Consider the following 57,671-nt stretch of genomic DNA (forward strand, 5'->3'; position numbering starts at 1 on the left):
AATAAATGTTTCACGTGAAACATTTATTATCTCTTCTTTTAAGTTCTAGTCTGCATCTAAAACCTTAGGAATATATTTATTGTTAACCTTGGAGGAAGATTTACGTCCACCTATAGTTTTTATTATAGAATGGTATATTCCTGAGGAGATTACTTCAGCTAATTTCATTACAATATATAATCGAGTATTTTGGAGCACCATAAATTCTAACGAGCCAGATATATTAACAATTCCAACAATACTTAAATCACCAACAGAAGGTAAATTTTTATTTAGAGCAGCTCCAGGATAAAGAGGTTTAGATTCAATTATAACTTTACCTACATTTTGAAGGCCTCCAAGAGAAGCATCTATAGCTATTATATATGGATTACTATGATTCTTAAGTATTAAATCATTGGTTTCAGAAATATTTTTCGCATGCACAGGGTTTTCTAGATTTCCATAGATAAAAACCTTATCTCTAACTAAAAATTTGAGTTTATAACCTACAAGTGGACCTAAACTATCACCTGTAGATCTGTCTGTACCTATGCATAAAATAACAATATCTCTATTATCTTTAATTACTTTGGTTAGTTCTTCTGAAAGAATTTCTCTTATGTCATATATAGAATTATCAGATAAAGCATCGAAAATAACTTTTTCCACCATGAGTAACACCCTCCTATATTAGAAAGTATTACCATGTAGATAAATTTAATACATCTATTATTAATTCATTACAATTTTTTAATAGAAGAATTTATACTACACAAGATATAATCTATATCTTTATCATCATTAAAATATCCAAAACTAAAACGCAAAGTTCCATTAGGATATGTTCCAATAGTTTTATGAGCTAATGGAGCACAATGGAGACCAGTTCTAGTTATAATATTATATTGAGAGTCAAGAATAAATCCAAGTTCACTGTTATCAATTTTAGAAGAGTTTACAGATATAGTTGAAGTTCTATTTTCAGTATTTAGATGTCCATAAACTTTCATTGTAGATATATTTAATATACCATCAATGAACTTTTGTGTTAGATAATCTTCATGATCTTTAATTGTAGATAATCCTTCATTTTGGATAAAGGTTATTCCAGATAGAAGACCTGCAATACCAGGTGCATTAATAGTACCACTTTCAAATTTATCAGGTAAGAAGTTGGGTTGAATTATGTCTGATGAAACACTTCCTGTACCACCAACAATTAATGGAGAACAAATATCATTCATTTCATCATCTATGATAAAGCCACCTATACCTTGAGGACCTAATAAACTTTTATGTCCAGTAAAGGCTAAAGCATTGCAGTTTAATTTTTGAAAATTTAAATCAAGAACGCCAGCTGTTTGAGCAGTATCTATAATGAAAAATATATTACTTCCCTTGCAAATTTGTCCGATTTTTTCTAGAGGTTGAATAGTACCAATTATATTAGAGCCATGAGAAAGGGTTACAAGTTTAGTATTATGCTTGATTTTACTTTGAAAATCATCAATATCAATTTCACCTAATTTATTACATTGAATTATATCTAATTCAATTATTCCTTTAGATTTTAATTCATTTAATGTTCTAAGGGTACTGTTATGATCCATGGAAGATGTTATAACATGCCATCCAGGTTTAACTATACCTTTAATTAAAATGTTTAAGGACATAGTAATATTAGATGTAAATATTACATTTTTAGTATCAGGAAAATTAAAAAAATCACATAAGGCATTTCTACATTGGAATATAACTTTATTTCCTTTTAGAGATGAAGTAGATGCACCCCTTCCAGGATTACTGCCTATATTTCTCATATAATTTAGTATATCATTATAAACACAATCTGGTTTAGGAAAAGATGTAGCTGCATTATCTGCATAAATTTGCATAGTATTACCTCCTAGGTTGAATTTATCATATTTAGATATATAATAAGTAAAATTTATATATTATAAATTTAGATATGATATATTCTATAGATTTGATATAATTAGTATATTAATAAAGATTGTATTATAGTAAGTTGGTATAACACAATAATACAACATTATAATAAATATATACAATATCATATTATTATATTAAGTAGAACATATTAATTAATAGATATTAACTAAATATTATTATCAAATAATATTTAATAGGGGGAAAATGTTATGGAAAATATTAGAAATGAAATTGACTGTAGAGGATTAAATTGCCCAATTCCAGTAGTAAATACAAAAAAATATTTTGATGCTTTAGAAAGTGGTATAGGAGTAACTGTTGTAGATAATGAGGTTGCCAAAAATAATGTGGTTAAATTTGCTCAAGGAAATGGATTTGAATATGAAATAGAAGAAAGAGAAGGCAATATATACTATATAACAATTATAAAGGGAGAAGTTACAGTAGAAGAATTAAATCTAAAAAATTCTAAAGAAAAAGAAGAGACTTTTACTATTGTTGTAGGTTCAGATAAATTGGGAAATGGAGATGATGAACTTGGAACAGCTCTTATAAAGAGTTATTTATTTGCACTTTCGGAGGCTGAAGTTATACCAACCAATTTAGTATTCTTAAATGCAGGGGTAAAGTTAGTAGTTGAAGGAGCACTTACCCTTGATAGTTTAAAAAGATTAGTAGAGAGAGGTGTAAATGTACAAAGCTGTGGTCTTTGTTTAGATTTTTATGGATTAAAGGAAAATCTTGCAGTTGGAGAAATTAGTAATATGTATGCAATAATTGAAATGATGAATAAAGGAAAAACTATAAAGTTATAAGAAATAGTGCTAGGAGATATATGAAATGAAAGAATTTTTAATTGTAACTTTCAATAATACTCATGAAGCCATGAAAGCTGAATCAGTATGTATTAACGAAAAGCTTAAGGTTACTATGATGCCAACACCAACATATATAACAAAAAGTTGTGGAATAAGCTTAAAGGCGGATATTGGTATTGTAGATAGCTTAAAAGAGATAATAAAAGATAAAAAGATGGAGTTCAAAACTATTTATCAATTTACTGATAGTAAGTTAATAGAGTTAAATATTGACTAACATAATATGAGATGGTAAAAAATAAGTATAAAACAATATAGTTTATTGATATAAATATTTGGAAACAATGATATAGGAGAAGAATATGAAAGAATTTGAATTAAATGATATTGTAGAAACTAAAAAAACACATCCATGTGGTAGTAATAAGTGGGAAATAATTAGAATGGGTGCAGATATAAAAATTAGATGCACCGGATGTGATAGAATTGTTATGATTCCTAGAAGTAAATTTGAAAAGAGTGTAAAGAAAATTCTTAAGAATGAGGGAAAATAAGATAACAATATTGACTTAATAGTTTTACTATGATATAATTTGATGATGTAATCCCTGCTGTGAAAATCACAGCCGTTAGTCCGGGGGGAGGAGGTGAAACTAATGAGAGCATATGAAACTATATTCATATTACACCCATCATTAGACGAGGAGGCTGTTAAAGCTAACGTTGAAAAATTTAAAGGTGTAATAGAGAACAATGGTGGAGAAGTTGAAAGCGTTGACGTTTGGGGTAGAAGAAAGCTAGCTTATGAAATCGCTAAAGTTAACGAGGGTGTATACACATTAATCAACTTCAAAGCTGACGCTGAATTACCTAAAGAATTAGACAGAGTATTCAGAATTACAGATGGTGTTATAAGACATATTATAATCAATCCAGAAAGCAAGTAGGTGGTATTAATGAATAAGGTTGTTTTAATCGGAAGATTAACCAAAGACCCAGAGTTAAAATTTACTCCAGGTACAGGTACAGCTGTAGCCACATTTACAATTGCAGTTAATAGAAGATTTAAGAAGGAAGGTCAACCGGATGCTGATTTTATACCTGTAGTAGTATGGGGTAAACAGGCTGAAAGTACTGCTAATTACATGAGTAAAGGTAAACTTTTAAGTGTAGCTGGTAGAATTGAAACTCGTTCTTATGAAGCTAAAGACGGTGGAAGAAGATATGTTACTGAAGTAGTAGCTGATGAAGTAAGTTTCCTTGAATGGGGTGGCAATAAAACATCAGGAATGAATACTGGAGCTGTTTCTCACAATGATTCATCAATACCAACAGATTACTTTGGTGGAGGAGATATGACTCCGATTGATGATGGTGAGGATATGCCATTTTAATAATTAGGTAAGGAGGTAAGAGCAATGGCTTATGATAGAAACGATAAGAATGATAGAAGAAAAGGCGGAAATAGAAAAAGAGCTAAGAGAAAAGTATGTGCTTTTTGTATGGATAAAGCAACTTCTATAGATTATAAAGATATCAATAAATTAAGAAAGTATGTTACAGAAAAGGGTAAAATATTACCAAGAAGAATTTCTGGAAACTGTGCTAAACACCAAAGAATGCTAACTGTAGCTATTAAGAGAGCTAGAAACATAGCATTATTACCATTCACAACTGAATAGTAATAATTTATTTGGTAAAACAAACATATAATTAATAAAAACTAGTGAATCGCTGTTATTCACTAGTTTTTTATTTTAATCTCAGAATAACTGTGAAATAAAGGTAAATATACCTATAATCATGTTGCATAAATATTAAAAAAAATTTACAATAGACTTATAGCCTAAAGAAAGGATGATTCTTATGAGACGAGAAGAGTTTAATATTATGTCCAATATAAAGATAATAGAAGGACTAAAGGCAGAATTAGTTTGTATTGTAGGTGATTTTTTTAAATTATTAAGTAAAGGGAGTAATATAGCACAAGATGCAATTTTAGATTGTATATCAGGAGCAATAATAATATTATATATTTTAGCAGAAAAATTAGGATATTCTCATTTAGCAATTGATGAAACTATGAAGAAAAAATTAAAGGTTGGTATAGTAGAAGGTGATCCTCTTGAGAAAAATGGAAAAGAGCTTAGTAAGCTTTATGACCATATAAGAGAAAGGAATTAGAAGGAGGATGTTATGGAACAAAAGATTAATACAAAAAATTTAATAGAAACTGCGTTGATGACAGGTATTATAACTATAATAAGCATTAGTGCATCATACATTTTATTGTTTTATATAATAGGTTTAATATTGTTGCCAATTTTAGTAGCTCTTATTTATTATAGGAATGGAATGAAGTATTCAATAGGAACTGCATTAATAAGCACAATATTAGTAGCTATATTTCTCAATCCTATTTTGGCTATAACTTCAGGTATGTCTTATGGGATAATAGGTGCGGTCTTAGGTCACTGCTTAAAAAATCAAAAGAAAACATATAATATGTTAATAACCTTGATTATAGCATGTATAATATCAATGCTGGTTGAAGTATGGTTAACTAGTAGGCTTGTTAGTAATATAAGTGTAATTCAATTTATTAATGATAAATTGAACACATATATACATGAATTTAAGACATATATAACTCAAACTAAAGAAATTTATAGTAACATGGGTATGAATGCTACTCAACTACAAATGTTTGAACAGATAGAATCTATCTTTACAGTTGATCTCTTAGCTATGTTGATACCAACTGTATTATTTATAGCTTCCTTTATACAAGCATATTCAACCATATTATTTACACATTTGATATTTAGAAAACTTAAATATAAAGAAGTAAAATACTTAAGGTTTTCAGAGTTTTATGTATCTAATCTAGTTGGAGCTGCATTAATTGCTGTTATTAGCATATGTGCAATAGTAGGAAGTCGGGGAATTACAGGGGGGTTATTTTTATATAATGCTATTTTGATGTTAACAATTATGATATTAGCTGTGAACGGAGCAGCTGTAACTGATTATTATTTTAGAAAGAAACTAGGAATGCCTAAGGCAATGAGAATACTTTTAGTAATTCTATTGTTTATAATAGGATCATCTAAGATTTTAGGAATAGTAGGTTTTGTAGAAATGATGTTAGATTTTAGAAAGCTGGATCCATATAGAATCAGAAAGGCGTAATATATGAGTAAAGAGAATTTTAAAGAAATGCTATTTAATTTTATAAAAAGTAAAATAGTTATAACTATTTTAGTTATATTATTAGTAGTGTTTTTTATAAAGGATATGTTAATTATTTCAAATATACTACTTCTAATATATGCAGCCGCTCTTTTGTATATTATATTTGATAATAGCAAGAAAGATAATTTTTCTAACAAAATTGAAAATATAATACACAAAGTTGATACTGTTAAGTCTACGGCATTTTCTAAGGTGCATTTTCCAACTATGTTTTTATTAGAAAATGGAGAGGTAATATGGTATAACGAAAGTTTAGCTTTAAGATTAGAAAATAATGATATAGTAGGTAAAAATATAAAAGAAATAATTAAAGATTTCAATATAAAATTAGCATTAGAAGGAAAAAGATCAGAGTATAAAAATGTTGTTTTTAAGGATAGAATTTATGATATTTATATAAGTATTATTCAAGATTATGAAATTAATGAAGATAATAATCTTATAGTAATTTCTTTTGATGATATTACATATAATGTTAATTTGATAAATCAAATTAATAATGCTAAAGAAAGTGTAATGCTCATAGAGGTAGATAATCTTGATGAGGTTATTAAGACTACAGAAGAAGATTTAAGACCACAGCTTATAGCAGACATAGATAGAACTATAAATAACTATGCTAATAGCCTAAAAGCGTTAATAAGAAAATATTCATCAAATAAATATGTATTAACAACTAAAGATGCTAATATAGAAACTGAGATGAATAAAAAATTTGATATACTAGATACAATTAGAGAAGTAAGCAGTGGAAATAAACTTACAGTTACTCTAAGCATTGGAGTGGGTAGAGGTGGAGAAAATCCAGCTCAAAATCATGAATTTGCCACTATAGCAAAGGATTTGGCTCTTGGAAGAGGTGGAGATCAATGTGTAGTCAAGAGCTTTGAAAAAGTATCTTTTTATGGTGGAAAAACTAAAGAAGTCGAAAAAAGGACTAAGGTTAGAGCTAGGGTAATTGGTCATGCACTTTTAGAACTGATAAATGAAAGTAGCAATGTAATTATAATGGGACATCACAATCCAGATATGGATTGCTTGGGAGCAGCAATAGGAATGTATAGTACCATACGTTCTTTAAATAAGGAATGTTATATAGTTATGGATGATCCTCATGATGCTGTGCAGTATATGTTGGACAGATTAGATGATGATGATAACTATAAAGATACATTTATAAATATAAATGCAGTTAAAAATATTAAAAATGATAAAAGTTTATTAATATTAGTTGATGTTCATAATGAAAGTTACGTACTTTCTATGGAGGTAGTAGATTACTTCAGTAGAATAGTGATTATAGATCATCACAGGAAAACAAAAGACTTTATACAAGGTACAATGTTAAGTTATGTGGAAACCTATGCATCATCAACATCAGAATTAATAACAGAATTAATTCAGTATATGGTTGAAAAACCAAAATTGAGAGAAGTAGAAGCGGTAGCTCTATTAGCAGGTATTTGTCTAGATACTAAAAATTTCTGTTTTAAAACTGGAGTTAGAACCTTTGAAGCAGCAGCATTTTTACGAAGGCTAGGTGCTGATACTGTAGATGTAAAAAGAATTTTTAGTGAAGCTTTAGATATTTACATAACAAGAGCAGATATAATAAAAACTGCAAAGGTTAAAAGTGGAATAGCTGTAGCGAAATGTCCACCAGAAATATCAAATTCTGTATTACCAGCACAAGCAGCGGATGAATTGCTAAATATTACAGGTATTCAAGCATCCTTTGTTATTGCTAAAATAGAGGAGGGCACTTATATAAGTGGAAGATCCTTAGGTGAAATAAATGTTCAGGTAATATTGGAATATTTAGGTGGTGGAGGACATTTAACAATGGCAGCTGCTAGAATTAAAGATTCTAATCAAGATGAGGCAGAAGAATTATTAAATGATGCTATAGAAAAATACTTAAGGAAGGGTGAATAATAATGAAAGTTATTTTATTACAAGATGTAAAATCAGTTGGAAAAAAAGGAGAGGTTGTTAATGCCTCCGATGGGTATGCAAGAAATTTCTTGTTTCCTAAGAAATTAGCACAAGAGGCAAATGATGTTAACATGCATATTTTAAATAAGAAAAATGAAGCTGATAGAAAGAAGAAATTAGCTGAAATAGAGGAAGCTCAAAAAGTTGCAAATGAACTTAAGGATAAAGAAGTAATTATCTATGCTAAGTCAGGAGACAATGGTAGATTATTTGGAGCTATAACCACAAAAGATATTTCTCAGGAAATGGAAAAACAATTAAATATAACAATAGATAAGAAAAAAATAATAGTTAATACTATTAAAACTATGGGATTATATGATGTAGAAGTAAAGTTATATCCTGAGATATCAACTAAAATAAAGGTTATTATAAAAGAACAACAATAGATTTTAAAAACCGAGGGGAGGAAAGCATAGAAGGTATAAAAGTCCTTCTATGCTAATAATTTTGAATATAAATTCAGTTGATAAAATAAATAATTTTAGCTTAGAAGAAGAATTAACTATGGAAGTAGAAATAGAAGTTTTAGAAGAAGTTATGTACAAGCTTTTAGATGAAGGCACTATTAGAGGTAGAGCAGTAAAGTTTAAGGTTCAAAAGCATTTAAATAGTAAAGATATGTATAGAAAACTTTATGCTATAAATAAAATAGTTACTAATGGAAAAGGAATTAGTGTTCCACCAAGTGATAATAATATAGAAGAAATTTTAAAAGAAACTAGCCTAGAAATAAGTGAACTTCTAGCTAAAAGATATGTACAAAATAAATTAGATGCAGAAGTGGAAAAGCAAATTATAGAAAAACAGGACAAGTATATAGATGAGGTAAGACTAGGAATCATAAAGAAACAAAGAGGACCAGAGAATAGTAAGACATTAAAGAAATATGCAGAGTTTGAATGTTTAGATTCAAAGCATTTAACTCAAAACATTATGAGTATGCTTAGACCTGATAGTTTTTCAGAAATAATTGGGCAAGAGAGAGCTATTAAATCTTTAATATCTAAGATGGCATCTCCATATCCACAACATATAATTTTATACGGACCACCAGGAGTGGGTAAGACTACAGCAGCTAGGATTGCGCTTGAAGAAGTTAAGAAATTAAAGCATACGCCATATGATAAGGATGCAAAGTTTGTAGAAGTAGATGGAACCACATTAAGATGGGATCCAAGAGAGATATCAAATCCTTTATTAGGTTCAGTACATGATCCTATATATCAAGGTTCAAAGAGAGATTTAGCTGAAAGTGGTACTCCAGAACCAAAGACTGGACTAGTTACAGAAGCACATGGAGGAGTTTTATTTATAGACGAAATAGGTGAATTAGATTATACTCTTCAAAATAAATTATTAAAAGTTTTAGAAGATAAAAGAGTTGAGTTTTCATCATCATATTATGATCCAGATGATGAAAGTACACCTAAATATATTAAGTATTTATTTGACAATGGTGCTCCAGCTGATTTCGTTCTAATAGGCGCTACTACTAGAGAGCCAAGTGAGATTAATCCAGCATTAAGATCAAGGTGTACTGAAGTTTATTTTGAACCACTATCTTCTGTAGATATAGAAAAAGTTGTATTAAATGCAGCTAAAAAGTTAAATATTAAATTAGAGGATGGTTTAGCAAAAGAGATAAGCAGATATACTATAGAAGGTAGAAAAGCTGTAAATATACTTGCAGATGTATATGGATATGTATTATTAAATAATGAAGAGAGAAATGATGTGGTTATAACTATTTCTGATTTTAATGAAGTAGCATCTAATAATAGATTAAGACCATATGAAGATATTAGTGATTTAGATTCTAAGGAAGTTGGGCAGATTTTTGGTCTTGGGGTATCTGGATTCTTGGGATCAACTATAGAAATAGAATGTTCAAGTTTTGAGGCTAGGGAAAAAGGTAAGGGAACTATTAGATTTAATGATACTGCTGGATCTATGGCAAAAGATTCTGTTTTTAATGCAGCCTCTGTTATAAGAAAGATTACTGATAAGGAAATCAGAGATTATGATGTTCATGTAAATGTTATTGGTGGTGGAAAAATTGATGGACCATCAGCAGGTGCAGCTATAACAACATGTATTATAAGTGCCATTTTAGAAAAACCAATAAGACAGGATATTGCAATTACTGGTGAAATATCAATAAGAGGTAAGATAAAACCAGTAGGAGGAGTGTTTGAAAAAATATATGGAGCAAAAAGAAAAGGTATAAGGCAGGTAATAATACCAAAAGATAACTTGAAGGATGTTCCAGCTAATATTAAAAATATAGAAGTTACAGCTGTATCAACAATAGAAGAACTAATAGAATTAGTATTTTAGATATTTTGATTATTAAAACCCTGTAATATGATTATACAGGGTTTTAATTTAATTTTATAAATAAATGTTTGGATTTTTTTATAACTACATTATAATTAAAGAGAAGGATTTTATAATAAATAATGTTTTCTGCATTATTTATTCCTTGAGAGTACATATAGGAGTTTTCTTTTAATATATCGCAGGAGGTAATAATATGAGTGACTCACTTAGAACTATGCCACAAAATATAGAAGCTGAGCAGTCAGTAGTAGGGTCTATGTTAATAGATAAGAATGCTATTGCACAAGCTGCAGAGGTTCTTTCAGCTGAAGATTTCTATAAAGATGCTCATAAGACTATTTTTAAGGCTATTAGAGATTTATATAATAAAGATATACCTGTAGATATGATAACCTTGGTAGACTATCTAAAATCTAATGATATGCTTGAGCAAGCTGGAGGGGTAACATATATTATGGAGATAAGCACCTCAGTACCTTCTACAGCTAATTTATCTTCTTATATAAAAATTGTTGAAGATAAATCGACCCTTAGAAGGCTAATTAGAAGCTCAACGGAAATAATTGAAAATAGCTATAATAAACAAGATGATGTAGAATCAGTAATAGACTTGGCAGAAAAAAATATATTTAATATATCTGAAAAACGAAGTACTAGTGATTTTGAACCTATGAGTACTGTATTGGAAAGAGGATTTTTAGAGATAGAAAAGATTTTTAATAATAAAGGTCAAGTAAATGGAGTAGCTAGTGGATTTAAAGATTTAGATGCAAAAACTTCAGGGTTTCAGAGCGGAGATATGGTTCTAATAGCAGCTAGACCATCTATGGGAAAAACTACATTTTGTCTTAATATAGCCCAAAATGCAGCTATTAGAGATGGTAGGAAAGTTGCAATATTCTCATTAGAAATGAGTAAGGAGCAATTAGCATATAAGCTCCTTTGTGCAGAGGCTAATGTAGATATGGTTAAGCTTAGAAATGGAGATTTAGACGATAGAGATTGGGAGAATATAGCAAGGGCTTCAGGACCACTTGCATCTGCGGGAATATATATAGATGATACTGCAGGTATTTCTGTCATGGAGATGAGGTCTAAATGTAGAAGACTTAAAATAGAGCATGGAATAGATTTAATTATCATAGACTATCTTCAATTAATGTCAGGAAGCAATTCTGATAATAGACAACAGGAAGTATCAGAAATATCAAGAAGTATAAAAGCTTTAGCTAAAGAAATGAAATGTCCAGTAATTGCATTATCTCAATTATCCCGTGCACCAGAACAAAGGGCAGACCATCGTCCGATGTTATCAGATTTAAGAGAATCAGGTTCTATTGAGCAGGATGCAGATATAGTTATGTTCTTATATAGAGAATTTTATTATAGCAAAGAAAAAGAAGATGAGAACATAGCGGAATGTATATTAGCTAAACATAGAAATGGTGAAGTTGGAACCGTAAATTTAGCATGGATAGGTAAATATAGTAAATTTGGAAACTTAGACTTAGTTCATACAGAGTAATTTAAATAGATTTCGTAGAAGTTAGTAATAAAGTATAATTATATATGATTTATATTTATTGCATATACTAAAGCCTTATTACATAAAGATATATTAGCTATACTTTATGTGAGGTGAGATTACTCATGGTAAATGAGATGAAGAACAATAAATTAATAGATGATAAGTTTAACAATGGAAAAGAGACATATTTTCACAAGCATTCGGAATTAGATGATATTACTATAACAGAGGAACATGAAGATGACATTGTGAGTCTGTATAATAATGGAATTGTGAAAGATATAAGAGATACTAGTAACACCAATGAAGAAGTAAAAATAATTAAGACTAAAGAGTTTTATGGTGACAAAGATAAAGGGTCTATATTAGAATCTAAGGAGAAAGATTGTAGTGAAAAAAGTTGGGGAGCAACATTAGTGTTTTGTATACTTTTAGGTTTTATAGGCTTCCATAGATTTTATGTTGGAAAAGCAGGAACTGCAATATTAATGTTACTTACACTAGGTGGTTTTGGCATATGGATTATAGTAGATTTAGTATCTATAATAATAAATAGTTTTACAGATGAATATGGTAGAATTGTTAAAAGAAAAAAGTCCATAGATCAAAATTAAAAAGATGTGGTAAAACATATCTTTTTTAAGTATTATTGAATAATTTTAATAGATTTGATAATATTCATCTTATATAGTACACGAAGTAAAGATTAAGGAGAACAGTTATGGAAAATAAGAAAATTGGTGAGTTTAATAAAGGGGATAGAATTGAAAGTTTTTTCTTAGTAAAAAATGCAGAATGTAAAATAACTAACAATAGTACTACGAATAAATATTTAGATCTTATGTTAATAGATTCAACTGGAGAAATAAATGCAAAGCTATGGGAATGTAATGAAAATATTGAAGCTTCAATAAAGGATAATATACTTGTAAAAGTAAGAGCTGTAGTTAATGAATATAGAGGGAAATTACAGTTAAAGATAGAGAAAATTAGACCAGCTACAGAAGAAGATAATGTTAATATAGATGAATTTATACTAGTTGCTCCTTATAAGTCTGAAGATATGTTTGAAACTCTATTAGATTATATAGAGAAAATAGAAAATAAAGATATAAAACATATTACAGAAAATATTATCGGTAAATTAAGTTACAAGTTAATGCATTATCCAGCTGCTAAATCCAATCATCACGCAATTAAAGGTGGTCTTTTATATCATATAACCACTATGTTAAATGCGGCAGAAAAATTATTAGGTATATATGATTATCTAAATAAAGATTTATTGTATTCAGGTATAATTCTTCATGATATAGCTAAAATAATGGAGATGGAATCTAGTGAGCTAGGAATAGTATCTAAATATAGTACGGAAGGCCAGTTACTTGGACACATAATACAAGGAATTGGTTTAATTGAAGATGCTGCAATGGAAGTCAAAGCAGATAAAGAAATAGTTATGTTATTACAACATATGATATTAACACATCACTATGAGCCGGAGTATGGAAGTCCTAAGAAACCTATGATACCAGAAGCAGAAATGTTACATCATTTAGATGTATTAGATGCTAGAATGTATGATATGCGTAAAGCTACTAAGGATTTAAATCCAGGTGAATTCTCTGAAAAAATATATAGTTTAGATGGAATAAGTATATACAAATCATTCATATAAATACGAATAATATAAATATAAAAAGTGTAATATATTCTTATAGGATATGTTACACTTTTTATGGTTTAAGATAATATTATAATAAATTTAATTATAATAAAAAGCTAATTATATATATTATATTAACAAAATATATTGTATAAAGCCATTTGTATAATATATTTTAGGAGATTTAAAGTTTATTATCAAGAAATAATAAAAGCACTCTATGTTAGAATAGAGTAAATAAATATTGGGAAAAATAAATTTCTAAAGAAATATATTTACGAAGAATTTTAAATGTACTATATAAAATATTCGTATTTTTTATTGAAAATACTACATCTCTTTGTTAATATATTTATGGGGTGATTAACATGTATAAAAATTATGATATTATAATTGTTGGTGCAGGAGCTAGTGGTGTTTTCGCAGCCTATGAATTAACAGCTTTAGGCTCAAAGGCTAAAGTACTAATGATAGAAAAGGGAAATAGCCTAGAAAAAAGAAAATGTCCCATAGATGGGAAAAAAATAAAAGCTTGCATTCATTGTAAGTCTTGTGACATTATGAATGGTTATGGTGGTGCTGGAAGTCTTTCAGATGGTAAGTATAATATAACTAATAACTTTGGTGGAGATTTATATAAATATGTGGGTAGGCAAGAAGCTTTAGATCTAATGTATTATGTAGATAAGGTTTTATGTGATCATGGTGGAAGTGATGCGAAGTTATATTCAACTGCGGATAGTACACTAAAGACTGAGGCACTAAAACATGATTTACATCTTTTAGATGCTAAAGTTAGACATCTTGGTACAGATAGAAATGTAAAAATACTAGGTAATTTATATAATAAGATAAAAGATAATATAGAGATGAAGTTTAATACTGAAGTTGTAGATATAGAAAAGCACGGTAAAGAATTTATAGTAAAAACTGAGGATGAGGAATTTAGATGCAAAGATATAATAGTTGCCACAGGAAGATCGGGATCTAAATGGATATCTAAGGTTTGTACTAAGCTAGGTATAGAAAGTAAAAGTAATAGAGTAGATATAGGTGTTAGAGTTGAACTACCTGCAGCTATTTTTGAACACATAACAGATAAAGTATATGAAAGTAAAGTTGTATATAGAACTAAGAAGTATGGAGATTTAGTCAGAACATTTTGTATGAACCCACATGGTGAGGTAGTTAGTGAAAATACAAATGGAATAGTAACAGTAAATGGACATAGCTATTCAAATCCAGAACTTCATACAGAAAACACAAACTTTGCATTATTAGTTACTAATAATTTTACAGAGCCATTTAAAAATAGTAATGAATATGGAGAATCTATAGCAAGACTTAGCAATATGCTAGGTGGCGGAGTATTAGTTCAAAGATTTGGAGATTTAGTACAGGGGAGAAGAACTAATGATCATAGAATGAGTAAAAGTTTTACTATTTCAACTTTAAAAGCTACACCGGGAGATTTAAGCTTAGTTATACCAAAGCGTCAATTAGATGCTATAATAGAAATGATATATGCTCTAGATAATATAGCACCAGGAACAGCTAATGAAGATACATTGTTATATGGTGTAGAAGTTAAGTTTTATAATTCTAATATAGAAGTGGATAATAACTTAGAGACAAAAGTAAAAAGCCTTTATGTATTAGGAGATGGATCTGGAGTTACACATTCACTATCACAAGCATCTGCTAGTGGAGTTTATGTTGCTAGAATATTAGAGGAGAAATATAGTAAGCTAGTTTAATTTATAATAAGTTTTACTAATGAGTAAAAAGGAGATGTAGAATATGTCATCATTTGTGGTATTAGGAGCTCAATGGGGAGACGAAGGAAAGGGTAAAATGACTGATTATCTTGCAGAAAGTGCAGATGTAGTTGTTAGATTCCAAGGAGGAAATAATGCAGGTCATACTGTAGTAGTGGGAGAAAAAGAGTATAAGTTACATTTGATTCCATCAGGAATACTTTATAAAGACAAACTTAATGTAATAGGCAATGGAGTGGTTGTAGACCCCGAGGCTCTATTTACAGAAATGGATTATTTAAAGGGATTAGGAGAAAATATAACACCAGAGAGATTAATAATAAGTGACAGAGCTCAAGTTATAATGCCTTATCATAAAGTATTAGATGCTCTTAAGGAAGAAGCTAGAGGAAAAAACGATATAGGTACTACTAAAAAAGGAATAGGACCTTGTTATACTGACAAAGTTGAGAGATGTGGAATAAGGGTTTGTGATCTTATTAAACCAGAAGTATTAAAAGAAAAATTACAAGAATATCTTCCAGCTAAAAATGATTTAATAGTTAAAATTTATGGTGGAGAAGCCCTAAGCTTTGATGAGGTTTTCGAGGCCTATTTAGAATATGGTAAGAGAATGAAGCCGTTTGTAGATGATGCATCAGTTAGAGTTTTTGATAGCATAAAAGCAAATAAAAATGTGTTATTTGAAGGAGCTCAAGGAACACTTCTGGATATAGATTTTGGTTCATATCCATATGTAACATCTTCTAATACCGTAGCAGGTGGTATATGTACAGGTGCTGGTATAGGACCAACTATGATAGATAGTGCTGTAGGAATTGTAAAAGGATATACAACTAGAGTTGGAAAAGGACCTTTTCCAACAGAACAAGAAAATGAAGTTGGAGATTGGATAAGGGAAAAAGGATTTGAGTACGGAGTTACTACAGGAAGAAGTAGAAGATGTGGTTGGCTTGATCTTGTTATATTAAAAAGTGCTGCTAGAGTTTCTGGATTAACTAGTTTTGGAGTAACTAAGATTGACACACTAGCAGGGCTTGATAAAATACAAGTTTGTGTAGGATATAAGTTAGATGGAAAAGGAATAGACTACTTCCCAGCTAGCCTTGAAGATTTAGCAAAATGTGAACCTGTGTATGAAGAGTTTGATGGATGGGATGAAAGTATAAAAGATGCTAGAAAATATGAAGACCTTCCAGAGAATGCAAAGATATACTTAAGAAAAATAGAAGAATTCACTGGTGTTAGGATATCTATAATATCAGTAGGTCCAAAGAGAGATCAAACCATGAGAATCGCAGATCTTTAAAAGTACGTCATTGCATTAAAGATTACAAAAAATTAGTTCAAAGTTTAAAACTGATAAGAAATAAATTTATTTCCTATCAGTTTTATTTTTTTATATTAATTCAAGTAATATTTAAAATCACACAAATTACCTTGAATATAGCTCTTATGTTAATAGGTAAACCTAATCCTTTAGTGCATTATAAATGGCATTCACAGCAGCGCTAGAGGAGCTCCAGCACCATTGCAAATTAAAACCACCACAATCACCATCAACATCTAAAATTTCACCACCAAAGTATAGACCTGGAGTTAGTGTAGATTCTAAAGTTATAGGGTTTACCTCTGTAGTATCTATTCCACCGATGGTAACTTGAGCATTTTCAAAAGAGTTGGTATCAATAACTTGAAACTTCCAATCATATAAAAGCTTATAAAGTTTAAATCTATATTCATACTCTAGGGAATATGTAGGCATGTGAATGTCAGTAATTCCACACTCTTTTAATATAATAGGAATAAGTTTTTTATTTATAATTCCTACTAGATTGTCTGAAATACTTCTATATGAAAACACTGCAAAGTGTGTTTCAAAAAAATCTACTATATGGTCATAATCTGAATTAAGTAAATTTACATGTATAATAACTGATGACTTATTCATAATTCCTTTAGAAGCAATTCTACTAAGCTGTAGAATTGGAGGACCTGATATACCATAGTCTGTGAATAAGATTTCACCAAATTCTTGTTTTTTAGTTTCACCATTTACTTCTATATTACAAGAGCTTTCAAATTTCACTCCAGAAATGGCCTTAAGTCTATCATAGTTTAGTTTTAATTGAACTATACCAGGTGTTAAGTTTATTAATCTATGGCCAAAGTTTTTAGATAGTTTATGACCAGAGCCATCAGATCCTGTTTTAGTATAACTTTTTCCTCCAGTACATAAGAGAACTTTTTTACATGTATATGTAGTTGAAGAAGTAATAATTTCAAAGTAACCCTTCTTTGTGTTAATGATATTTAAAACTTTTTCATTCATGTAAGTTGGTATATTTCTTTCAGATAAATTCATTCTAAGAATATCTAACACAGAGGATGCTTGAAGAGATAATGGGTATATCTTTCCAGAATCTAAGGTACATGTATATATTCCTATGGATTTAAAAAAGTTAAGGGTATATTCTAAATCATAGGTATTAATAATATCTTTAAAAAAGTTATTATTATCACTATGAAATCTTGATAAGGATAATTTTTCGTTTGTTAAATTACAGCGTCCATTACCAGTAATTAACAATTTTTTACCTACTCTATCGCTACTATCTATTATAGCTACGTCTATACTTAAATCTTTTGCTTTAATTGCAGATACTATGCCACAAGATCCACCACCAACAATAATTAAGTCATGATACAAAATAAAATCACCTCAAGCCTTTAAATGTATTTTATAACATATTAACTAATATATTAACTATAGTATATAGAATTATACTACATATTAAAACTATAATATAAGTTTATTATTAAATTATAATATATCTAATAAATAATATATTTTCTGTATATAATTTTGGAGAAAAAAATAAAAAAAATTATTTTTAAAATTTTGTTGACAAAAGTTTAAAATTTTTGTATTATAATAAATGTCGGATGAACCGGCAAACACAAAACAAAAGCAAAATGACATATGGCTCCTTGGTCAAGCGGTCAAGACACCACCCTTTCACGGTGGTAACAGGGGTTCGATTCCCCTAGGAGTCACCATATTAGGTCGCATAGCTCAGCTGGGAGAGCACCTGCCTTACAAGCAGGGGGTCACAGGTTCGATCCCTGTTGCGACCACCACATAATCTAATGTGGCCCAGTGGCTCAGTTGGTTAGAGTGCCGGCCTGTCACGCCGGAGGTCGAGGGTTCGAGTCCCTTCTGGGTCGCCACTTATGCTGGCATGGCTCAACGGTAGAGCAGCTGATTTGTAATCAGCAGGTTGTAGGTTCGATTCCTATTGCCAGCTCCAAAGATTCTGAATTAATTCAGAGTCTTTTTTTATTTTTTGAATTAATACATAAGTAAAAAATAATTAAATACATAAAAATTAAATATATAAATATTAAGGATATATTTTAATTTAAAATAAATTATTGTCATAAAGGTATATAATTATATCTTTACAAACGAATATTTGTTCGTTAAAATAAGAATATAAGTTAATTTTGAGGATGTGATATTTGTGGAGAATAAGTCCGAGAGAATAATATTTCACATAGATGTTAACTCTGCATTTCTATCATGGACAGCTATAAATTTATTAAAATGTGGAGAAAGTGAAATAGATATAAGAAAAATTCCTTCTATAATAGGTGGAAGTATAGAAGATAGAAGAGGAGTAGTTTTAGCAAAATCAATTCCAGCTAAGAAATTTAATATAATAACCGGAGAACCTATAGTAGCTGCGTTGAAAAAGTACCCTCAATTAAAAGTTTATCCACCAGAACATAAACTATATACAAGGTTTAGTAATGATATGTATAAATTGTTAGAGCCATATTCTGATTTTATTGAAAGGTATTCTATAGATGAAGTTTTTATGGAAGCAAGTCATTTTAAATATGACTACATGGAAAAGGCTAAGGAGATTAAAAGAAAAATAGAAGAAGACTTGGGTTTTACAGTAAATATAGGAATAGGAAATAATAAGTTATTAGCTAAGATGGCTAGTGATTTTTCTAAGAAGAATTCTATCCATACATTATTTAAAGAAGAAATAAAAATAAAGATGTGGCCACTTAAAGTAGGCGATTTATTTATGGTTGGAAAAGCAGCAGAAAAAAAGCTTATAGATTTAAATATATTTACAATTGGAGATTTAGCAAATTATAATTTGAGCATTTTAAGAAATATATTTAAGAGCTATGCAAATATAATTTATGAATATGCCAATGGAATAGATAATTCACCCATAAACTGTGATAATTATGTGGATGTAAAAGGCATAGGAAATTCAACTACTACAAGCAAGGATATATTAAGTACAGATGAAGCTTTAAAAGTATTATTGTCACTTACTGAAAGCGTAGCTAAGAGACTTAGAGCTAATAAGTCTTTATGTGGTATTGTAGTTGTATCAATAAAGTCGAATATATTTACAACTTATTCTCATCAGAAAAAGTTTTTAACCCCAACAGATTCGACTGAAGAAATTTTTAAATTAGTGAAAGTAATATTTAAGGAGATGTGGCGTAGAGAACCCATAAGATTATTAGGAGTCAGAGTAACTAAGTTGAGTGATAATAGTATATATCAAAAATCTTTATTTGATGATGAAAAAATAGATAAACAAAGAAACTTAGATAGTACTATAGATAAGATAAGAGAAAAGTATGGAGATTCATCCATAATAAGATCTACCTTTATAAGCTCAAATAATAAAAGGGGCTTAGAAGATGAAAAAGCAGAAGATTTTTTAATGATGGGAGGCCTTTATGATTCTTCTAAATAAAAAAACATCCTAACTTAATATAAGTATAAGTTAGGATGCCTTTGATCAAATGAAATTATTTAGAGGATGCTTTACTATTTAAATTTTTTTGAAGCCTTATATCATCACCATAAAACTTAAACAAAGAAAAATTACCAAAAAGTCTAGAGGTAATACGTTCTGAATAGATAGATAATAATTCATCTAAAGAAAAGTTACTAGATATTAACATTTTTTTATTTCTTAGAAGCTTTGTATTTAGTAGGTTAAATAACTCAGATATAGCAAATTCTGAGGATACTTCTGTACCTAAGTCATCTATTATAAGTAAATCACAATTAATTAGGTGATCTTCTAGAGTTGAATTGTTATTAAATCTTATATCTTTTAAGTTTTTAATCAATTCTTCAGAAGTCTTATACACTATAAAATATCCATTATCTATTAATTCTTTTGCGATACAGTGAGATAAAAAGGTTTTTCCAGTGCCTGGATTACCATAAAAAAGAAGATTTTCTAATGTTGACTCAAAGTTTGCTATATATCTAAAACATTGATTTACAATGCTTTTCATATTTTCCTTTGGACTATATTTTTCACGGCCAATTCTTTTATCACTATAGAAGTCCATATTAAAATTAGCAAAATTATGATCATCAGAAACTATGAATAAATCACTATTTCTATAATAAAAACTATTAAGTTTTTGTTTATAGCAACTACATTTTTGTAATCCTATAAATCCAGTATCATTACATTTATTACAATTATAATGAATATCTAGATAATCTAAAGGATAACCGTTTGATACCAGTAACTCAGTCTTTTTAACTCTTAAATTAGTTATATTTTCCTTTAGTTCTTTTAAATGTTGTTCTCTATTAGGCGCATCCTGAAAGGCGGCTAGGGAAACCTTAATACATAGCTTCCCTATATGATTTTCAATATCATCTATTTCAGGAACACGTTTTTTTACTTCTGATTTTCTTAATTCTAAAGCATTTTTTTGATTTTCCTTTATTTTATCATAAAGTTTCATAATTTCTAAATGATATTTATTAGTCATTATTATCCCATCCTAAAAGTTTTCTTTCTAAATCTTCAAAATCATAGGTCCTTTGATCGTAACTATGAAATTTACCTTTGCCTTTTTTTGTATTGGTATTTGAAACTTCATTAACAATAGGTTTAAAATTAATTTTTTTCTTGTCTTTTAACTCAATATCTTGAAGAGTTTTAATTTTGTCTTTAAACCAACTATTAAGTATACCATCAATATATTTAAAGTCGGCTCTATTTAGTCTTTCAAAGCAAATGTCACAAGCTTTATATATAATTTCTAAAGAAAAATTATATACATTTAACCATTTTTCCAAAAGCTCTTCTTGAGGTTTCATAACATCACCATTTTTCAGACCTAAATAAGTTAAGATTTTTCTTATATTAATCCATTTATCCTCATGCTTTTTTATAAAGTCTTGTGCTTCGTCTATACTAGTTATATTGTTATCACTCCAAGATACAGCTATTTTCTCAATATATCTATAGTCAGATTTTCCTTTAGAAACACAATATTCTATAAGTAAAAGTATAATTTCAGGAGAAAAATTAAAGTCGTTTTGCCATCCGAGATAAGTAGTCATTTCTTTGGGCGAAAGTGGACGTGCTAATAATCTTTCTATATCTTGCAACATATCTTTAACCATAGAATTATCTAGTTCTTTTAATAAATTCACAGATTTTCCGTTATCGGGAGCCTTAGTTAGTTCTAAGAATTCTATATTATAATTTCCCATATTATCTATGGGAACTAATCTTATAACACCTTCGTCATTCCAATAATTCCAAGCATTTATTACGTCAGTTTCTAATAAGGATAGAGCTGAAGCTATAAGAGTTGAGTTTACACCGATTTCTCCACTAACACAATATTTAAGACCAAGTAAATAAACTTTTATATACTCGCCTCTAGCCTTTGCCATGAAGTTATCTATAAACACATTGCTTACGGGAGTATAATCTAAATTTTTGGTTTTAAACATAAAAGTACTCATAAAATCTCAACCTTTCCATGTTATCGTAATGTAATAGCATTACATTAAACTCTTGTTGAAAACTAAGGTTATAATTATATATAAGTAAATAAATTATTTATTTGTTATATAAGTTATATCTTATTGCTCTATTTTTATAACCTTTTAGAATAAGTTTCAATTAAGAATTATATTATAACCTTAGTATATCATATAGTAAACCTATTAAAAGTAAAATTTAATAATTAATAAATGTATAGATATTAGTATATAAAATTAATATTTTATTAATAATAAAATTGACTATTGTTTTGTACATTATGTTTAAAATAATTTCAATGGGGTATATTATCATTGTAGTAGGGAGGTAATACAATGATGAAAAATATACTACGAGAATTAGTTATAGTATGTGTATCACTCTTATGTATTTTAACTATGATTACCATGAATCCGGTAGAAGCAAAAGAAAATGTAAAAGCGAATGAAAAAATAAAGGCAGTAGTTATGAAATCAGATGGTGTAGAAATTGGCATAGTTGCTGATGAAGCCACAGGTAACAATGCTCTTAATAAAGTAAGAGATATCTATATAGATACATGTAATATAGATAATGTTAAAGATATTGCTGTAAATAATAAGATAGTATATGAAAAAATAATTTGTAATAAAGAAGATGTTTTAAGTGAAAGTGAAATTTCTAATAAAATAATAGGATACAATAATACAAATGATAACAGTTTAATTAACTTTACAGTTACAAAAGAAAATCAGGTTAAATATATACAAAAGACTAATAATTCGCAAGTTGCTTTTACGCCTCTTAGTAGGGGGAATACCCAAATAAATAGAGAGGTTTTTTTACACAATTCAATAACAACACCTATAAAAGGTATACTAACTTCCACTTTTGGTGAGAAGAGAGAAGGATATTATCATAAGGGAATTGATTTGGCTGCTAATACAGGTACTGAAATTCAAGCTGCATTAGATGGAACAGTGAGCTTTTCAGGGATGGCAGATGGGTATGGTAAAGTAGTAATAATCGACCATAGTGATAACTTGCAGACTGTATATGCACATTGTAGCAAATTAAATGTGTCTGAAGGTGAACAGGTTCTAAGAGGGCAAGTTATAGCAGAAGTTGGTAATACTGGAGATAGCACAGGTCCACATCTACATTTTGAGATAAGAGTAGATGGAGTTCCAATAGATCCTTTGGGATATACAGGGATAATTGGATATTAAATTTTTAATAAAGTCTAGATTTATCTAGACTTTATTTTTGGTAAAAATGAATAAATTGTGACAAGTTAAATTTTTGGTAAAAATAAAAGTAAAAAAAATATATTGACTTTGTTTTTCTTTAGTAATATACTTTGATTATCAAACTATTTGAAAGTCAAACAAAAGGAGAATAAAGTAGAATGAAATCCTTAAATTCAAATAAATACGTATTAAATGAATTATTAGTAACTATATTTAATGATATTCTAGAGATTGAACAAACTGCTCTACAAGAAGGAGTACTTAAAGATTTATCGGTTACAGAGATACATACTATTGAAGCTATAGGAATGTATCATCCAAGAACAATGACGGAAGTAGCAAATGATTTAAATATTACAGTAGGTACTTTAACTACAGCCATAACGAAACTTGTAAAAAAAGGATATGTAGAACGTACAAGAGGAGAAGAAGATAGAAGATCTGTAATGATAGCTCTTACTAGAAAAGGAAAGTTAGCATATAGAGTTCATGAAAAATTTCATCAGGACATGATTAGTGAAACTATAAAAGGTTTAACAGATGAAGAGGAAGAAGTGCTAATAAGATCTCTAGAGAAAGTAAATAGCTTCTTTAAGTCAAAATACAATCTTAAAAAATAAGTAAAGGAGAATAAATGTGATTGGTTCAAGAATACTAGGAACAGGTTCTTATACACCATCTAATATAGTTTACAATAAAGATATAGAGAATATTGTAGATACTTCAGATAGCTGGATTAGAGAGAGAACTGGAATTGCGGAAAGAAGAATTTCTACTGGAGAAGATACTTCAGAATTAGCAATAAAGTCAGCTCTAAAGGCTTTAGAGGATAGTAATGTAGATGGTAAAGAAATTGATTTAATTTTAGTGGCTACAGTTTCACCAGATAGTTTAATTCCATCAGTTGCATGTAATGTACAAAAGGAAATAGGTGCTGTAAATGCTATGGCTTTTGATATAAATGCTGCATGTAGTGGGTTTATATTTGCGTTAGATATAGCTAAGGGATATATAGAAACAGGTAGGGCTACAAAAGCTTTAATAATTGGAGCAGAGGTATTATCTAAAATCGTAAATTGGGAAGATAGAAATACTTGTGTATTATTTGGAGATGGAGCAGGAGCTGTAGTTATAGGAAAAGATTCTGAAGAGCATATAAGTTATATCAACTGTAAAAGTGTAGGATCTAAAGGTGAATCCCTTACTTGTGACATACTTCCTATGGAGAATATATGTACCAAGGAAGTTATAAATAATAATAAGATTCAGATGAATGGAAAAGATATTTATAAGTTTGCTGTTAAGGTTATGGAAGAGGAATTTAATAGAATTATTCAAAAAAGCAATATAAAAAAGGATGATATAGATTTTATACTTCCACATCAAGCTAATATAAGAATGATAGAAAGTGTTAGTAAGAAAATTGATATACCTTTATCTAGATTCATTATAAATTTAGACAAAAAGGGTAATACATCTAGTGCAAGTATTCCAATAGCTTTAGATGAAGCAAATAAAAATGGTCAAATCAAACAAGGAAGTAACATAGTAATTATAGGATTTGGTGGTGGACTAACCTATGGTAGTGCACTGTTAAAATGGAATAAATAATTTAAAATATATAGGAGGAATAAAAAATGGTATTAGAAAGAGTAAAAAAAGTTATAGCAAAAGAACTAGGTGTAGAGGTAGAGGAACTAAATATACAAGCAAGTTTTACAGATGATTTAGGAATAGATTCTCTAGAAATATTTGAAATTGTTATGAGTTTAGAAGAAGAGTTTGATATTGAAATTCCAAATGAGGATATAGAAAACATAAAAAATGTTCAAGATATTTCAAGCTATATAGAAAGCAAAGTTAATTAAAACAAAAGGTCAGATAGCTATCTATCTGACCTTAACCATAGGAGGTATATATGTTCAAATCAGATATATGTGAAGCTTTAGGAATACAATACCCAATAATTCAAGGGGCTATGGCTTGGATTGCAGATAGTGTATTAGCAAGTAGCGTATCAAATGCGGGAGGGCTTGGAATTATAGCGGCAGGAAATAACTCTCCAGAAAATGTTAGATTAGAAATAAGAAAAGCTAAAGAGCTTACAGATAAACCTTTTGGAGTAAACATAATGCTTCTTAGTGATAATGCTGATGAGGTTGCTAAGATTGTTTGTGAAGAAGGAGTAAAGGTTGTTACAACAGGTGCAGGAAACCCAGGTAAATACATGAATATGTGGAAAGATCATAATATTAAGGTTATTCCAGTAGTAGCTTCAACAGGGCTTGCAAAACGAATGGAGCGAAGTGGAGCAGATATGGTAATTGCTGAAGGTTGTGAAGCTGGTGGACACATAGGAGAACTTACAACTATGGCACTTCTTCCTCAGGTTGTAGATGCTGTAAATATACCTGTTATAGCAGCTGGTGGTATAGGAGATTCTAGAGGAATGTTGGCTGCATTAGCATTAGGTGCTAATGGATTTCAAGTAGGAACTAGATTTCTAGCAGCGAATGAGTGCACTATTCATGAAAATTATAAAAAAAAGGTAATAGAATCAAAGGATATAGATTCAGTAGTTACAGGTAGAAGTACTGGGCATCCTGTAAGAGTTCTTAGAAATAGATTATCTAGAGAATATTTAAGACTTGAAAAGTTAGGTACATCAGCTGAAGAGCTAGAACAATTAGGGGTTGGTGGACTTAAAAAGGCTGTTATAGACGGTGATGTAGATAATGGTTCTATTATGGCAGGTCAAATTGCAGCTTTAATAAAAAAGGAAGAAAGTTGTGAAGAAATAATTAAAGATTTTGTAGAAGGTACTGAAACATTACTAAAATCCATGATAAATAAATTTTAAAGTTGAGAGGTAACTATGAAAAATATCGCATTTATTTTCCCAGGCCAAGGAAGTCAGTACGTAGGTATGGGAAAGGAAATACATGAAGAATTCTTAGAAGCTAAGAAAGTATTTGAAAAAGCTAACAAAATTTTAAATAAAGATATAAGTGAGTTATGCTTCAATGGTCCCATAGAAGAACTAACCTCTACTGAAAATAATCAAGTAGCTATAGTAACTCTTTCAATAGCATTATTTGAAATTTTAAAATTTCATGGAATAAATCCTAAGGTTGTTGCAGGATTGAGCCTTGGAGAATATTCTGCTTTAATCTCAAGTGGAATTATGAATTTTGAAGAAGGATTAAGAGTAGTAAGAGAAAGAGGAATATTCATGAAGGAAGATAGTGATAAAACTAACGGCTCCATGGCGGCTATCATTGGTGGGAAAATAGAAATTATAGAAGAAGTATGTAATGAACTTAGTGATAAAGGAATAATAGGTATAGCAAATTATAATTGTAGTTCTCAAATTGTAATTTCAGGAGAGGATTTCTTAGTAGAAGAAGCTATGAGAAGTTTAAAAATTAAAGGTGCTAAGAAAATTGTTAAGTTACCAGTAAGTGGAGGATTTCATACAGAATTAATGGAAAATGCATCTAAAAAATTAGGAGATGTATTAAGTGAGGTAACTTTTAATGAAAGCAATATAGAAGTAATACCTAATGTTACAGGAGAGGTTTTACAAAACGTAATGGAACTTAGACAGTTGTTAGAAGCTCAAGTTAAATCTTCTGTGAAATGGCAAAAGACTATAGAAAATATGATTGATATGGGAATTAATACTTTTATAGAAGTTGGACCAGGAAAAGCCCTTAGTGGTTTTGTAAAGAAGATAAGTAAAGATGTAAAAATATTAAATGTTGAGGATAAAGAATCAATTTATAGTACATTGAAATATTTACAAGAAGCTCATGTATAGGAGAGGATATATATATGTTTAAAGGAAAGAATGTGGTAGTTACTGGAGGAAGTAGAGGTATAGGAAGAGCTATAGCTATAGAGTTTGGTAAAAAAGGAGCTAATGTGGTTATAAATTATGTTAGTAGTGATGCAGAGGCAGAAAAAGTTGCCGAGGAAATAAAAAGTCTTGGAGGAAATGCTATTTTAGTAAAAGGAGATATAAGTAGTTTCGAAGAAGGAAAAAAATTAATAGATGAAACGGTAAAAGTTTTTGGAACTATAGACATATTAATTAATAATGCAGGAATAACAAAAGATGGATTAATTATGAGAATGAAAGAAGAGCACTTTGATAAGGTTATAGATATAAATCTTAAGGGTGTATTTAATACTTGTAAGAGTGCAGTGTCTCACATGCTTAAACAGAGAAGTGGAAAGATTATAAATATTTCTTCTGTAGTAGGAGTTGTAGGGAATGCAGGGCAGGCAAACTATGCAGCATCTAAAGCAGGTGTTATAGGACTTACTAAGTCAATAGCTAAGGAAGTAGGAGCTAGAGGTATAACTGTAAATGCTGTAGCACCAGGATTTATAAAAAGTGATATGACAGATGTATTAAGTGAAAAAGTAAAGGATGGTATGTTAGGACTAATTCCTTTAAATAGATTTGGAAATGTAGAAGATGTAGCAAGGACTGTAGTTTTTCTTGCATCAGAGGGTGGAGACTATATAACAGGTCAAGTTATAAATGTAGATGGCGGAATGGTAATGTAGTTATTTAAGGAGGACATATAAAGTGAATAGAAGAGTGGTAATCACAGGTATGGGAGCATTAACTCCTATTGGTAATGATATTAACAGCTTTTGGGATGGAGTTAAGAATGGTAAATGTGGCATAGATTTTATAAAATCTATGGATGTAGAAAAGTTTAAAGTTAAAATAGCGGCAGAGGTTAAAGATTTTGACCCTACAGAGGTTATTGATAGAAAAGAAGCTAAGAGGATGGATAGATATTGTCAACTTGCTATGGCAGCAGCAGAGGAGGCAGTAAAATCTTCAAATTTAGATTTAGATAGTATTGATAAATATAGATTAGGTGTTTTAATTAGTTCAGGAATTGGTGGACTCGATACATTAGAAAATGAATATAAAAGAATGTTAGAAAGAGATACAACTAAGGTATCACCATTTTTAATTCCTATGATGATAGAGAATATGGCAGGAGGAAATGTTGCTATTAAATATGGTGCTAAAGGGCCATGCCTATCTGTAGTGACAGCTTGTGCTACAGGAACTAATAGTATAGGTGAAGCTTTTGAGATGATAAAGGCAAATAGAGCAGAAGTGATGATTACAGGTGGGACAGAGGCATCTATAACATCAATAGGTCTTGCTGGATTTACTGCATTAACGGCTTTAAGTAAGAGTGAGGATCCTAAAAAAGCATCTATTCCTTTTGATAAAAATAGAAGTGGATTTGTAATGGGTGAAGGAGCAGGAGTTTTAATTTTAGAAGAGCTCCAGCATGCAAAGGCAAGAGGTGCAAAAATATATGGTGAAGTTATTGGATATGGAGCTACTTGTGATGCCTATCATATCACTCAGCCTAGTGCTGATGGAGAAGGGGCAGCAAGAGCTATGCAACTTGCCATAGAAGAAGGAAATGTAAGCTTAGAAGATATATCATATATTAATGCTCATGGAACTAGTACTCCATATAATGATAAATTTGAAACTATAGCTATTAAAAATTTATTTAAAGAGCAAGCCTATAAGATCCCAGTTAGTTCTACAAAATCAATGACAGGACATTTATTGGGAGCATCAGGTGCTATAGAATCAATTGTATGTATAAAAGCTTTAGAGGAAGGGTTTATTCCAGCTACTATTGGTCTTGAAGAGAAGGATGAAGATTGTGATTTAGATTATGTTCCTAATATTGGAAGAAGAGCAGAACTAAAATATGCTTTGTCTAATTCCTTAGGATTTGGTGGTCATAATGCTACACTTTTATTTAAGAAATGGGAGGAATAAATTATGAATTATGAAGCAATTGAAAGGCTAATTAAATTAATAAATGATTCCGATCTTAAGGAATTAGAACTAGAAGAAGCAGGACTTAGAATAAGGATGAGCAAAAATGATTCTAGCAAAATTATTTATAATGAAGATGCTAGAGGATTAAATCAATCTAAAATCACAGATAAATGTGATATAGAGTATGTTAATCATACTAATAATGCAAATGATAATACTTCAGTAATATCAACAAAGCATGAAGAAATAATTACTGAAGAGAGTAATTTAGAAGAATGCTTTATAGTTAAGTCACCTATGGTAGGAACATATTATTCTTCACCTACAGAAAATGGAGAACCTTATATAAAAATAGGAGATTCAGTATCAAAGGAGTCAATTCTGTGCATAATTGAAGCTATGAAATTGATGAATGAAATTGAATGTGAAGTTGAAGGAACGGTGGCTAAAATATTTGTTAATAATGGAGATGTAGTAGAATTTGGTCAGCCTATAATGGCTATAAAACTTTAGAAATATAGATTATATAAAGGAGGTAATATAAATAATGTTGGATGCAATAGAAAGTGATGTAATAAAACTCAATATAAAAGAGATACAAGAAATAATACCTCATAGATATCCATTTTTATTTGTGGATCAAATAGAAGGTTTAGAACCAATGAAAAAAGCGGTAGGATATAAAAATATAACTATGAATGAATATTTTTTTCAAGGTCATTTTCCGCAAGAACCTGTATTACCTGGAGTGATAATAGTAGAAGCGCTTGCACAAGTTGGTGCCATTGCATTACTTTATGATGAAAAGTTTAGAGGCAAGATAGCCTACTTCGGTGGGATAAAAAATGCTAGGTTTAAGAGAAAAGTTATACCTGGTGATAGATTAAAACTAGAAGTTGAAATTATAAAGATAAAAGGACCAATGGGTATTGGTAAAGGAATTGCCACAGTTGATGGAGTAGTAGCTTGTGAATGTGAATTAACCTTCGCAGTAGGAGTATAAAAGTAAGAGAGGTAGCCGTATGTTTAAAAAGATATTAATTGCTAATAGAGGAGAAATTGCAGTTAGAATAATTAGGGCTTGTAGAGAAATGGGAATACAAACTGTAGCTGTATATTCTGAAGGTGATAGAGAAGCTTTGCATGCACAAATGGCAGATGAGTGTGTTTGTATTGGACCATCAGCCTCAAAGGATAGTTATCTAAATGAAAATAATATATTAAATGCTACTATTTTAAAAGGTGCAGAGGCTATTCATCCAGGGTTTGGATTTTTATCTGAAAATAGTAGATTTGCCAAGATGTGTGAAGAGTGTAATATTAAATTTATAGGACCCACAGCAGAAAATATAAACAATATGGGAAATAAATCAAAAGCCAGAGAACTTATGGAAAAGGCTAATATACCAGTAGTACCAGGATCAAAGGGTATTATAAATAATGAAGAGGAAGCTATAGTAATAGCTAAAGAAATAGGATATCCAGTAATGATAAAGGCCTCTAGCGGAGGCGGAGGAAAAGGAATTAGGATTGTAAATAATGAGAATCAGCTTATAAGTGATTTTAATGCAGCAAAGAGAGAAGCGAAAGTTTCATTTAACGATGATTCGATGTATATAGAAAAGTTTATAGAAAAGCCAAGGCATATAGAAATACAACTCATAGCAGATAATTATGGAAACACAGTATATCTAGGTGAGCGTGAATGTTCTATACAAAGAAAAAATCAAAAGGTGTTAGAAGAAGCACCATCAGTATTTATAGATGATAGTATGAGAAAAAAAATGGGAGAGACTGCAGTTAAAGCAGCTAAATCTATAGGGTATGTAAATGCTGGAACTATAGAATTTCTAGTAGATAAGCATAAGAAGTTCTATTTCATGGAGATGAACACTAGAATACAGGTAGAGCATCCTGTAACAGAAATGGTAACAGGAGTTGACTTAATAAAAGAACAAATTAGGATAGCTTATGGAGAAAAGTTAAGTTTTTCACAAGAAGATATAAAAATTACAGGTCACTCTATTGAGTGTAGAATAAATGCGGAGGATCCTTATAAAAATTTTAGACCTTGTCCAGGTGAAATAACTAATTTATATGTACCTGGTGGAAATGGGATTAGGTTAGATTCTGCGGTATATCAAGGATATAAAATTCCACACTGCTATGATTCAATGATTGGTAAACTTGTAGTTCACGGTAAAGATAGAGAAGAAGCTATAAGCAAAATGAAAAGAGCATTAAGTGAATTCATAATAGAAGGAGTTAGTACTAACATAGACCTTCAGCTTGATATTTTAACTAATGAGAGTTTTGTAGAAGGAACTTTTGATACAGGGTTCTTAGAAGCATATCTTAATAAAGTTAAATAGTTTAAATCTAAATGAGGTAATTATATGAAAGATTTAAGGTCATTATTTAAAAAAAATGTTTATATAGAAGTAAAACCGAGCAATAAAGAGGGTGAGATAAAAAGGAGACCACAAGTACCTGATGGAATGTGGATTAGATGTCCTAAATGCGGTAATACCATATATAGAGGAGATTTAATAAATAATTTAAAAGTGTGTTATTCTTGTGAAGGACATTTTAGACTTACAGCAAGAGAAAGAATTAAGCAAACAATCGATGAAGGAACATTTAAAGAATTATTTGCAGATATGATTTCAGACAATCCTTTAGACTTTCCAGAATATACGGAGAAGGTAAGTAAGATACAAAGAGTTACTAATATGAAAGAGGCTGTTATAGCAGGTATAGGGAATATAGATGGTAATACTGTAGTTATATGTGCTATGGACAGTAATTTTCTCATGGGAAGTATGGGAAGTGTAGTTGGAGAGAAGATTACACGAGCCATAGAATTAGCAACAAAGGAGGAACTTCCAATAGTAATATTTACTTGCTCTGGAGGAGCAAGAATGCAAGAAGGAATATTTTCTCTTATGCAAATGGCCAAAACGTCAGCAGCATTATCCTATCATAATGATAGGGGGTTACTATATATATCTGTACTAACAGATCCAACCACTGGAGGTGTAACAGCAAGTTTTGCAATGATAGGAGATATAATACTTGCTGAACCTAATGCACTTATTGGGTTTGCAGGACGAAGAGTTATTGAGCAAACAATAAAGCAAAAGCTACCAGATAATTTTCAGACAGCGGAATTTCTTTTGGAAAAGGGCTATGTAGATAAAGTTGTACACAGGAAGGATATGAAGAGTACTCTTAGTACTATTATAAAAATACATGTGAATTGAAGATACAAGGAATAGAGGTGTTGGAAGTAGATGGATAACAAGTTTAGCTCGTGGGAAAAGGTAAGTATAGCACGTAGTATTAAGAGACCTACAGCACTTAACTATATTAATAGTATATTTGAGGATTTTATAGAGTTAAAAGGCGATAGAGGCTATGGCGATGATAGTGCCATAGTAGGTGGTATAGCTAAATTTGAAAATAAAAGTGTTACAGTTATTGGAATACAAAAGGGAAATAGTACTAAAGAAAATATAGAAAGAAATTTTGGAATGCCAAAGCCAGAGGGGTATAGAAAAGCATTAAGACTTATGCTCCAAGCAGAAAAATTTAAAAGACCTGTAATTATTTTTGTAGACACTCCAGGTGCCTTTTGTGGAATAGAATCAGAAGAGCGTGGTATAGGAGAGGCAATTGCTAAAAACCTTATGACTATGAGTAATTTAAAGGTTCCTATAGTTTCTATGATTATAGGAGAAGGTGGAAGTGGAGGAGCATTGGCTCTTGCTGTTGCTGATGAGGTATGGATGCTTGAGAATTCTATATACTCAATTTTATCTCCAGAAGGATTTGCATCTATTTTATATAAAGATGTTACTAAAGCTAAAGAGGCAGCTGAAATAATGAAAATAACATCTTCAGATTTATTAGGTTTAGGAGTTATTGATAGGGTTATCAAAGAACCTAAAGGAGGAGCACAGGAAGATTCAAATAAAATGATTTTAAGTATAAAAGCAAATTTAAAAGAAGTATTAGAAAGATTAAGTAAAGAACCTGTAGACTCTTTATTGACTAAGAGATATTATAAGTTTAGAAAATTAGGTAAATATATAGAATAAACTAATAAAATATGGTAATATATGACTAATTATAATATAGTATTGATGTAAATTGTTTTAACTTATAGTAAAATGATTATAATACTAATAATAATTGGTCTTATTTTATTTTGTTAATATATAATTAAATGAATAATTGAACTAGCTATTATAATATAGAAGAGACCATAATTAAAATTAAGTATATAAAATGAATGTAGTAAAAGCTATATAAATTTATAAATGAGAGGAATATGATATATGAATAACAAAGTAGTTTTAGTAGTTGATTCTGGTAGCGATTTACCTATTGAATTTATAAATCAACCCAACATAGTAGGTCTACCTATTGGGTGTAATTTCAAAGGCCGAGATATAGAGGATTATTTTGGTCAGACTTTGGATATTAAAGAGTTTTATGATGGTTTAAGAACTGGAGATATGTATACTACATCCCAGATTAATGTATATAAATTTGAAGAAGCTTTTAAAAATATAGTAAAAGAAGGAAAAGCAATTATTTATATAGGACTATCTTCAGGGTTATCAGGAACTGTAAATAATGCAATAAATGCGTCTTTAAGTGTGAAAGAAGAATATCCAGATTGTGATATAACTATAATAGATACATTATCTGCTAGTATGGGAATAGGATTACTAGTATATAAGGTTTATGATATGATGAAAGAAAATAAATCAAAAGAAGAAATAGTTGAGTTTGCGGAAGGAATAAAACTAAAAATAAATCATTACTTTACAGTAGATGATTTAAAGCATTTAAAAAGAGGTGGAAGAGTATCAAGTTCTGCTGCAACGGTGGGAACTTTACTTAGTGTAAAACCGGTACTTCATATGAATAATGAGGGGAAACTAATACCTCTTAGTAAGGTTAGAGGTAGAAAAAAGGCTATGCTAGAGCTTGTAAAAAAATTTGAGGAAAGAAGCATAGGAGAAGAACAACTAATAACTATTTCTCATGGAGATTGTGTAGAAGATGCAAAGTTGTTAGAAGAGTTCTGTAGAAAAAGCGGAAGAGTTAAGGAGTGTATAATTAATAATTTAGGACCGACTATAGGTAGTCATACTGGAGCAGGATTATTAGCACTATTTTTTGTTGGTAATGGAAGAGAAGAGTAAACAAATTAGTAGATTGTGAGTATATAAGTATTATAGAGGTTAAATTACAACCTAATTAGCTTTAATATTTAAGATGGGAGGTTGATTATGAAGAGTATAAGATTACTTAAAATAATCAAAAGGATCAAAAGGAAATCCCAACTTAAAGATGAGATAATCAATAGAAAAAACTATGTATATAATAGAGCGAGAGCAAAGGCTTATGCTGAAGCTTATGCAGAGACTCCCAATGTAAAAGAATACCCTGTATTTAAGGATAATGACTGTGCTAATTTTATAAGTCAAGTTTTAGTAGCAGGCGGAATGAAAATGAAGGGGTCAGATTATAGAAAGTTTACAGATTGGTTTTGTTATACTAAAGATCCAATGGCTTTAAAGAAAGTTTCCCTGACATGGAGAAGTGCGGAATACTTTAGAAAATATTGGGGAAACAAAGATGGCCAAGGAAATAATATGGCAGATGAATTTAAGGAGTTAACAGTAGAAGAAGCAATAGCTAAGTTTGATGAACTATATACTTATATTATGATAGGTGATGTTATACAATATGCAGACAGTAACAAAAAAATATATCATTCTCAAGTAGTACATGCTAAAGAGTTTAATGTAGCATTAAACAGAAATGACTTATTCATAGCTCAGCATTCATTGAATAGAAAGCATGTATCTTTATACGAATACTTAAAATTATTAAAGAACAAAAAGGGAAGATATATTTATATTTATCATTTTTAATTGTTTAAAGTTTTGTAGATGTATTTCTACAAAACTTTTTTATTATTATTTACTATTAAAATATGGTAAGAAGGAATAAGTGGTATAATAGAAGTAAAACATATAGTATATAAAATAGAGTAATTTTGTAATAGATTTATATATGAATGTAAGAGGTTAATTATGATGGAGGTTAATATGGATAAATTAAATAGAAATGATAGTTGTTGGTGTGGAAGTGGATTAAAATACAAAAAGTGTCATATGGAGCAAGATAAGTATTTAGAAAAGTTAAGTGAACAGTATGGATATAAAATACCAAGAGAAATTATAAAATCTCAAAAGGATATAGATGGAATAAGAAAAAGTTGTGCTCTAACTAAAGATATACTAGATATGGTAGAAGAAAAAATAACAGTAGGAATATCTACAGAAGAAGTAAATAGATGGGTCCATGAATATACAGTATCCCATGGAGCATATCCAGCACCTTTGGGATATCATGGTTTTCCTAAGAGCACCTGTGTATCTATAAATAGTGTGGTTTGTCATGGTATACCAGACGAAGAAACTATAATAAAAGATGGTGATATAGTTAATGTTGATGTAACTTGTATTCTAGATGGTTATTATGGTGATTCAAATAGAACATTTCTCATGGGAAATGTTAGTGATAAAGCAAAAGATTTGGTACAAACTGCTAAAGAGTGCTTAAAGGTAGGAATAGAGCAAATAAAACCTTTTAATACTTTAGGAGACATAGGATTTGCTATAAATCAGCTTGCAACTAGCAAAGGATATTCTGTAGTTTATGATTATGGTGGTCATGGTGTAGGTAATGAATTTCATGAAGAACCTTTTGTACCTCATATAGGACAAAAAGGCGAAGGGATGATTCTCTTACCAGGAATGACATTTACAGTAGAACCAATGATAAATGAAGGGGTACCGGAAACTGTTGTGTTAGATGATAACTGGACTGCCGTTACAGAAGATAACAAGTTATCTGCTCAGTGGGAACACACCATACTGGTTACTGAAGATGGTTATGAAATATTAACTTAATTTATATTTGTATACAATAGGATTAAAATTTAATATTAAATTGAAGATATTTGTCTAAAAATACAAGAAATTATTTTGTCATTAAGAAAATGTATAAGTACATTATTATGGTGCTGTATGGTATAATATGTAATAAAGATAGATAGTTGGGAGTTATTTAACAATAATCTACATTAAACTTAATATTATTTTAATTAGGTAGGTACTAAATATGAAGATAATTAATGAAAGATATAAAATAGTGGAATTATTAAACCAAAATAGAATTTATTCTGTATATGAAGCCATAGACATAAATAATAACATGTCTATGGTAAACATTTATGTTGTAAATAATTCTAATATAGAAAATAAAATAATTAATTATTGTATATCTGAATATGAAAAAATACCCACTATAAAAAATGATGTTATAAGAATTTTAGATTTTGGTGTAGTAAACAGTGTAGATAACAAAGATAAGATGGATAATTATTATTACACTACAGAAGTATATAGTGATTACAAGTTATTGCTAGATGCTGTAGAAGGCATTTCTGAAGAAATATTAATTAAAGTATTTTTAGAAATATGTGTAGTAGCACATAATCAAAGTTACAATTATATGAAAGTAGTTCCATTTAGTGATGACAATATATATGTAAGTTTAGATTTTAAAGTTAAATTAAAAGATAAATTAACCGCACTTTTACAATCAAGAGAAACAGGCATAGCTAGTTATTCAGAAGACATAGAAGAGGTTACTTCTAATAAATTTAAAGAAGAAAGATACTATATAAATAGATTATGTGAAATATTAATTAATATTTCATTAAAAAATAAAGGAAGATATAGAGATTCTAAAACTTGTAAAATAATTACAAAACACATGGGAAGTAATGAAGGACAAGAATATAAAGAGTTGTTTGGAGTAAAACTATATAATTTAATAGATAAACTATGTAGTAGTAGAGATAACTCAATAAATAGTATTTTTGATATTATTAAACAAGTTAATTCCATATATAACATGAACTTTAAATATGAAGTTAGTAGTGAAAAAAGAGAATTAAATTTTAATATCCCATTAATAGGTAGAGATGAAGAGCTAAAAATGATTATGGAGTCCATAAATCATATAGTTAAATATCATGAAACTAAAAATATTATATTAATTCATGGTGAAATTGGAATAGGTAAGACTCGGTTATTAAAACACATAAAATACATTATGAATGTTAAAGAAAATAAAAGACTTAGATGTTTTTATATGAAAAGTAATAAAGAAGAATCTACAAAGGTTACTATTGCACAGTTATTAAGAAAAATAGTGAGTATTGCAGATAAAAATTTAATTAGCAAATATAAGAAAGAAATAATGCTGCTAGCTCCAGACATTTATGGAGATAATAATAATGAAAATTTGGGATATTTTAAGCTAGAAAATAAAGAGAGACTTATACTTATAGCTAAGATATCATCATTTTTACAAGAGTATTACTATGATAATCCAGGGGTAATTATTATAGATGATATGAATATGTATGATACATTAACACTAAATTTAATTCAATATATGTTGAACAAAACCTATTTTAGGACTAATGTGCTTATTATTATTGGATATAGGGATGGTGATTGCCTTAATAACAATAATTTTACACAGTTTATTGAATACATTGCAGATAAAGTTGCGTTAAATGTTCACCTTAGATCATTAACAGAGAGCAATTCTGCAAAGATGCTAAGAAATATATTAAATATTGAGAAGATATCCGATGAATTTATAAGTAGATTTTATAAATATTCAATGGGAAATCCATTATTCATTGAAGAGTCCTTAAAGGATTTATGTAATAGAGAAATCATATATTTAAACGAAGAAAATGGTAGATGGTATAAGCCTGATAACCATGATATGTATATGCCAGTGAATATGGAAAAGGTCTGTGAAGCCCAATTAAAAGATGTAGACAAACTATCCTATGAAATTTTATATATAATTTCATTCTTTTATACACCAATGCCAGTAAGAGTATTAAAAGATGTACTTACAACAAATGAAAGTGATGTAGATAATGTAGTTGATCAGTTGGTAGCTAAGGGTATATTATATAGTTCCATAGGCGATAATGGATTTGTGTATACCTTTTATAATAAATTTTTAAGAAGTTATCTATACAAGGATGTAGATCAATCTATAAAAAAAGATACTCATAGAAAAATAGTAGTAGTACTTGAACGATATTGCTATGATGAATTAAATATCTATATAGAAGAACTTATCTATCATCTTGAGATTTTAGGGCTTAGTAGAAAACTTATATACTACTATAAGAAGAACGAGCAGAGATTAGAGAATATAAACAGTGTGAATGAAGCTATAAGATATAGTTTTAAGATTCTTCAAATCATTGATAAGTTTCAAAATCGAGATGAATTTATTAATGATGAAATAGAAACTAATATGAATTTAGGTAAGTTATACAATAGTATATCTGAAAAAAGTGTAGCATTAGAATATTATATTAAAGCTCAAGAACTATGTAAGTTTCAGGATAAGATAATTACTAATATAGATATTATGGTAGAAATGATCTGGATATACATAGATTTGTGTATGGAAGAAGAGATTGAGCACTATACTAAGAAAATATCAAAAGCACTAGAAAATGTAGATTATTTAAAAGGTACTATAGAATACTTAAGAATAATAGTAAGAAATTCATATAATACTGGAAAGTATGAGAAGATTAAAGATGTATGTAAGGAAGGAATAAGCCTTTGTAAAGAAGAGCATATGGATTATAAAGTTGGTTTCTATAATAGCTATTGTAATGCACTGATTGCCCAATGTAAGGAAGAAGAAGCTTTAAAGATATTAAAAGGAACAGTTACTGAATGTTATGAAAAGAACTATACTAAGGCACTACCTAGAATATATAATAGCATTGGAGTTATATATGGTGATTATTATCAATATGGTGATGAAGCACTGAGTTGGTTTGATAGGCTTTATGAAATAAGTAAGATTGAACAAAACAAGTTTTATGAAGTAATAGCTTTATCTAATATGGGATTTTTTAGTTATGTTTTAGTAAATTATGATGAAGCATATAGGTGTTTAAATAAGGCCTCTAATATAGCTACTCAAAATGAATTAATATATATGAATTTTTATAATTATGTATATATGGCATCTACATTATATAAACAAGGAAAGTATTCTGAATGTTTTAGATATATAGATATATGCAACAAATATATAGAAAGAAATTCAATTTTTGAGCAAGAATTAGTTCCATACTATATATTGGAATATTATATAAATTCCTTAATTGGTAATAGACAAAAAGCTATGGATTATTTATTAGAAGGTAAAAAGGCTTTTGATAATACGAATTCTTTAATGAAATATAAAATGGAGCTACTTTGTATTATAAACAAGATACTCTTAGAGAGAAAAATGAAAAGTATAGAAGATGTAATTGAGGCTAGTGAAAAGATATTATATGTAGATTTAAGGGTGTCAATGTTATCCGATGGAGTTTTACAACTTTTAAATCAAGATTTAAATAGTGTAGCTACAGAAATATTTTATTACATTAAAAAGTTTGAACATGAAATAAAGTCTGATCTTAATAAATTGACTTTAACATATATTGAAGCTGTTATAGATAAATGTATGCCTATAGATGCCTTAGAAGAGGCATTAGCTCAATATAAGGATATTAAAAATTCTAATTTATCCTGGAAAATATATTATAAAATAGGATATACCTATTATGAGAATGGAGATAGGGCTAAAGCAACGTTATATATTTCAGAGGCCTGTGATATAATACAGGATATATTATTGCAAATTCCTAAGAACTATAGAAAATCTTTTTTACAGAATCAAGGAAACATGGTGGATTGCTTTCGAATACTATTACAAATAAAAAGTTACTATAATCAAAGAAAAGGAATAAAGTTAGACCAAATAAATATTAATACAACAGAAAATATTGAAGATTTATTTCAAATTATATTAGAGAGTGATTTTGTAAATGAAGAATTTATAAAATCCTTAAAGGATTCATCTAAGGATTATCTTACAGATATTGATAGTATTGAGGACTTACTAAATAACTTATGTGGAAATAGTCAAGAAAGTATGGACATCATATGCAAATATATAAGTTATATTAGTTTAGCAACGAAAACTAATATAATAATCGAGAATAATAATAGATTTTCTATAGTGTCAAGTGATGGAAATGATGTAGAACTCCCAAATGATATGTCTATAGTTAACATAGCTAGAAATAAGGGAATACCTATTAGGTTAAGTAGAAAAGTTATTTGTGATGCCAATGGGAATATACTAAGTTATGATATCGAAAATGATATAAAAGCAGCTATGTGTATACCAATAACTCAAATTTCTAAAAACAGTAGAGGTATGAGTAAATATGATTATAATCATGATGTGTTAGGATATGTATATGTGGAAAGTAAAAGGAAATTAAATAACATAAATGAGGAGACAATGCACCAGTGTGTAACTATAGGTAAAATCTTGTATATGATAATTGATAAACTTAATATAAAAAGAAATTCTACTATAGACAAGTTGACTAAGACATTAACAAGAAGGTATTTAGAATCATTTATTCATGAACAGATAGACAGATCTTTTAATTTTAACTCTGAATTTTCAACTATAATGGTAGATATAGATAAATTTAAAACCATTAATGATACCTTTGGACATAGAATGGGTGACCAAGTATTAAGTAAGATATGTGAAGTAATTATAAAAAATATAAGACAAGATGATGCAGTAGGAAGATATGGTGGAGAAGAATTTATTATAGTATTACCTAATACAGGCATAGAGGAAGCTAAGAGTATAGCTGAAAGAATTAGAGTGAAAATTTATCAGGCAAAAGTTATGGGAGATAAAAGAGTAGTAACGGTAAGTTTAGGCGTAGCTAATTATCCTAATCATACGACTACCTATGAAGAGCTTATTGAAAAAACAGACCAAGCTTTATATGCAGCTAAAAATAGTGGTCGTAATGCTACTAGAGTATGGGAAGAATCCTATGGTTCTAAAATAAGCACTACAAATAAATTAAGTGGTATATTTGTAGGTAGTGAAAATCAAGACTATAAGAATGTATCAACTTTAATTGAATTCATAGATTTAATTAATTCAGAGGGAAATGTAGATGAAAAAATTGCCATTACAATTAATAGAATTACAGAAATTGTTGAAGCAGATTCATGTACATTGTTTACCATAAAACAAGGGGAATTAGTCAATAGATACTCTAAAACTATAGATGAAACACTGGATGAATTTGATGAAATACGTAAATACAATAAGATTAAGGCTACAATAAATTCAGGAGAAAATATTTGTGGAGTAGATTGGGATTGCATAGATGAATATGATGAAATTAAAAATATTCCTGATTTAAAATCTAATATTATAGTCTTATTAAAAGACAAAATAGATATAATTGGAGTAATATACTTAACAGCATCAATTAATCATAAGGAGTTTACTTATGATGAATTAAATTTTGTTAATACTTTAGGTAAAATAATTGTTCCAATCCTAAAAGAATATCAATAATATTAAACTTATAGGTATGAAATTAGAGAGCTAGTTTCATACCTTTTATCATAAATAGATAATTAATAAAAACTTAAAAGTATATATTTTTATATATAGTATATATAAGATATAATTTAAGTAGTAGGTATAGCGCTTTTCCATAGGGAAAGGTACTTATAAGTTATTTAAAATTTATATTAAAATATAATAATGAATATTAAAGTTTGGGAGATAAATAATAATAGTACTATTAAAAGATAAAATAATAAAATAGCAGGAGGAGAAAGATGAATTATAATTTAGGAAAAATATATCATGGATTTAAGTTGCATAGAGAAGAAAAGGTTGAAGAAATAAATTCTATAGCTAGAGTTTTTATACATGAAAAAACGGGAGCAAAACTATTACATCTGGAAAATGATGATTCTAACAAAGTATTTGCGATAGGGTTCAAAACACCACCAAGCGATGATACTGGAGTTGCTCATATATTAGAACATAGTGTATTATGTGGTTCACGCAAATTTCCTACAAAAGAGCCCTTTGTAGAACTTATAAAAGGATCATTAAACACGTTTCTAAATGCTATGACCTTTAGTGATAAAACTATATATCCACTAGCAAGTAAAAATGAAAAAGACTTTTTTAATTTAATGGATGTATATTTAGATGCAGTGTTTTATCCTAATATATATAATACAAAGGAAATTTTAATGCAAGAAGGTTGGCATTATGAATTAGAAAATGCTGAAGATGAGCTAACTTATAAGGGTGTAGTTTATAATGAAATGAAAGGAGCATTTTCATCACCAGATGGAGTGTTAATGAGAGGAATTCAAAAATCTTTATTTGAACATAATACCTATGGATTTGAATCAGGTGGAGATCCAGAATTCATACCAGATTTAACTGAAGAGGAGTTTTTAGGATTTCATAGTAAATACTATCATCCATCTAACAGCTATATATTCTTATATGGAGACGGAAACTTAGATGAAAGATTAGCATTTATTAATGACAATTACTTAAACAATTTTGAAAAAAAGGATATTGATGCTGAAATATTACCAGAGAAGCCTTTTAAAGAAATGAAGGAGGTTGTAACAGAATACTCTATTTCTAATGAAGATAATGAAGATGAAAAAACTTTCATGGCATTAAACTTTGTTACTGGAGAATGTACTAATGATGAATTATATATTAGTCTAAGTGTTTTGGAATATCTTTTATTAGAAACTCAAGGAGCTCCATTAAAACAAGCAATCCTTGATGCTAACCTAGGAAAGGATGTATATGGAAGTTTTGATAATGGGATTTTACAACCGGTATTTAGTATAGTACTTAAAAATAGTGATGCAAATAAAAAAGAAAAATTTAAGAATGTAGTGTTTGATACATTAAAATCGTTGGTTAAAAATGGAATTGATAAAAAATTAATAGAAGCATGCATAAACATTACAGAATTTAAGTTAAGAGAAGCAGATTTTCAGGGCATGCCTAAAGGGTTATTCTATTATATGACAGCTATGGATAGCTGGCTACATGATGGAGATCCGTTAATTCACTTAAAATATGAAAAAAATATGGAAAAAATAAAGAAAGCACTAACTTCAAATTATTTTGAGCAATTAATTGAAAAATATATATTAAACAATAATCATAGCTCATTAATAGTGTTAGCGCCTAAAAGGGGGCTAGCAGATGAAAAGGATAAAAAATTAAGAACTGGATTAATGGAATATAAAGAAAATCTGTCTGTTGAGGAAATACAAGACATAATTAATGAAACAAAGTCTTTAATAAATAGACAAAATACTCCTGATCCAGAGGAAATATTAGAAACAATACCAGTATTATCTATAGATGATATAGACCAGAAAGTTGAAGAATTGAGTGTTATAGAGGAGGATGCTTCCGGAGTGAAGCTACTTCATCATGATGCATTTACAAGTAAAATTGCTTACTTAGATTTTATGTTTGATAGCAGAACCATAGCACAAGAAGATATTTCCTATCTAAGTCTATTAACCACACTACTAGGTAAAATTAATACTAAAACCTATAGTTATGTAGATTTATCTAATGAAATACTAATTAATACAGGTGGAATATATTTTAAAAATGAAGTATATGGCGATAGTAAAGATGTCCTTAGATATAGTACTTACCTTGAAGGACATTGTAGTGTAGTAGTAGATAGAGTTCCAAGAGCTTTAGAAATATTGGCAGATATAATTAAGAATACATCCTTTGAAGATAAAAAGAGAATAAGAGAACTTATAAGAGTTCTAATATCAAGAATAGAAATGAAGCTTATGGATAGAGGACATCAAGTTGCAACTACAAGATTAGGAGCTTATTTCTCTCCTGCTTATGAATATATAGAAAAAACTTCAGGATATGAGTATTATAAATTCTTAAAGGAGATAGAAAATAACTTTGATGATAGAATAGATAGTGTTATTTTGAAATTTCAAGCTATAATGAATAAGGTATTTAATAAAAATAGTTTAATAGTGGCAGTAACTGGTAAAGATGAAGAAGTTAGTGCTGTAAAGAAGAATGTTTCAGAGATATTAGAAGTATTATCTGATGAAGAAGTACAAATTAATAAGTATAGCTTCCATGAAGAAAACAAAAATGAAGGAATGCTTACTCCATCTAATGTTCAATATGTGGCAAAGGGATATAATTATAAAAAATTAGGATATGAGTACACAGGAAAGTTATTAGTGCTAAAAACTATAATTGGCATGGATTATCTATGGAATAAAGTTAGAGTACAGGGTGGAGCTTATGGAGCTTTTGCTAATATAGTGAGAAGTGGTAATTTTATGTTTGCTAGTTATAGAGACCCTAATATAAAAGAGACCTTAAAGACTTATGATAATGCAGCTAAATACTTGGATAATTTTACAACTACAGATAGAGAGATGCTAAAATACATTATAGGAACTATAAGTGAACTAGATATGCAATTAACTCCATCCATGGCAGGAGATGCAGCAGTTAGCTATTATATAAGAAGAATATCTAAGGTGGATAGACAGCAAGAAAGAAAAGAAGTGTTATCTACTACAGTTAAGGATATTAATAACTTCTCAAAATTAGTAGCAGATGTTATGAAGATGAATTATATAGTGGTTCTTGGTAATGATGGTAAGATTAAAGAAAATAAAGATGTATTTAAAAACTTAGAAAATGTGTTTAACTAAGGGGGGAGAAATTTAATCAGAAGTTATAATTTACTTATGAATTCTGATTAAGATTAACTATGATAAATGATAGTATATATGGAGAAGGAGAGATCGCTCTAGAAGATGCAATAGGAGAAATGTTAGTTAATAAGGGTTTAACTATTTCTACTGCAGAATCATGTACAGGAGGAATGGTTGCAGCAAGATTAATTAACTATCCTGGTATATCAAAAAGTTTACTTGAAGGAGTAGTAACCTATAGTAATGAAGCTAAAATCAATAGAATTAACGTAAAAAGAGAAACTTTTGAGAAATTTGGAGCTGTTAGCCATCAGGTAGCAGCTCAAATGGCTGAAGGAATAGCGAAGACTTCAGGAGCTGATATAGGAATATCAACTACAGGAGTAGCAGGTCCAGGTGGAGGAACTGCTGAGAAACCAGTAGGAAGAGTATATATAGGATTATATTATAAAGGCAAGGTTACAACAAAAGAATTAAACCTTTCTGGAGATAGGCAAGAAATAAGAGAAAAATCTACTATAAATATTTTAGATATGTTAAGAAATGAATTATTAAATGATAAATTAATATAAAAAAGTAAAGCACCCATGTAAATGAGGGTGCTTTACTTTTTATGTTTATGCTTATTTTTATTATCCTTATTAATTAAAATAGAAGACAAATCAGTACCAATTAAGTTGTTAATATTTATATATCCATTACCTTGTTTATATTTTTTATCATTTATCAAGGTTGAATTTATTCTCAATAAAGTATATATATCATCAAAGGTAAACTCGTTGTTTATTTCAAATAATAGTGCACAGATACCTGCTATAAAAGCACAGGATATAGAGGTTCCACTACGAATAGTATAAGGGGAAGTAAGAGGCGGGGGATATATTTTTTCACCATCTTTCTCAGATATATAATTACAGTCAGTGTTTAAAGATATAATATCATCACTGGCAGCAACAAAATCAGGTTTTTTTAATATTTTATTAGAGCCGCAACAGGAATAATCACTTATTTTATAAGTAGAATTTGTATCTATTCCACCTATTGTAAGCACTTTATCAGATAGAGCAATACCTTTTATAGTATCTTCTTTATCTTCATTATTACCAGCAGGTACAACTATTATTATGTTTTTATTTCTAAGTATAGTAAAAATTTTATCATATAGAGATAAAATAAACTTATTTAAAGTAGTTATTTCAAAAGGTGCACATACTATTTTTATATTAAATTCATCAATACTATTATATAAACATTCCAAAGCAAATAAAGTAGCTGAAATATACCCTTTACCAAGCTTATTAAAGGCTTTTACCATAACTAAATGGCTATTAACAGCAATGCCATGCTGTTTTACTTTTTTATTTGTACCTTCTCCACATATTAATCCAGAAATAAAAGTCCCATGACCATTGTCATCATAAGGGTATGTTGAACCATTAATTATATCAATAAATTTTTTTACTTTATTTGATGGGGTAGATAAATCTATATGTGGATACACGCCGCTATCAATAATACCAATACCTATGCCTTTACCGGAAACCTCTTTATTTTTTAACACTTCAAATCTTTTATTGTCTAAAAAAATTCCATTGGCATGAAGGATATTTTTGTTGCATAAAAATGCTATGTCGTCAATGCATATATATTTGACTTCCGGAAGCTCTATAATTCTTTTAATAGCTCTTTTGGTAGCAAGTACACATAAACAATGCAAGGATTTAATATTATACAAGACTTCACCTTTTGAGGATTTAATGTTTTTCTCTATTGAATTTTTAATGCTACCATATTTAATTATTATTCTATATCTATTATAAATATCATTATCCATCACATTTTTGAGAGTTGGATCAAGTTTTTTATTAAAAAGCATAAAATACTCCTTATATACTTATTACACTTATTAGTATATGTAAACTAGGAGTATTTGTTAAAGCTTTTATTTATTATAAAAATAAAAGCTAAGATTAGGAATTTTTATATTCTAATCTTAGCTTTTAAAGCTTTGTAAATTTTATTATAAATTATATATGTTCTTACACATAGAGAAAAATGCTCTTGCAATAGGAGTAAGAGTTCTTTTAGAACTTACTATTAAGAAAAGATCTCTTCTTAAGTCTACATTTTCTACTCGACTTATACACATGTTACCACTAATAAAGCCATCATCACATAGGCTTTTACTAATTATAGAAATTCCTAATCCTAGATTAATAAGTTTAAGTTGAGCATGTACACTATTTACCTCACAAAGAACTTTTAATTTCTTAGGATCTATTTTGTTAGCATGAAGCTGAGCTTCTAAAGTATGTCGAGTGGCAGATTCTTTTTCTCTTATTATAAAAGGATATTTTATTAAATCATCAATAGAAATAGTTTCAGGTAAATTTAATTTAGGATTAGAAACAATAACAAGTTCATCTTCCATTATCTTATAACTATTTATTTTTGAATTATCTATGATTGTACCAACTAAACCAATTTCACATTTAAGATCTATAATATCTTTAATTATAGATACAGAACCTTGTTCTTTAATGTTAAATTTAACGTTTGAGTAGAGTTCACTAAAGGTTGAAACAAGAGTAGGTAGTAAGGAATTGCATGGAGTAGTGCTAGCAGCAATGTTTAAGACACCAGTAATATTATTATTGAAGTTAGATAGATCGGTGATAGCATTATTCCTTAAATTTATAATATCATTAGCATATTGTAGAAAAGATTCTCCTACAGGTGTAAGATTAACTTCCTTAGATGTTCTATCAAATAATTGAATATTAAGTTCTTTTTCTAAACTAGAAATATGAGAACTTATAGTAGGTTGAGATAGGTAAATAGCATTTGCAGCCTTAGAAAAACTTCTAAGTTTAGACACTGTAATAAATGCTTCTAATTGTTTAAAATCCATAGTCTACCTCCTATTAATAATAATTTAAGATTTAATAATTCGATTTATATGAAAAAAGATTTCTATTTGAGAACAGTTAAAACTCCTTACGAAAAAATAGAAAAGATAGAAGCTATCCTTTCCATTTAAAAACTATAATTCCAACTATCATTATGACAACACCGATGCATTCTCGTATTCCATATCCAGCTTCAGTAGAGCCAAACCAACCAAAATGATTGATAAGTGCAGCTGCAATAAGTTGGGCAATAAGAATAGTTGCTACAGCTATAGCCGGACCAAGACTAGACATACCCTTAATTACTGTAAACGTAATAACAGCACCCAATACTCCGGCCAAAAGGTAAAGTTTGTTAGCATCTTTTAAATTTCTAAAGGTACCGTCACCTGCAAAGAATAACACTATTAGGGCAGTTATAAGTGCAATAGCTTGGGTTAATACTGTGGTCTCCCATAGTCCAATTTTTTTTGAGAGTTCTGTATTAAATACACCTTGAACACTCATAGTTACCCCTGCAATTATTGAGAAAATTATACCCAACATAAAAACTTTCACCATCCTTTTAAAGATAGCTTACCCTAATATGGATATAATTATTTAAAATTTAAGGGGTATATCTTCGCTTAATTTTATTAATTATAAAGTTAAAATCATAGAAAAGAAATTGTTTTTAATATTAAAACTCTTTTAAATCATAACTTTTAACTAAGGTATCCCTTCTATTGTTGAGTTGTTTCCAAATCTCGATTTTATTTATCTTAGTAAAATTAAACAAATCAGTTTTATCTTTATTTTCATCTAAGGTAAATAAGTTATTTGAATAAGCCTTTCTAATTGCGTTGTTAGCATTAGAAATAGGCATGTTAAAATAGGATAGTGTTGAGAAATCTTTAACACTTATACCATGAGTATTAAACATGTCAAACATGCTTCTAGATATCTTGTTTATGTATCCTTTATCTTTAACTTTTAAGTTTACGGTATTAGATGTATCGTTAATGAAAATGTCATTATCAATTCCAACTTTAAATTTTTTATAAGGAGATAAAATTTTTGAGATTATCTCATCTAATTTATCAAGCTCTGTATTAGAGACAGAACCTAGAGGAATGTACAAATTAGATATGTTTTTATACAACTTATATTTCTTATTTAAAAATTTTTGGATAGATATAATGTCATCAACAGATTTATCATCCACCAATGCAACTAAATAATATTTCATTTTTTCCTCCCGAATGTAGATTTTTATTATAAAGTATTATATCATTATAAAATACTTTAACGCTACAATTAACAGTATTATAACATATAATAATAGGTTATAATAGACATATATAGTTAATTATATTTTTACTTTTATATGTATATAAAAATAAAAATTAAAAATTACACTTATAAATTTAAAATTTTTATTAAAATATACGAACATTGTGATATAATTATAATTATGAGATTTTAACATTTAAGAATTAGGTTTAATTGACATAGATATAGATAGACATGGAATTAAGTTAACATATGTAAAGTATGGACATTATATAAATAGTGAGGATGATACCTGTATGGAAAAATTAGTTATAAATGGAGGCAATCCATTATTTGGAAATGTAAATATTAATGGCGCAAAAAATGCAGCTGTAGCAATTTTACCAGCAGCAATTTTAGCATCTAAGGGAGTTTGTACAATAGAGAATGTTCCTAATATAGAAGATATAAATTGTTTAGAAATTATTTTAGAATATTTAGGATGTAAGGTAGAATCAAGTTGTAATTCAATAAAAATTGATAGCACAAATATAGTAACAACCAATGCTACAATCCCAGAAGTAAGGAATATGAGAGCATCCTATTACTTATTAGGATCATTATTATCTAGATTTAAAAAAGCTAGAGTAGAACTTCCAGGGGGCTGCCCTATTGGAGATAGACCAATAGATCAGCATATCAAAGGATTTGAAGCCTTAGGAGCTACAGTTACCATAGAACATGGTGCAGTAAATCTGGTTGCAGAAAAATTAGTTGGAACAACTATATATTTTGATGTAGTTAGCGTAGGAGCTACTATAAATATCATGCTTGCAGCAGTTCTTGCGGAAGGAACTACAGTTTTAGAGAATGCAGCAAAAGAACCACATGTAGTAGACGTGGCCAACTTCTTAAATACTATGGGGGCAAATGTAAAAGGTGCTGGAACGGATGTAATAAAGATTACTGGAGTAGAGGAACTTTCAGGATGTAATTATTCAGTTATACCAGATCAAATTGAAGCTGGAACCTTTATGATAGCAACAGCAGCTTGTGGTGGAGATGTTACATTAAATAATGTAATACCAAAACACTTAGAATCTATTTCAGCAAAGCTTTTGGAAATGGGTGTAGAAGTTATAGAAGATGAGGATAAAGTTATAGTTAGAAGTGGAAATAACCTTAAAGGTGTAAATATAAAGACTTTACCATATCCAGGATTTCCAACAGATGTACAACAGCCAATGAGTACTCTTTTAACTATGGCGCAAGGAAGAAGCATTGTAAATGAAAGTATATATGAATCAAGATTTAAGCATATAGATGAGTTAAAGAAGATGGGTGCAAATGTTAAAATAGAAGGTAGAATAGCTATAATAGATGGAGTTAAAAATTTATCTGGAGCTAATGTTAAAGCTACAGATTTAAGAGCAGGTGCAGCTTTAGTTATTGCAGGTCTTTCAGCCCAAGGAAAAACTGAAGTTGAAGGCATTGAGCATATAGATAGAGGATATTTGTATATAGAAGAAAAATTTAAAGCTTTAGGTGCAGATATTAGAAGAGTAAATATATAAGTTTTATATGTATTTTAGATACTAGATTGAGGAGATAATTATGAAATTTTGCCCATTATTTAGTGGTAGCAGTGGGAATAGTATATTTGTATCAGAAAACAATAGTAACATTCTAGTGGATGTGGGAATGCCAGGTAAGGCTATCGATAAAGAATTAGGGGACATAGGTATAAATCCTAATTCTATAGATGGTATATTTATTACTCATGAACATTCAGATCACATTAAAGGGGCCGGAGTATTTTCAAGGAAATACGATATTCCTATATATGCACCAAGTCTCACCTGGGAAGCCATGGATGGGAAAATTGGAAATATTAAGGAGAAAAATATAAAAATAATTGATGGTAAGTTTACTGAAATTAATGATTTGACCATAGAGAATTTTCCTATACCTCACGATGCAGTATGCCCTAGAGGTTATAGAGTACATGGCTCTAAAAAATCATGTTGTATAGCTACTGATTTAGGTCACTTTTCTATAGAAGTAAAAATGGCACTAGAAGATAGTGATATGATTTTAATAGAGAGTAATCATGATATAGAAATGGTTAAATTTGGACCATATCCATATCCATTAAAGCAAAGAATACTAAGTGCAAAAGGACATTTATCCAATGAAGATTGTGGTAAAGCTATAGTAGATATTTTAAAAGGAAATCATAAAACTATATACTTAGGGCATCTAAGTAAAACAAATAATTATCCGGAGCTTGCTTATGAAACTGTAGCAAGTGTATTAAGGGAAAACAATATTAGCGTAGAAAAAGATATAGAATTAAAAATGTGCAATAGAGATAGGCATAGTATATTATCAGAAATATAAACAGAGTTCTTAGCTTCTTTGAAGCTCTAGAAGTCGTTATCCAGGGACGTAGCCACTCTTTACTCCTACTTTGAAGAAGATGGTAGTATTAGAGTGGGAGTCATCGGATAAAAAGTTTGGTTAGTAATAGGAGGTGTAGAATGAAAAAGAAGACCTTTAGTTTAGTATTAACAATAACAGTAGTTGTAATAGCACTAGTTGTAGGCGGAATTTACCTTACAAAAACTATGAGTATAAAGAAAGATAAGGCAAGTATAATAAGTAAAGAGAAACTTGAAAATACTAAAGGAGCTACAGAGGATGATGGCTATATTGATATAACTTTATACTTTGGAGGAGATGCTGAAAAGTCCGAGCTCATAAAGGAAGAGAGACTAATTAATAGTGAGGATTTAATAGGTGAGATGATCATGCAAGAACTCATCAAAGGGCCAGCTAAAGTTAGTGAAAAAAGCAAGCCTATTTTACCAAAGGAAACAAGGCTTTTAAGTTTTTCTATTAAGGATGGCATAGCAAATATTAATTTAAGCCCAGAAGCTATGTTTGAAATGTCTGAAGTTCAAGAAGTAACAATACTTAAGTCTATATCAAACTCTTTGAGTCAGCTGAAATCTGTGAGTAAAATAATGATTACAGTAAATAATCAAGGTGTTGAAAGTTTAGGTGGAAACTATAATATATCAAAACCATTTACTAAGGATGAAATAATTACTTTAAAAATACAGAAATAAGATATTATTGAAAGATAAATAAAAATTTATTATAATTAATAAAATAGATAAACAAATTTTGTTATAAAGAAGGAGAAAATAACATGAGCATATATAGCAATTGGACAAATTATGTTGTAGAGTATGTAAAAGAAAATGGAGAACCTGCATTTTGGAAAGAGTATGCAAAGGTTGAAAAATCAATATATACAAAAGCCTTAGCAATTGATGGCGGTGTTATTAGTGGAAAGTTCTCTGAATTAGTTAAAGAATTTGACGTTAATGAAATTTACTTTATGGGATTCTTAGATGGAATAAATGAAAGTATAGATAAAGAATTAGATCTTGAAGCTATAGAAAGTGATTCAGAAGTTAGCTTCAAAATAGATTATGAAAAACTATACTTCAATATGCTTGATTCTAAAGCAGACTATCTTTATACATTATCACAATGGGATAGAATATTCTCACCAGAAAAAAGAAAAGAGATACAAAAAACTTGGAGAGAATCAAAAACAGTAATAAATGAAGTTAAAGTAGGTAGAAATGATGCATGTCCTTGTGGAAGTGGTAAAAAGTACAAGAAATGTTGCGGAAAATAATATAAACATTAGCCCTAGTGAATTTTTTATTCATTAGGGTTTTTTATATATGTATTATTGTAAGATATTCTATATATGGCTATGATATAATTAATTATATGATAAATTTACAGGGGGATTGTTTATGGATAAAAATATGAAATGGCTAAAGGAAAGTAGGGTTAATAGTACAATTAATTCACTTAAAAAGAATGGTATGAATGGCTATTTAGTAAATAGTCATGAAGAACTCATTGAGAAAATTAATGAACTTACCAATGATGGTGATACAGTAAGTTGTGGTGGTTCAATGAGCCTATTTGAAACTGGAGTTATTGATTATTTAAGAAGTGGAAAATATAATTTCCTAGACAGATATGAGGATGGGTTAAGTAAGGATGATTTGAAAAAATTATATAGAAACACTTTCTCTGCTGACGTATATTTTACTAGTACTAATGCAATTACAGAAAAAGGAGAGTTATACAATGTAGATGGCAATGGAAATAGGGTAGCAGCTATGTTATATGGTCCAGATAAAGTAATAATCATAGCAGGAATAAATAAAATTGTAGAGAATATTGAAGAAGCCATTAAGAGAAATGAAAGAGTATCAGCACCTGCAAATTGCAAAAGATTAAATAAAGTTACTCCTTGTGTAAAGGTAGGCCATTGTATGGATTGTTCAAGTGAAGATAGAATTTGCAATGAATATACTATAATAAGAAGACAGGGAAATAAGGATAGGATACATGTAATTTTCTTGAATGAGGAATTAGGATATTAATTAAAATACGAATATTAGAGTAAGTGCTTTGGCAAAATAAGTTAGTCTAAAATATTTTGCTAAAGCACTTTTTTATAACTATATGAAAAATAATGAAAATTAAAGAAAAGTTAAGGGAATGAAAGCTTATCTATCTATATATACTAATAGCATGGTTGAATAAAATGATATTTGAGGTAAAATATTATTAGATAATGATTGTTAAATAACAAACGTTGTTATGAGATTATAATTAAATAACTTTTAGAATATAATATAAGAATAAATTTTATTTAGGTGTAAATTATAGGAGGTCATGTATTATGAAAATTGCAGTAATAGGATGTACACACGCAGGAACAGCAGCGGTAGTAAATGCAAAACAACTTTACCCAGATAGTGAGATTACAGTTTATGAGAGAAATGATAATATATCTTTCCTTTCTTGTGGAATTGCTTTAAGTGTATCTAATGTAGTAAATGAACCAGAAAAATTATTTTATAATTCCCCAGAAAATTTAAATAACCTTGGTATAAACATGAGAATGAATTATGATGTAACTGATATTGATATGGATGAAAAAATAATCACAGCTACAAATTTAAAGACTGGTGATATAGTAAAAGAAAAATATGATAAATTAATTTTAACCTTAGGATCGTGGCCAATAGTTCCTAATTTTGAAGGAAGAAACCTAAAAAATATATTACTATGTAAAAATTATAGTCATGCAAAAACAATTATAGAAAAATCAGCTGATGCTAAGAATGTAACAGTTGTAGGAGCTGGATATATAGGGGTAGAACTTGCTGAAGCCTTTGAAATGAAAGGTAAAAATGTAACCCTAGTTGATGCAGAAGACAGAATAATGAGTAAATATCTTGATAAAGAATTTACAGAAATAGCAGAGAATGAATTTAAAAAACGTGGAGTAAAACTAGCTTTAGGTGAAAAAGTTCAAAGGTTTGAAGGAGAAAATGGTATAGTATCTAAGGTAGTAACTGATAAAGGAAGTCGTGAAGCAGATTTAGTAGTACTTTGCATAGGATTTATACCAAGTACAAGTTTAGTAAAAGGAAAATTAGACACTCTTCCAAATGGAGCAATAATAATAGATGAATATATGAGAACTAGTGTTAAAGATGTATTTGCAGCTGGAGATTGCTGTGTTGTAGAATATAATCCAGCAAGGGATAAGAGATATATTCCTCTTGCAACTAATGCTGTAAGAATGGGAACCTTAGTTGCTAAAAACCTAGTAAACCCAACTCTTAAGTATATGGGAACCCAAGGTACTTCAGGAATAAAGATATATGATAAATGTATAGCATCAACAGGGTTAACAGAAGAGGTTGCTAAGAAAACCACATCTATGGAGATTGACTCAGTAATGGTTAGTGAAAATCATAGACCAGAATTTATGCCAACCTATAAGGAAGCAACCATAAAGCTTGTTTATGACAAAGCTACAAGAAGAATTCTTGGAGGACAGATTATTTCTGATGAAGATTTAACTCAACACATGAATACCCTATCTGTAGTAATTCAAAATAACATGACCATAGAAGAACTGGCAATGACAGATTTCTTTTTCCAACCACACTTTAATAAACCATGGAGCTTATTAAATACTGTAGCTCTTAAAGCACTAAAGTAATATATAAGTTATATTATATATAATTTAAAAATAACTCATCATAATTAATATGGTGAGTTATTTTCATAGTAAAATAGATTGCTTTGATAAATTTAATAAAAGTAGTGAGATAACAGTTAAAGTTTCTATGAAGTCTGTTTATTAGAGTTAGATTCGCTGGACTTACAATTATTATAAAAATTATTTAAAAAATTATAAACTTCTCCTGAATAAAATTTATCACTAGTATTTTTATCCATCTTGGACAATAAGACTTGGCGAGTAATAATATCATTTAGATTAACTTCTTTACAATTTTTCATAATATCGTACATTATCATAAAAGTCGTAGTTCTTTCAAGTCCTTCATTGCCATGGAAATGAAGCCAGCTGCCTTCAGGTTGATTTTTTACAACTTCCATAAAATAATTTACCATAGCCTCTGTAGGTAAATTTTTATATGTTACAGGAATACGAATATAAGATAATGAATAAGCTTCAGACTGCTCAGTTTCATTTTGAACCTTTGAAGGTATAATTACATCTTTAAAACCCTCTAAAGCAATAGGTTTATTAAGTGGGATAGATTTTAATCTAGAGTTTTCATCAGCAATGATTTCATTTACTGTTAAGCCTCTATTTGCATCGTTGTTAGCATTTTGCCAACTTACAGGAATCCCATCAATAAATCCATGGGATTCTTCTCTTAAGTCAATAATAGTTATAGGCACATTACCTATAGACTTCTTCATTAAAGGAACTCCAGTTTTAGAAAATTGACCACTACCAGAAATATTAAGCTTATCTAGACCAGACAAATTTATATTTTCTGAAGGAGTAATTTTATCTGTGCTCTTTCTAAAATATTTTGGTAATTCAAAAGCAGTTGGAGAATCAACCATTAACTTTACATCTGGAATAGGAGTAGCATAACATACAACATAATTAAAGGATAGAATTATAGTTAAAAAAGCAAATAAATTAATCTTTAAAAATTTTTTCATATTTAGACACCACCTATATAATATTTAATTAGTATCTATTATAATTTTACCTATGACATTCTAAATTATTCATAGTAAAATATAGGTATTATTGGTGTGGTGCTAGTATAGTTTATTGTAAAACTATACAAATAGATTAATATAAAACTATTTAAATATGGAACTATAAAACTAGAAAAATAGTTAACTATTTGTTCTGTTCATGCGGGTTTCAGAGATTTTACTGCTCAAATAGTATTATGAACTTATTAGTTAAATTAAAAAATTAGGAGGATGTTTAGTGAATATAACATTAATAACTGTAGGAAAAATAAAAGAAAAATATTTAAGAGATGCCATAGATGAATATTCTAAAAGATTATCAAGATACTGTAAGCTTGAAATAATAGAACTTCAAGATGAGAAAACACCAGATAATGCATCAGAAAAGGAAGAACTTCAAATAAAGGATAAAGAAGGTCAAAGCATATTATCAAAAATTAAAGATAATGCTTATGTTGTAGCCATGGATTTAAAAGGAAAACAAATTTCATCTGAAGAATTTGCAAATTTCATAGATAACTGTGGATTAGAAGGAAACTCTAATTTAGTTTTTATCATAGGAGGAAGCTTAGGTCTATCAGATCAAGTTATAAAAAGAGCTAATTATAAAATATGTTTTTCTAAAATGACCTTTCCCCATCAATTGTTCAGAGTAATGCTTCTAGAACAGATATATAGGGGATATAGGATAATAAAGGGTGAACCGTACCATAAGTAAGCCTCTAAATCTTTGATTTAGTTAGGCGAACTTACTCAGCGAACGAAGTGAGTCGAGTTTCCTTTAAGACCAAGTGAGGTTTTAAACTTAGGCATTTATATTACTTGGTTAAGGCTGTTTTTATAAGTAAAAATACCGTATCATAAGTAGCGTTCATTTAATGAAATGATTTGAGCATTAGATCATTATGTGAATATGTTTGATTGGTAGTTCGTTATAGAAGAATTTTTATTAGCAGGTAAAAATATTTTTTATTACATGATTGAAAGAAGGGAAAATGAAAAGTTAAAAGAAGATAGATATATAGACTTGATAATAATAGTCGAAATGATATACTTGGTATTATAGTAAAAATATTCAAGGGGTAAAGTATGAAAGTTAAAGAATATATTTTTGATGATTTAAATGAATTTCTAAATGATATATTGCCAAATGGAGCAATTGGTAAGAAACTTAATGGGTATGTATATAGAGGAGAGGCATCTGATTCTTATAAGTTATTGCCTTCTGCTCTAAGGAAAAACAATGTTGAAAAATTAATGCAACAAGATGGGTTGAGTTGTTTTAAAATAAATGAGACGGAATGGTTGCAGATATTTACAGAGTATAGAATTTTAAGAAA

53 protein-coding genes, 4 tRNA genes and 1 pseudogene (1 of these 58 running past the window's edge) are annotated in these 57,671 nt (G+C 29.1%); 48 read left to right on the plus strand and 10 right to left on the minus strand.

Going from position 1 to position 57,671, the window contains the following annotated elements; genetic code table 11:
* Positions 1 to 45 precede the first annotated feature (45 nt).
* Together yyaC and B3B03_RS00925 are read right to left on the minus strand one after the other, a co-directional pair.
* Positions 46 to 654, minus strand: coding sequence for a spore protease YyaC (gene yyaC, locus B3B03_RS00920; RefSeq protein WP_346876255.1), 609 nt, complete (start codon positions 652 to 654; stop codon positions 46 to 48).
* A 68-nt stretch (positions 655 to 722) separates the two neighbouring features.
* Positions 723 to 1,877 (minus strand): aminotransferase class V-fold PLP-dependent enzyme, encoded by a 1,155-nt coding sequence (locus B3B03_RS00925; RefSeq protein WP_346876256.1) that lies wholly within the window; start codon positions 1,875 to 1,877, stop codon positions 723 to 725.
* Between the two features lie 267 nt (positions 1,878 to 2,144).
* On the opposite strand from B3B03_RS00925, the gene yedF reads away from it, so the two are divergent.
* From yedF to B3B03_RS01005, 16 genes are all read left to right on the plus strand, one after another.
* Complete coding sequence (yedF, locus tag B3B03_RS00930) at positions 2,145 to 2,750, plus strand: sulfurtransferase-like selenium metabolism protein YedF (RefSeq protein WP_414632259.1); 606 nt, start codon at positions 2,145 to 2,147, stop codon at positions 2,748 to 2,750.
* Positions 2,751 to 2,775: 25 nt separating this feature from the next.
* The gene (locus tag B3B03_RS00935) at positions 2,776 to 3,030 is read left to right on the plus strand and encodes a DUF3343 domain-containing protein (RefSeq protein WP_035132011.1); all 255 of its coding nucleotides are present in this window, start codon (positions 2,776 to 2,778) and stop codon (positions 3,028 to 3,030) included.
* Between the two features lie 85 nt (positions 3,031 to 3,115).
* On the plus strand, positions 3,116 to 3,307 hold the full coding sequence (locus tag B3B03_RS00940) for a DUF951 domain-containing protein (protein WP_346849171.1): 192 nt from the start codon (positions 3,116 to 3,118) through the stop codon (positions 3,305 to 3,307).
* A 102-nt stretch (positions 3,308 to 3,409) separates the two neighbouring features.
* A complete protein-coding gene (gene rpsF, locus B3B03_RS00945; protein WP_035132009.1) occupies positions 3,410 to 3,700 on the plus strand; it encodes a 30S ribosomal protein S6 in 291 nt (96 codons plus the stop codon).
* Positions 3,701 to 3,709: 9 nt separating this feature from the next.
* Positions 3,710 to 4,147, plus strand: coding sequence for a single-stranded DNA-binding protein (locus tag B3B03_RS00950; protein WP_035132007.1), 438 nt, complete (start codon positions 3,710 to 3,712; stop codon positions 4,145 to 4,147).
* A gap of 24 nt (positions 4,148 to 4,171) precedes the next feature.
* Complete coding sequence (gene rpsR, locus B3B03_RS00955) at positions 4,172 to 4,435, plus strand: 30S ribosomal protein S18 (RefSeq protein ID WP_035132005.1); 264 nt, start codon at positions 4,172 to 4,174, stop codon at positions 4,433 to 4,435.
* A gap of 184 nt (positions 4,436 to 4,619) precedes the next feature.
* Positions 4,620 to 4,937, plus strand: a complete 318-nt coding sequence (locus B3B03_RS00960) for a MazG-like family protein (protein WP_035132003.1) — start codon at positions 4,620 to 4,622, stop codon at positions 4,935 to 4,937.
* A gap of 12 nt (positions 4,938 to 4,949) precedes the next feature.
* Positions 4,950 to 5,945, plus strand: a complete 996-nt coding sequence (locus tag B3B03_RS00965) for a DUF2232 domain-containing protein (protein ID WP_346876257.1) — start codon at positions 4,950 to 4,952, stop codon at positions 5,943 to 5,945.
* A gap of 3 nt (positions 5,946 to 5,948) precedes the next feature.
* Complete coding sequence (locus tag B3B03_RS00970) at positions 5,949 to 7,943, plus strand: DHH family phosphoesterase (protein ID WP_346876258.1); 1,995 nt, start codon at positions 5,949 to 5,951, stop codon at positions 7,941 to 7,943.
* 2 nt (positions 7,944 to 7,945) lie between these two features.
* Positions 7,946 to 8,392, plus strand: a complete 447-nt coding sequence (gene rplI, locus B3B03_RS00975; protein ID WP_346849174.1) for a 50S ribosomal protein L9 — start codon at positions 7,946 to 7,948, stop codon at positions 8,390 to 8,392.
* Positions 8,393 to 8,510: 118 nt separating this feature from the next.
* A complete protein-coding gene (gene lonC, locus B3B03_RS00980) occupies positions 8,511 to 10,343 on the plus strand; it encodes a Lon family ATP-dependent protease (RefSeq protein WP_346890697.1) in 1,833 nt (610 codons plus the stop codon).
* Positions 10,344 to 10,539: 196 nt separating this feature from the next.
* Positions 10,540 to 11,871, plus strand: a complete 1,332-nt coding sequence (locus B3B03_RS00985) for a replicative DNA helicase (RefSeq protein ID WP_346849176.1) — start codon at positions 10,540 to 10,542, stop codon at positions 11,869 to 11,871.
* Between the two features lie 125 nt (positions 11,872 to 11,996).
* Positions 11,997 to 12,488, plus strand: coding sequence for a TM2 domain-containing protein (locus B3B03_RS00990; RefSeq protein ID WP_346849177.1), 492 nt, complete (start codon positions 11,997 to 11,999; stop codon positions 12,486 to 12,488).
* 107 nt (positions 12,489 to 12,595) lie between these two features.
* Complete coding sequence (locus B3B03_RS00995; protein ID WP_035131994.1) at positions 12,596 to 13,552, plus strand: 3'-5' exoribonuclease YhaM family protein; 957 nt, start codon at positions 12,596 to 12,598, stop codon at positions 13,550 to 13,552.
* A gap of 356 nt (positions 13,553 to 13,908) precedes the next feature.
* Positions 13,909 to 15,297, plus strand: a complete 1,389-nt coding sequence (locus tag B3B03_RS01000) for an NAD(P)/FAD-dependent oxidoreductase (protein ID WP_346849178.1) — start codon at positions 13,909 to 13,911, stop codon at positions 15,295 to 15,297.
* A gap of 43 nt (positions 15,298 to 15,340) precedes the next feature.
* Complete coding sequence (locus B3B03_RS01005) at positions 15,341 to 16,627, plus strand: adenylosuccinate synthase (protein WP_346876260.1); 1,287 nt, start codon at positions 15,341 to 15,343, stop codon at positions 16,625 to 16,627.
* A 162-nt stretch (positions 16,628 to 16,789) separates the two neighbouring features.
* Here B3B03_RS01005 and B3B03_RS01010 read toward each other — a convergent pair whose 3' ends face one another.
* On the minus strand, positions 16,790 to 18,028 hold the full coding sequence (locus B3B03_RS01010) for an NAD(P)/FAD-dependent oxidoreductase (RefSeq protein ID WP_346876261.1): 1,239 nt from the start codon (positions 18,026 to 18,028) through the stop codon (positions 16,790 to 16,792).
* A 275-nt stretch (positions 18,029 to 18,303) separates the two neighbouring features.
* On the opposite strand from B3B03_RS01010, the gene B3B03_RS01015 reads away from it, so the two are divergent.
* From B3B03_RS01015 to B3B03_RS01035, 5 genes are all read left to right on the plus strand, one after another.
* Positions 18,304 to 18,378, plus strand: a tRNA-Glu gene (locus B3B03_RS01015).
* 5 nt (positions 18,379 to 18,383) lie between these two features.
* Positions 18,384 to 18,459, plus strand: a tRNA-Val gene (locus tag B3B03_RS01020).
* Between the two features lie 13 nt (positions 18,460 to 18,472).
* Positions 18,473 to 18,549 (plus strand) — tRNA-Asp (locus B3B03_RS01025).
* 5 nt (positions 18,550 to 18,554) lie between these two features.
* A tRNA-Thr gene (locus tag B3B03_RS01030) sits at positions 18,555 to 18,629 on the plus strand.
* 213 nt (positions 18,630 to 18,842) lie between these two features.
* On the plus strand, positions 18,843 to 20,111 hold the full coding sequence (locus B3B03_RS01035) for a DNA polymerase IV (RefSeq protein WP_346849180.1): 1,269 nt from the start codon (positions 18,843 to 18,845) through the stop codon (positions 20,109 to 20,111).
* A 55-nt stretch (positions 20,112 to 20,166) separates the two neighbouring features.
* On the opposite strand, the gene B3B03_RS01040 is transcribed toward B3B03_RS01035, so the two are convergent.
* Together B3B03_RS01040 and B3B03_RS01045 are read right to left on the minus strand one after the other, a co-directional pair.
* On the minus strand, positions 20,167 to 21,156 hold the full coding sequence (locus B3B03_RS01040; RefSeq protein ID WP_346849181.1) for an ATP-binding protein: 990 nt from the start codon (positions 21,154 to 21,156) through the stop codon (positions 20,167 to 20,169).
* On the minus strand, positions 21,149 to 22,144 hold the full coding sequence (locus B3B03_RS01045; RefSeq protein WP_346849182.1) for a DnaD domain protein: 996 nt from the start codon (positions 22,142 to 22,144) through the stop codon (positions 21,149 to 21,151). The genes B3B03_RS01040 and B3B03_RS01045 overlap by 8 nt, the downstream gene beginning before the upstream one ends.
* Positions 22,145 to 22,498: 354 nt before the next feature.
* Between B3B03_RS01045 and B3B03_RS01050 the strand changes: the two genes are divergently transcribed.
* From B3B03_RS01050 to B3B03_RS01140, 19 genes and pseudogenes are all read left to right on the plus strand, one after another.
* Positions 22,499 to 23,371: a M23 family metallopeptidase gene (locus tag B3B03_RS01050; RefSeq protein ID WP_346876262.1), complete on the plus strand. Its 873-nt coding sequence runs from the start codon at positions 22,499 to 22,501 to the stop codon at positions 23,369 to 23,371.
* Between the two features lie 179 nt (positions 23,372 to 23,550).
* Entirely contained in the window at positions 23,551 to 24,012 is a 462-nt protein-coding gene (locus B3B03_RS01055) for a MarR family winged helix-turn-helix transcriptional regulator (RefSeq protein WP_035134559.1), read from the plus strand.
* 16 nt (positions 24,013 to 24,028) lie between these two features.
* Positions 24,029 to 25,003: a beta-ketoacyl-ACP synthase III gene (locus tag B3B03_RS01060; protein ID WP_346849184.1), complete on the plus strand. Its 975-nt coding sequence runs from the start codon at positions 24,029 to 24,031 to the stop codon at positions 25,001 to 25,003.
* A 26-nt stretch (positions 25,004 to 25,029) separates the two neighbouring features.
* Entirely contained in the window at positions 25,030 to 25,260 is a 231-nt protein-coding gene (gene acpP / locus B3B03_RS01065; RefSeq protein ID WP_035134562.1) for an acyl carrier protein, read from the plus strand.
* 50 nt (positions 25,261 to 25,310) lie between these two features.
* Positions 25,311 to 26,252, plus strand: a complete 942-nt coding sequence (gene fabK / locus B3B03_RS01070) for an enoyl-[acyl-carrier-protein] reductase FabK (protein WP_346849185.1) — start codon at positions 25,311 to 25,313, stop codon at positions 26,250 to 26,252.
* A gap of 15 nt (positions 26,253 to 26,267) precedes the next feature.
* Complete coding sequence (gene fabD, locus B3B03_RS01075) at positions 26,268 to 27,212, plus strand: ACP S-malonyltransferase (protein ID WP_346849186.1); 945 nt, start codon at positions 26,268 to 26,270, stop codon at positions 27,210 to 27,212.
* A 14-nt stretch (positions 27,213 to 27,226) separates the two neighbouring features.
* On the plus strand, positions 27,227 to 27,967 hold the full coding sequence (gene fabG / locus B3B03_RS01080) for a 3-oxoacyl-[acyl-carrier-protein] reductase (RefSeq protein ID WP_346849187.1): 741 nt from the start codon (positions 27,227 to 27,229) through the stop codon (positions 27,965 to 27,967).
* Positions 27,968 to 27,989: 22 nt separating this feature from the next.
* On the plus strand, positions 27,990 to 29,228 hold the full coding sequence (gene fabF / locus B3B03_RS01085; protein ID WP_346849188.1) for a beta-ketoacyl-ACP synthase II: 1,239 nt from the start codon (positions 27,990 to 27,992) through the stop codon (positions 29,226 to 29,228).
* 3 nt (positions 29,229 to 29,231) lie between these two features.
* The gene (gene accB, locus B3B03_RS01090) at positions 29,232 to 29,744 is read left to right on the plus strand and encodes an acetyl-CoA carboxylase biotin carboxyl carrier protein (RefSeq protein WP_346849189.1); all 513 of its coding nucleotides are present in this window, start codon (positions 29,232 to 29,234) and stop codon (positions 29,742 to 29,744) included.
* Positions 29,745 to 29,805: 61 nt separating this feature from the next.
* Positions 29,806 to 30,234 carry a 3-hydroxyacyl-ACP dehydratase FabZ gene (gene fabZ / locus B3B03_RS01095; RefSeq protein ID WP_414632261.1) on the plus strand — a complete coding sequence of 143 codons (429 nt, stop codon included), beginning with the start codon at positions 29,806 to 29,808 and terminating at the stop codon, positions 30,232 to 30,234.
* Between the two features lie 19 nt (positions 30,235 to 30,253).
* On the plus strand, positions 30,254 to 31,603 hold the full coding sequence (locus tag B3B03_RS01100) for an acetyl-CoA carboxylase biotin carboxylase subunit (protein WP_035134569.1): 1,350 nt from the start codon (positions 30,254 to 30,256) through the stop codon (positions 31,601 to 31,603).
* Positions 31,604 to 31,627: 24 nt separating this feature from the next.
* Positions 31,628 to 32,494 (plus strand): acetyl-CoA carboxylase, carboxyltransferase subunit beta, encoded by an 867-nt coding sequence (accD, locus tag B3B03_RS01105; protein WP_346876263.1) that lies wholly within the window; start codon positions 31,628 to 31,630, stop codon positions 32,492 to 32,494.
* 30 nt (positions 32,495 to 32,524) lie between these two features.
* Positions 32,525 to 33,331, plus strand: a complete 807-nt coding sequence (locus B3B03_RS01110) for an acetyl-CoA carboxylase carboxyltransferase subunit alpha (protein ID WP_035134571.1) — start codon at positions 32,525 to 32,527, stop codon at positions 33,329 to 33,331.
* Between the two features lie 240 nt (positions 33,332 to 33,571).
* A complete protein-coding gene (locus B3B03_RS01115; protein ID WP_346849192.1) occupies positions 33,572 to 34,447 on the plus strand; it encodes a DegV family protein in 876 nt (291 codons plus the stop codon).
* A gap of 87 nt (positions 34,448 to 34,534) precedes the next feature.
* A complete protein-coding gene (locus B3B03_RS01120; protein WP_346849193.1) occupies positions 34,535 to 35,182 on the plus strand; it encodes an amidase domain-containing protein in 648 nt (215 codons plus the stop codon).
* Between the two features lie 177 nt (positions 35,183 to 35,359).
* On the plus strand, positions 35,360 to 36,226 hold the full coding sequence (gene map / locus B3B03_RS01125; RefSeq protein WP_346849194.1) for a type I methionyl aminopeptidase: 867 nt from the start codon (positions 35,360 to 35,362) through the stop codon (positions 36,224 to 36,226).
* A 211-nt stretch (positions 36,227 to 36,437) separates the two neighbouring features.
* Positions 36,438 to 41,831 carry a diguanylate cyclase gene (locus tag B3B03_RS01130; protein ID WP_346876264.1) on the plus strand — a complete coding sequence of 1,798 codons (5,394 nt, stop codon included), beginning with the start codon at positions 36,438 to 36,440 and terminating at the stop codon, positions 41,829 to 41,831.
* A 269-nt stretch (positions 41,832 to 42,100) separates the two neighbouring features.
* Positions 42,101 to 45,028: an insulinase family protein gene (locus B3B03_RS01135; protein ID WP_346876265.1), complete on the plus strand. Its 2,928-nt coding sequence runs from the start codon at positions 42,101 to 42,103 to the stop codon at positions 45,026 to 45,028.
* Between the two features lie 59 nt (positions 45,029 to 45,087).
* Positions 45,088 to 45,603: pseudogene (locus B3B03_RS01140) on the plus strand (nicotinamide-nucleotide amidohydrolase family protein); the annotation flags it as partial.
* A 32-nt stretch (positions 45,604 to 45,635) separates the two neighbouring features.
* On the opposite strand, the gene B3B03_RS01145 reads toward B3B03_RS01140, so the two are convergent.
* The 4 genes from B3B03_RS01145 to B3B03_RS01160 all read right to left on the minus strand — a co-directional run bounded on the left by B3B03_RS01145 (position 45,636) and on the right by B3B03_RS01160 (position 49,168).
* Positions 45,636 to 46,907 carry a S8 family serine peptidase gene (locus tag B3B03_RS01145; RefSeq protein ID WP_346849197.1) on the minus strand — a complete coding sequence of 424 codons (1,272 nt, stop codon included), beginning with the start codon at positions 46,905 to 46,907 and terminating at the stop codon, positions 45,636 to 45,638.
* Between the two features lie 144 nt (positions 46,908 to 47,051).
* Positions 47,052 to 47,942, minus strand: a complete 891-nt coding sequence (locus tag B3B03_RS01150) for a selenium metabolism-associated LysR family transcriptional regulator (protein WP_346876266.1) — start codon at positions 47,940 to 47,942, stop codon at positions 47,052 to 47,054.
* Between the two features lie 112 nt (positions 47,943 to 48,054).
* On the minus strand, positions 48,055 to 48,486 hold the full coding sequence (locus B3B03_RS01155) for a DMT family transporter (RefSeq protein WP_346849199.1): 432 nt from the start codon (positions 48,484 to 48,486) through the stop codon (positions 48,055 to 48,057).
* Positions 48,487 to 48,619: 133 nt separating this feature from the next.
* Positions 48,620 to 49,168, minus strand: a complete 549-nt coding sequence (locus tag B3B03_RS01160) for a hypothetical protein (RefSeq protein ID WP_035134591.1) — start codon at positions 49,166 to 49,168, stop codon at positions 48,620 to 48,622.
* 340 nt (positions 49,169 to 49,508) lie between these two features.
* On the opposite strand from B3B03_RS01160, the gene B3B03_RS01165 reads away from it, so the two are divergent.
* From B3B03_RS01165 to B3B03_RS01190, 6 genes are all read left to right on the plus strand, one after another.
* Entirely contained in the window at positions 49,509 to 50,765 is a 1,257-nt protein-coding gene (locus B3B03_RS01165) for a UDP-N-acetylglucosamine 1-carboxyvinyltransferase (RefSeq protein ID WP_150844350.1), read from the plus strand.
* Positions 50,766 to 50,805: 40 nt separating this feature from the next.
* Positions 50,806 to 51,591, plus strand: coding sequence for an MBL fold metallo-hydrolase (locus B3B03_RS01170; protein WP_346876267.1), 786 nt, complete (start codon positions 50,806 to 50,808; stop codon positions 51,589 to 51,591).
* 140 nt (positions 51,592 to 51,731) lie between these two features.
* Positions 51,732 to 52,322 (plus strand): GerMN domain-containing protein, encoded by a 591-nt coding sequence (locus B3B03_RS01175; protein WP_346876268.1) that lies wholly within the window; start codon positions 51,732 to 51,734, stop codon positions 52,320 to 52,322.
* An 83-nt stretch (positions 52,323 to 52,405) separates the two neighbouring features.
* Positions 52,406 to 52,903 carry an SEC-C metal-binding domain-containing protein gene (locus B3B03_RS01180; protein WP_035134596.1) on the plus strand — a complete coding sequence of 166 codons (498 nt, stop codon included), beginning with the start codon at positions 52,406 to 52,408 and terminating at the stop codon, positions 52,901 to 52,903.
* Positions 52,904 to 53,027: 124 nt separating this feature from the next.
* A complete protein-coding gene (locus B3B03_RS01185) occupies positions 53,028 to 53,669 on the plus strand; it encodes a lactate utilization protein (protein ID WP_346849203.1) in 642 nt (213 codons plus the stop codon).
* A 302-nt stretch (positions 53,670 to 53,971) separates the two neighbouring features.
* Positions 53,972 to 55,306, plus strand: coding sequence for an FAD-dependent oxidoreductase (locus B3B03_RS01190; RefSeq protein WP_346876269.1), 1,335 nt, complete (start codon positions 53,972 to 53,974; stop codon positions 55,304 to 55,306).
* 125 nt (positions 55,307 to 55,431) lie between these two features.
* Here the strand turns inward: B3B03_RS01190 and B3B03_RS01195 are convergent, their stop codons facing one another.
* Positions 55,432 to 56,289, minus strand: coding sequence for a fused DSP-PTPase phosphatase/NAD kinase-like protein (locus B3B03_RS01195; protein WP_346849205.1), 858 nt, complete (start codon positions 56,287 to 56,289; stop codon positions 55,432 to 55,434).
* 280 nt (positions 56,290 to 56,569) lie between these two features.
* Between B3B03_RS01195 and rlmH the strand changes: the two genes are divergently transcribed.
* Positions 56,570 to 57,049 (plus strand): 23S rRNA (pseudouridine(1915)-N(3))-methyltransferase RlmH, encoded by a 480-nt coding sequence (rlmH, locus tag B3B03_RS01200; RefSeq protein ID WP_035134602.1) that lies wholly within the window; start codon positions 56,570 to 56,572, stop codon positions 57,047 to 57,049.
* A gap of 371 nt (positions 57,050 to 57,420) precedes the next feature.
* On the plus strand, positions 57,421 to 57,671 hold the 5' end (the start) of the coding sequence (locus B3B03_RS01205) for an FRG domain-containing protein (protein ID WP_346876270.1). Its footprint extends 703 nt past the window's final position; 251 of the gene's 954 nt are visible here — the first part of the coding sequence; it begins with the start codon at positions 57,421 to 57,423; its stop codon lies off the right edge, out of view.

The organism is Clostridium sp. UBA5712 (assembly GCF_002419845.1).
Classification (GTDB): Bacteria; Bacillota; Clostridia; order Clostridiales; family Clostridiaceae; genus Clostridium_J; species Clostridium_J sulfidigenes.

Excerpts from the sequence above, each read along its gene's own strand:
- B3B03_RS01190 (WP_346876269.1), top strand. The coding sequence starts at position 53,972 with ATGAAAATTGCAGTAATAGGATGTACACACGCAGGAACAGCAGCGGTA.
- fabG (WP_346849187.1), top strand. The coding sequence starts at position 27,227 with ATGTTTAAAGGAAAGAATGTGGTAGTTACTGGAGGAAGTAGAGGTATA.
- rplI (WP_346849174.1), top strand. The coding sequence starts at position 7,946 with ATGAAAGTTATTTTATTACAAGATGTAAAATCAGTTGGAAAAAAAGGA.
- B3B03_RS01055 (WP_035134559.1), top strand. The coding sequence starts at position 23,551 with ATGAAATCCTTAAATTCAAATAAATACGTATTAAATGAATTATTAGTA.
- B3B03_RS00985 (WP_346849176.1), top strand. The coding sequence starts at position 10,540 with ATGAGTGACTCACTTAGAACTATGCCACAAAATATAGAAGCTGAGCAG.
- B3B03_RS01175 (WP_346876268.1), top strand. The coding sequence starts at position 51,732 with ATGAAAAAGAAGACCTTTAGTTTAGTATTAACAATAACAGTAGTTGTA.
- B3B03_RS00960 (WP_035132003.1), top strand. The coding sequence starts at position 4,620 with ATGAGACGAGAAGAGTTTAATATTATGTCCAATATAAAGATAATAGAA.
- B3B03_RS00995 (WP_035131994.1), top strand. The coding sequence starts at position 12,596 with ATGGAAAATAAGAAAATTGGTGAGTTTAATAAAGGGGATAGAATTGAA.
- B3B03_RS00935 (WP_035132011.1), top strand. The coding sequence starts at position 2,776 with ATGAAAGAATTTTTAATTGTAACTTTCAATAATACTCATGAAGCCATG.
- B3B03_RS01155 (WP_346849199.1), bottom strand. The coding sequence starts at position 48,486 with ATGTTGGGTATAATTTTCTCAATAATTGCAGGGGTAACTATGAGTGTT.
- yyaC (WP_346876255.1), bottom strand. The coding sequence starts at position 654 with ATGGTGGAAAAAGTTATTTTCGATGCTTTATCTGATAATTCTATATAT.
- yedF (WP_414632259.1), top strand. The coding sequence starts at position 2,145 with ATGGAAAATATTAGAAATGAAATTGACTGTAGAGGATTAAATTGCCCA.
- B3B03_RS01185 (WP_346849203.1), top strand. The coding sequence starts at position 53,028 with ATGGATAAAAATATGAAATGGCTAAAGGAAAGTAGGGTTAATAGTACA.
- B3B03_RS01165 (WP_150844350.1), top strand. The coding sequence starts at position 49,509 with ATGGAAAAATTAGTTATAAATGGAGGCAATCCATTATTTGGAAATGTA.
- B3B03_RS00970 (WP_346876258.1), top strand. The coding sequence starts at position 5,949 with ATGAGTAAAGAGAATTTTAAAGAAATGCTATTTAATTTTATAAAAAGT.
- B3B03_RS00950 (WP_035132007.1), top strand. The coding sequence starts at position 3,710 with ATGAATAAGGTTGTTTTAATCGGAAGATTAACCAAAGACCCAGAGTTA.
- rpsR (WP_035132005.1), top strand. The coding sequence starts at position 4,172 with ATGGCTTATGATAGAAACGATAAGAATGATAGAAGAAAAGGCGGAAAT.
- B3B03_RS01130 (WP_346876264.1), top strand. The coding sequence starts at position 36,438 with ATGAAGATAATTAATGAAAGATATAAAATAGTGGAATTATTAAACCAA.
- B3B03_RS01115 (WP_346849192.1), top strand. The coding sequence starts at position 33,572 with ATGAATAACAAAGTAGTTTTAGTAGTTGATTCTGGTAGCGATTTACCT.
- B3B03_RS01100 (WP_035134569.1), top strand. The coding sequence starts at position 30,254 with ATGTTTAAAAAGATATTAATTGCTAATAGAGGAGAAATTGCAGTTAGA.
- B3B03_RS01145 (WP_346849197.1), bottom strand. The coding sequence starts at position 46,907 with ATGCTTTTTAATAAAAAACTTGATCCAACTCTCAAAAATGTGATGGAT.
- B3B03_RS01000 (WP_346849178.1), top strand. The coding sequence starts at position 13,909 with ATGTATAAAAATTATGATATTATAATTGTTGGTGCAGGAGCTAGTGGT.
- rpsF (WP_035132009.1), top strand. The coding sequence starts at position 3,410 with ATGAGAGCATATGAAACTATATTCATATTACACCCATCATTAGACGAG.
- B3B03_RS00925 (WP_346876256.1), bottom strand. The coding sequence starts at position 1,877 with ATGCAAATTTATGCAGATAATGCAGCTACATCTTTTCCTAAACCAGAT.
- B3B03_RS01005 (WP_346876260.1), top strand. The coding sequence starts at position 15,341 with ATGTCATCATTTGTGGTATTAGGAGCTCAATGGGGAGACGAAGGAAAG.
- B3B03_RS01160 (WP_035134591.1), bottom strand. The coding sequence starts at position 49,168 with ATGAAATATTATTTAGTTGCATTGGTGGATGATAAATCTGTTGATGAC.
- B3B03_RS00990 (WP_346849177.1), top strand. The coding sequence starts at position 11,997 with ATGGTAAATGAGATGAAGAACAATAAATTAATAGATGATAAGTTTAAC.
- B3B03_RS01195 (WP_346849205.1), bottom strand. The coding sequence starts at position 56,289 with ATGAAAAAATTTTTAAAGATTAATTTATTTGCTTTTTTAACTATAATT.
- fabK (WP_346849185.1), top strand. The coding sequence starts at position 25,311 with ATGTTCAAATCAGATATATGTGAAGCTTTAGGAATACAATACCCAATA.
- B3B03_RS01110 (WP_035134571.1), top strand. The coding sequence starts at position 32,525 with ATGGATAACAAGTTTAGCTCGTGGGAAAAGGTAAGTATAGCACGTAGT.
- B3B03_RS01150 (WP_346876266.1), bottom strand. The coding sequence starts at position 47,942 with ATGGATTTTAAACAATTAGAAGCATTTATTACAGTGTCTAAACTTAGA.
- B3B03_RS01135 (WP_346876265.1), top strand. The coding sequence starts at position 42,101 with ATGAATTATAATTTAGGAAAAATATATCATGGATTTAAGTTGCATAGA.
- map (WP_346849194.1), top strand. The coding sequence starts at position 35,360 with ATGGATAAATTAAATAGAAATGATAGTTGTTGGTGTGGAAGTGGATTA.
- accD (WP_346876263.1), top strand. The coding sequence starts at position 31,628 with ATGAAAGATTTAAGGTCATTATTTAAAAAAAATGTTTATATAGAAGTA.
- B3B03_RS00965 (WP_346876257.1), top strand. The coding sequence starts at position 4,950 with ATGGAACAAAAGATTAATACAAAAAATTTAATAGAAACTGCGTTGATG.
- B3B03_RS01120 (WP_346849193.1), top strand. The coding sequence starts at position 34,535 with ATGAAGAGTATAAGATTACTTAAAATAATCAAAAGGATCAAAAGGAAA.
- lonC (WP_346890697.1), top strand. The coding sequence starts at position 8,511 with ATGGAAGTAGAAATAGAAGTTTTAGAAGAAGTTATGTACAAGCTTTTA.
- B3B03_RS01180 (WP_035134596.1), top strand. The coding sequence starts at position 52,406 with ATGAGCATATATAGCAATTGGACAAATTATGTTGTAGAGTATGTAAAA.
- accB (WP_346849189.1), top strand. The coding sequence starts at position 29,232 with ATGAATTATGAAGCAATTGAAAGGCTAATTAAATTAATAAATGATTCC.
- fabD (WP_346849186.1), top strand. The coding sequence starts at position 26,268 with ATGAAAAATATCGCATTTATTTTCCCAGGCCAAGGAAGTCAGTACGTA.
- B3B03_RS01050 (WP_346876262.1), top strand. The coding sequence starts at position 22,499 with ATGATGAAAAATATACTACGAGAATTAGTTATAGTATGTGTATCACTC.
- B3B03_RS01170 (WP_346876267.1), top strand. The coding sequence starts at position 50,806 with ATGAAATTTTGCCCATTATTTAGTGGTAGCAGTGGGAATAGTATATTT.
- acpP (WP_035134562.1), top strand. The coding sequence starts at position 25,030 with ATGGTATTAGAAAGAGTAAAAAAAGTTATAGCAAAAGAACTAGGTGTA.
- B3B03_RS01045 (WP_346849182.1), bottom strand. The coding sequence starts at position 22,144 with ATGAGTACTTTTATGTTTAAAACCAAAAATTTAGATTATACTCCCGTA.
- B3B03_RS00940 (WP_346849171.1), top strand. The coding sequence starts at position 3,116 with ATGAAAGAATTTGAATTAAATGATATTGTAGAAACTAAAAAAACACAT.
- B3B03_RS01040 (WP_346849181.1), bottom strand. The coding sequence starts at position 21,156 with ATGACTAATAAATATCATTTAGAAATTATGAAACTTTATGATAAAATA.